Origin of the sequence: Paraburkholderia acidisoli (genome assembly GCF_009789675.1) — a bacterium.
In the GTDB taxonomy this organism is placed as follows: domain Bacteria; phylum Pseudomonadota; class Gammaproteobacteria; order Burkholderiales; family Burkholderiaceae; genus Paraburkholderia; species Paraburkholderia acidisoli.
This window is the reverse complement of record NZ_CP046913.1, coordinates 1896973-1954643: the sequence shown is the minus strand read 5'-3', so window position 1 is coordinate 1954643 and position 57671 is coordinate 1896973. Positions and strand designations below refer to the sequence as shown.

The 57671-nt window shown below is 67.8% G+C and carries 47 protein-coding genes and 1 pseudogene (2 of these 48 only partly in view); 34 read left to right on the top strand and 14 right to left on the bottom strand.

What is annotated here, in order from left to right; translation table 11 throughout:
• From hpnI to FAZ98_RS08480, 6 genes and pseudogenes are all read left to right on the top strand, one after another.
• On the top strand, positions 1-623 hold the final stretch of the coding sequence (hpnI, locus tag FAZ98_RS08505) for a bacteriohopanetetrol glucosamine biosynthesis glycosyltransferase HpnI (RefSeq protein ID WP_158950605.1). 670 nt of this gene lie to the left of the window's left edge; 623 of the gene's 1293 nt are visible here — the last part of the coding sequence; its start codon lies beyond the left edge, outside the window; its stop codon occupies positions 621-623.
• Positions 624-786: 163 nt separating this feature from the next.
• A complete protein-coding gene (gene hpnJ / locus FAZ98_RS08500) occupies positions 787-2208 on the top strand; it encodes a hopanoid biosynthesis associated radical SAM protein HpnJ (protein ID WP_158950603.1) in 1422 nt (473 codons plus the stop codon).
• Positions 2208-3098: a hopanoid biosynthesis-associated protein HpnK gene (gene hpnK, locus FAZ98_RS08495; RefSeq protein ID WP_158951922.1), complete on the top strand. Its 891-nt coding sequence runs from the start codon at positions 2208-2210 to the stop codon at positions 3096-3098. The genes hpnJ and hpnK overlap by 1 nt, the downstream gene beginning before the upstream one ends.
• A pseudogene (locus FAZ98_RS08490) lies at positions 3095-4168 on the top strand (lysylphosphatidylglycerol synthase domain-containing protein); the annotation flags it as partial. The gene hpnK and the pseudogene FAZ98_RS08490, both read left to right, overlap by 4 nt.
• Before the next feature lie 219 nt (positions 4169-4387).
• Positions 4388-4975, top strand: coding sequence for a hypothetical protein (locus tag FAZ98_RS08485; RefSeq protein WP_407672002.1), 588 nt, complete (start codon positions 4388-4390; stop codon positions 4973-4975).
• Between the two features lie 100 nt (positions 4976-5075).
• A complete protein-coding gene (locus tag FAZ98_RS08480; RefSeq protein ID WP_158951920.1) occupies positions 5076-6092 on the top strand; it encodes a patatin-like phospholipase family protein in 1017 nt (338 codons plus the stop codon).
• Positions 6093-6141: 49 nt separating this feature from the next.
• On the opposite strand, the gene FAZ98_RS08475 is transcribed toward FAZ98_RS08480, so the two are convergent.
• Positions 6142-6822, bottom strand: coding sequence for a histidine phosphatase family protein (locus FAZ98_RS08475; protein WP_158950599.1), 681 nt, complete (start codon positions 6820-6822; stop codon positions 6142-6144).
• A gap of 262 nt (positions 6823-7084) precedes the next feature.
• On the opposite strand from FAZ98_RS08475, the gene FAZ98_RS08470 reads away from it, so the two are divergent.
• The 12 genes from FAZ98_RS08470 to FAZ98_RS08415 all read left to right on the top strand — a co-directional run bounded on the left by FAZ98_RS08470 (position 7085) and on the right by FAZ98_RS08415 (position 20641).
• A complete protein-coding gene (locus tag FAZ98_RS08470; protein ID WP_158950597.1) occupies positions 7085-7303 on the top strand; it encodes a CbtB domain-containing protein in 219 nt (72 codons plus the stop codon).
• Between the two features lie 13 nt (positions 7304-7316).
• Complete coding sequence (locus tag FAZ98_RS08465) at positions 7317-8063, top strand: CbtA family protein (RefSeq protein ID WP_158950595.1); 747 nt, start codon at positions 7317-7319, stop codon at positions 8061-8063.
• Between the two features lie 244 nt (positions 8064-8307).
• Entirely contained in the window at positions 8308-9129 is an 822-nt protein-coding gene (locus FAZ98_RS08460) for an ABC transporter ATP-binding protein (protein ID WP_158950593.1), read from the top strand.
• Positions 9130-9147: 18 nt separating this feature from the next.
• On the top strand, positions 9148-10323 hold the full coding sequence (locus tag FAZ98_RS08455; protein WP_158950591.1) for a GlxA family transcriptional regulator: 1176 nt from the start codon (positions 9148-9150) through the stop codon (positions 10321-10323).
• A gap of 248 nt (positions 10324-10571) precedes the next feature.
• Positions 10572-11789: an aspartate aminotransferase family protein gene (locus tag FAZ98_RS08450; protein WP_158950589.1), complete on the top strand. Its 1218-nt coding sequence runs from the start codon at positions 10572-10574 to the stop codon at positions 11787-11789.
• 23 nt (positions 11790-11812) lie between these two features.
• Positions 11813-12892 (top strand): arginine/ornithine succinyltransferase subunit alpha, encoded by a 1080-nt coding sequence (aruF, locus tag FAZ98_RS08445; protein WP_158950587.1) that lies wholly within the window; start codon positions 11813-11815, stop codon positions 12890-12892.
• Entirely contained in the window at positions 12889-13935 is a 1047-nt protein-coding gene (gene astA, locus FAZ98_RS08440; protein ID WP_158950585.1) for an arginine N-succinyltransferase, read from the top strand. Before aruF ends, astA begins: the two co-directional genes overlap by 4 nt.
• Before the next feature lie 2 nt (positions 13936-13937).
• Positions 13938-15401 carry a succinylglutamate-semialdehyde dehydrogenase gene (gene astD, locus FAZ98_RS08435; protein ID WP_158950583.1) on the top strand — a complete coding sequence of 488 codons (1464 nt, stop codon included), beginning with the start codon at positions 13938-13940 and terminating at the stop codon, positions 15399-15401.
• A 15-nt stretch (positions 15402-15416) separates the two neighbouring features.
• Positions 15417-16769, top strand: coding sequence for an N-succinylarginine dihydrolase (astB, locus tag FAZ98_RS08430; protein ID WP_158950581.1), 1353 nt, complete (start codon positions 15417-15419; stop codon positions 16767-16769).
• Positions 16753-17853, top strand: a complete 1101-nt coding sequence (gene astE, locus FAZ98_RS08425) for a succinylglutamate desuccinylase (protein ID WP_158950579.1) — start codon at positions 16753-16755, stop codon at positions 17851-17853. The genes astB and astE overlap by 17 nt, the downstream gene beginning before the upstream one ends.
• 209 nt (positions 17854-18062) lie before the next feature.
• The gene (locus FAZ98_RS08420) at positions 18063-18848 is read left to right on the top strand and encodes an ABC transporter substrate-binding protein (protein WP_158950577.1); all 786 of its coding nucleotides are present in this window, start codon (positions 18063-18065) and stop codon (positions 18846-18848) included.
• Positions 18849-19273: 425 nt separating this feature from the next.
• The gene (locus FAZ98_RS08415; RefSeq protein WP_407672001.1) at positions 19274-20641 is read left to right on the top strand and encodes an EAL and HDOD domain-containing protein; all 1368 of its coding nucleotides are present in this window, start codon (positions 19274-19276) and stop codon (positions 20639-20641) included.
• A gap of 128 nt (positions 20642-20769) precedes the next feature.
• Here FAZ98_RS08415 and FAZ98_RS08410 read toward each other — a convergent pair whose 3' ends face one another.
• Both FAZ98_RS08410 and FAZ98_RS08405 read right to left on the bottom strand, forming a co-directional pair.
• Entirely contained in the window at positions 20770-22215 is a 1446-nt protein-coding gene (locus tag FAZ98_RS08410) for an HDOD domain-containing protein (protein WP_158951919.1), read from the bottom strand.
• 48 nt (positions 22216-22263) lie between these two features.
• A complete protein-coding gene (locus FAZ98_RS08405) occupies positions 22264-24318 on the bottom strand; it encodes a putative bifunctional diguanylate cyclase/phosphodiesterase (RefSeq protein ID WP_158950573.1) in 2055 nt (684 codons plus the stop codon).
• A 518-nt stretch (positions 24319-24836) separates the two neighbouring features.
• Here FAZ98_RS08405 and FAZ98_RS08400 point away from each other — a divergent pair.
• The 5 genes from FAZ98_RS08400 (at position 24837) to FAZ98_RS08380 (ending at position 28621) form a co-directional block, all read left to right on the top strand.
• Complete coding sequence (locus FAZ98_RS08400; protein WP_158950571.1) at positions 24837-26192, top strand: EAL and HDOD domain-containing protein; 1356 nt, start codon at positions 24837-24839, stop codon at positions 26190-26192.
• A gap of 160 nt (positions 26193-26352) precedes the next feature.
• Complete coding sequence (locus FAZ98_RS08395; RefSeq protein WP_158950569.1) at positions 26353-26916, top strand: peroxiredoxin; 564 nt, start codon at positions 26353-26355, stop codon at positions 26914-26916.
• Positions 26917-27028: 112 nt separating this feature from the next.
• Positions 27029-27508, top strand: coding sequence for a hypothetical protein (locus tag FAZ98_RS08390; RefSeq protein WP_158950567.1), 480 nt, complete (start codon positions 27029-27031; stop codon positions 27506-27508).
• A gap of 284 nt (positions 27509-27792) precedes the next feature.
• Positions 27793-28335, top strand: coding sequence for an outer membrane protein assembly factor BamE (locus FAZ98_RS08385; protein WP_199272253.1), 543 nt, complete (start codon positions 27793-27795; stop codon positions 28333-28335).
• A 28-nt stretch (positions 28336-28363) separates the two neighbouring features.
• Positions 28364-28621, top strand: a complete 258-nt coding sequence (locus FAZ98_RS08380; protein ID WP_158950565.1) for a YkvA family protein — start codon at positions 28364-28366, stop codon at positions 28619-28621.
• Positions 28622-28713: 92 nt separating this feature from the next.
• Here FAZ98_RS08380 and FAZ98_RS08375 read toward each other — a convergent pair whose 3' ends face one another.
• The 4 genes from FAZ98_RS08375 to FAZ98_RS08360 all read right to left on the bottom strand — a co-directional run bounded on the left by FAZ98_RS08375 (position 28714) and on the right by FAZ98_RS08360 (position 37911).
• The gene (locus FAZ98_RS08375; protein WP_158950563.1) at positions 28714-32025 is read right to left on the bottom strand and encodes an efflux RND transporter permease subunit; all 3312 of its coding nucleotides are present in this window, start codon (positions 32023-32025) and stop codon (positions 28714-28716) included.
• A gap of 4 nt (positions 32026-32029) precedes the next feature.
• On the bottom strand, positions 32030-35161 hold the full coding sequence (locus FAZ98_RS08370; protein WP_158950561.1) for an MdtB/MuxB family multidrug efflux RND transporter permease subunit: 3132 nt from the start codon (positions 35159-35161) through the stop codon (positions 32030-32032).
• A 6-nt stretch (positions 35162-35167) separates the two neighbouring features.
• Positions 35168-36565: an MdtA/MuxA family multidrug efflux RND transporter periplasmic adaptor subunit gene (locus FAZ98_RS08365; RefSeq protein WP_158950559.1), complete on the bottom strand. Its 1398-nt coding sequence runs from the start codon at positions 36563-36565 to the stop codon at positions 35168-35170.
• Positions 36566-37086: 521 nt separating this feature from the next.
• Positions 37087-37911, bottom strand: a complete 825-nt coding sequence (locus FAZ98_RS08360) for an IclR family transcriptional regulator (RefSeq protein WP_158950557.1) — start codon at positions 37909-37911, stop codon at positions 37087-37089.
• A gap of 619 nt (positions 37912-38530) precedes the next feature.
• On the opposite strand from FAZ98_RS08360, the gene FAZ98_RS08355 reads away from it, so the two are divergent.
• Both FAZ98_RS08355 and FAZ98_RS08350 read left to right on the top strand, forming a co-directional pair.
• Entirely contained in the window at positions 38531-39448 is a 918-nt protein-coding gene (locus FAZ98_RS08355) for a LysR family transcriptional regulator (RefSeq protein WP_158950555.1), read from the top strand.
• 121 nt (positions 39449-39569) lie between these two features.
• Positions 39570-40319 (top strand): SDR family oxidoreductase, encoded by a 750-nt coding sequence (locus tag FAZ98_RS08350; RefSeq protein ID WP_158950553.1) that lies wholly within the window; start codon positions 39570-39572, stop codon positions 40317-40319.
• 78 nt (positions 40320-40397) lie between these two features.
• Here FAZ98_RS08350 and FAZ98_RS08345 read toward each other — a convergent pair whose 3' ends face one another.
• Complete coding sequence (locus FAZ98_RS08345; protein WP_158950551.1) at positions 40398-41600, bottom strand: ammonium transporter; 1203 nt, start codon at positions 41598-41600, stop codon at positions 40398-40400.
• Between the two features lie 478 nt (positions 41601-42078).
• On the opposite strand from FAZ98_RS08345, the gene FAZ98_RS08340 reads away from it, so the two are divergent.
• Entirely contained in the window at positions 42079-43836 is a 1758-nt protein-coding gene (locus FAZ98_RS08340) for a sensor histidine kinase (RefSeq protein WP_158950549.1), read from the top strand.
• Between the two features lie 72 nt (positions 43837-43908).
• Here FAZ98_RS08340 and FAZ98_RS08335 read toward each other — a convergent pair whose 3' ends face one another.
• Both FAZ98_RS08335 and FAZ98_RS08330 read right to left on the bottom strand, forming a co-directional pair.
• The gene (locus FAZ98_RS08335) at positions 43909-44256 is read right to left on the bottom strand and encodes a hypothetical protein (RefSeq protein ID WP_158950547.1); all 348 of its coding nucleotides are present in this window, start codon (positions 44254-44256) and stop codon (positions 43909-43911) included.
• Positions 44257-44427: 171 nt separating this feature from the next.
• Positions 44428-45009, bottom strand: a complete 582-nt coding sequence (locus FAZ98_RS08330; protein ID WP_158950545.1) for a DJ-1/PfpI family protein — start codon at positions 45007-45009, stop codon at positions 44428-44430.
• Between the two features lie 71 nt (positions 45010-45080).
• Between FAZ98_RS08330 and FAZ98_RS08325 the strand changes: the two genes are divergently transcribed.
• From FAZ98_RS08325 to FAZ98_RS08305, 5 genes are all read left to right on the top strand, one after another.
• Positions 45081-45662, top strand: coding sequence for a GNAT family N-acetyltransferase (locus tag FAZ98_RS08325; RefSeq protein ID WP_233272584.1), 582 nt, complete (start codon positions 45081-45083; stop codon positions 45660-45662).
• A gap of 2 nt (positions 45663-45664) precedes the next feature.
• Entirely contained in the window at positions 45665-46174 is a 510-nt protein-coding gene (locus FAZ98_RS08320; protein WP_158950543.1) for a hypothetical protein, read from the top strand.
• Positions 46175-46259: 85 nt separating this feature from the next.
• A complete protein-coding gene (locus tag FAZ98_RS08315; protein ID WP_158950541.1) occupies positions 46260-46715 on the top strand; it encodes an Rrf2 family transcriptional regulator in 456 nt (151 codons plus the stop codon).
• 94 nt (positions 46716-46809) lie between these two features.
• Entirely contained in the window at positions 46810-47454 is a 645-nt protein-coding gene (locus FAZ98_RS08310) for an NAD(P)-dependent oxidoreductase (RefSeq protein ID WP_158950539.1), read from the top strand.
• Positions 47455-47647: 193 nt separating this feature from the next.
• Complete coding sequence (locus FAZ98_RS08305) at positions 47648-50413, top strand: mechanosensitive ion channel family protein (RefSeq protein ID WP_158950537.1); 2766 nt, start codon at positions 47648-47650, stop codon at positions 50411-50413.
• A gap of 55 nt (positions 50414-50468) precedes the next feature.
• Here the strand turns inward: FAZ98_RS08305 and FAZ98_RS08300 are convergent, their stop codons facing one another.
• Positions 50469-51131 carry a cysteine dioxygenase family protein gene (locus tag FAZ98_RS08300; protein WP_158950535.1) on the bottom strand — a complete coding sequence of 221 codons (663 nt, stop codon included), beginning with the start codon at positions 51129-51131 and terminating at the stop codon, positions 50469-50471.
• A 124-nt stretch (positions 51132-51255) separates the two neighbouring features.
• Between FAZ98_RS08300 and FAZ98_RS08295 the strand changes: the two genes are divergently transcribed.
• Positions 51256-51717, top strand: a complete 462-nt coding sequence (locus FAZ98_RS08295) for an Lrp/AsnC family transcriptional regulator (RefSeq protein WP_158950533.1) — start codon at positions 51256-51258, stop codon at positions 51715-51717.
• 111 nt (positions 51718-51828) lie between these two features.
• Positions 51829-52089: a hypothetical protein gene (locus tag FAZ98_RS08290; protein ID WP_158950531.1), complete on the top strand. Its 261-nt coding sequence runs from the start codon at positions 51829-51831 to the stop codon at positions 52087-52089.
• 66 nt (positions 52090-52155) lie between these two features.
• Here the strand turns inward: FAZ98_RS08290 and FAZ98_RS08285 are convergent, their stop codons facing one another.
• On the bottom strand, positions 52156-54852 hold the full coding sequence (locus FAZ98_RS08285; protein WP_158950529.1) for an FUSC family protein: 2697 nt from the start codon (positions 54850-54852) through the stop codon (positions 52156-52158).
• A gap of 158 nt (positions 54853-55010) precedes the next feature.
• On the bottom strand, positions 55011-55688 hold the full coding sequence (locus tag FAZ98_RS08280; RefSeq protein ID WP_233272583.1) for a VC0807 family protein: 678 nt from the start codon (positions 55686-55688) through the stop codon (positions 55011-55013).
• 246 nt (positions 55689-55934) lie between these two features.
• Between FAZ98_RS08280 and arfB the strand changes: the two genes are divergently transcribed.
• Positions 55935-56339, top strand: a complete 405-nt coding sequence (gene arfB / locus FAZ98_RS08275; protein WP_158950527.1) for an alternative ribosome rescue aminoacyl-tRNA hydrolase ArfB — start codon at positions 55935-55937, stop codon at positions 56337-56339.
• A gap of 174 nt (positions 56340-56513) precedes the next feature.
• Here arfB and FAZ98_RS08270 read toward each other — a convergent pair whose 3' ends face one another.
• Positions 56514-57671, bottom strand: the 3' portion of a protein-coding gene (locus tag FAZ98_RS08270) for a sensor domain-containing phosphodiesterase (protein ID WP_158950525.1). 159 nt of this gene lie beyond the right edge of the window; only the last 1158 of its 1317 coding nucleotides appear in the window; its start codon lies off the right edge, out of view; the stop codon is at positions 56514-56516.

Genomic DNA, 57671 nt, shown 5'->3' with positions numbered 1-57671 from the left:
CGTTCGGTTTCGGCGCCACGCTGGCGCTGTCGCGCGCGACGCTGGAGCGCATTGGCGGATTCGCCGCGCTCAGGGACTGTCTCGCCGACGACTACCTGCTCGCGCGCCACGCCCGCGATTGCGGTCTCGCCACCGTGCTCGCGCCCGTGCTGGTCGACACCGACGTGATCGAGCCGAATTTCGGTGCGCTCTGGCTGCGTGAAACGCGCTGGCTGCGCACGATCCGCTCGGTCAACCCGGCGGGCTTCGCCGCGCTGTTCATCACGTTCCCCACGCCGTGGATCGTCGTGGGCGCGTGCGGCGCGTGGCTCGCGCATGGCGCCCACACCTGCGCGGCCGCGCACGCGGCGCATGTTGCGCTGGGCGTGACCACGGCCGGCGCCGTCATCGCGCGCATGATGTTGCACGCGCGCGCCAGCGCGAATGCGCGCGCGTTCTGGCGTGATTTACCGCTGACGCCGCTGCGCGACGTGCTGCTCGCGGCACAATGGTGCGCGGCCGCGTTCGGCTCGCACGTGATCTGGCGCGGCGTGCGCGTGGCCGTGGCGAACCCGCAGGAGGAGGCGCCGGCGCTGCACGGCCCGCGACCGCGTGAGCGTGCGCCGCTCAGCGCGCCTCGCTAAACGAGGCACGCTGAGCGCGCCCAGCCAGGCGCCCCCCGCTCGGCGCGCCCAGCTAGGCGCCCCCCGCCGATCAACAGCCCCGACGCGCGATGATTCGATCCATACGGCGCCTCGCGTCGCTTTCTCTTTCAACGTCCTCATGGATAGCCGGAGGATTCATCTCATGAAAACGCTGTTTCTGCAGGCCCCGTCGTACGACGGCTTCGATGGTGGCGCGGGTTCGCGCTATCAGGCGAAGCGCGAGATCCGCTCGTTCTGGTATCCCACGTGGCTCGTGCAGGCGGCCGCGCTCGTGCCCGGGAGCCGCGTGCTCGACGCACCCGCGGATGGCCTCGGTATTGACGCAACGCTGAAGATCGCCGCCGAATACGACCTCGTCATCATTCACACGAGCACGCCGTCGTTTCCCACGGACGCCCTGTTCGCCGAAGACCTCAAGAAGCGCAAGCCCGGCGTGCTCGTGGGCATGGTGGGCGCGAAGGTGCAGGTCGATCCGCACAACTCGCTCACGGCCACCGAGGCGATCGACTTCGTGTGCCGCGAGGAGTTCGACTTCACCTGCAAGGAGCTTGCCGAAGGCAAACCGTTCGCGCAGATCCAGGGCTTGAGCTGGCGCGCGCAGGACGGCTCGATCGAGCACAACGAAGGCCGTCCCGTGCTCGAAGACATGGACGCGCTGCCGTTCGTCGCGCCCATCTACCAGCGTGACCTGAAGATCGGCAATTACTTCATCGGCTATCTCAACTATCCGTACGTGTCGATCTACACGGGGCGCGGCTGCAAGTCGCGCTGCACGTTCTGCCTGTGGCCGCAAACGGTGAGCGGCCATCGTTACCGCGTGCGCTCGGTGGCCAACGTGCTCGAAGAAGTGAAGTGGATTCGCGACAACATGCCCGAAGTGAAAGAGATCATGTTCGACGACGACACCTTCACCGACGACGCCCCGCGCGCCGAAGCCATCGCGCGCGGTCTCGGCGAACTCGGCGTGACGTGGTCGTGCAACGCGAAGGCCAACGTGCCGTATTCCACGCTCAAAATCATGAAGGACAACGGCCTGCGTCTGCTGCTGGTGGGCTTCGAATCGGGCGACGACCAGATTCTCGTCAACATCAAGAAGGGCGTGCGCACCGATTTCGCGCGCCGTTTCAGCGCCGACTGCAAGGCGCTCGGCATCAAGATTCACGGCACGTTCATTCTCGGCCTGCCGGGCGAGACCGAAGCAACGATCGAGAAGACCATCGAATACGCGAAGGAAATCAATCCGCACACGATTCAGGTCTCGCTGGCGGCGCCGTATCCGGGCACGACGCTGTATAAGCAGGCCGTGGAAAACGGCTGGATGGAAGAGAACAAGACCATCAATCTGGTTTCGAAAGCGGGCGTGCAACTCGCGGCGATCGGTTATCCGCATCTGTCGCGCGAGGCCATTTATCACGAGCTGGAGCGGTTTTATCGCGAGTTCTATTTCCGGCCGTCGAAGATCTGGGAGATCGTGCGCGAGATGCTCACGAGCTGGGAGATGATGAAGCGTCGCCTGCGGGAAGGCGTCGAGTTCTTCCGCTTCCTGCGCGCGCACGAAGCATGATGTCGACGCAGAACCGTCGCGCCCGCGCGCTCATCTTCACCGCCGACGACTTCGGCTTGCATGAGCGCGTGAACGCCGCGGTGGAGCGCGCGCATCGCGAAGGCGTGCTTGATTGCGCGAGCCTGATGGTGGCGGCGCCCGCCGCCGCCGAGGCCGTCGCGCACGCGCGGCGCACGCCGGGTTTGCGCGTGGGCCTGCATCTCGTGCTCGCCGATGGCGCGGCCATGCTGCCGCGCGCGCGCATTCCCGCGCTGGTGGACGCGCACGGGCGTTTCGGCGCTGCGATGGTGCGCGATGGCGTGCGCTTCTTCTTTCTGCCTCACGTGCGGGCGCAACTCGCGCTCGAGATCCGCGCGCAATTCGAGGCGTTCGCGGCCACGGGCCTCGTGCTCGATCATGTGAACACGCACAAGCATTTCCATCTGCATCCCACGGTGCTCTCGCTGATACTCGAGATCGGCCGCGACTACGGTTTGCGCGCGATGCGCCTGCCGAACGAAGCGGGCGCGCCGCTCGCGCTCAGGCCGTGGCTCGCGCGGGTGCGGGCGCGGCTCGCGCGCGCGGGCATTGCGCACAACGACTACGTGGTGGGTATCGCCAACAGCGGCGCGATGGACGAAGCCGCCATGCTCGAAGCGCTCGCGAATCTGCCCGCGCAGGGCGTGGGCGAGATCTACTGCCATCCGGCGCTCGCGGGCGAAGAGGCGATCACGCCGTCGATGCGGCACTATCGTCACGCCGACGAATTCGCCGCGCTGGTTTCGCCGCGCGTGGCGGCGGCGCTCGCGCATTGCGGCATACGCACAGGCGGTTTCGCCGATGTGTTTTATGGCGCCGACCCGATCGACTCCGCCCGCGCCGCGCGCCCGAACGGGGAGGCCGGCGCGTGACGAAACGGCTCCGGTGGCTGGGCTTGCCGGTGGGGATCGGCGTGCTGATCGCGCTGGTCGTGCACGCCGGCGCGCGCGACGTGCTGCGCGTGATCGGCGCGGCCGGGCCCGTGCTGCTCTGGCTCGTGCCGTTTCACGCGCTGCCGTTGCTGCTCGACGCGTACGCGTGGCGTCTGCTGCTCGAGCGGCGCGTGCCGCTCGCATTTCTCTGGTGGATCGCCACGGTGCGCGAGGCCGTGAACCGCCTGCTGCCCGTGGTGGGCGTGGGCGGCGAACTCGTCGGCATTCGTCTCGCGCGCTGGAAGTTCGGCGATGGCGCGAACCCGGCCAACCGGGCCAACGATGCGGGCGCGGCGAGCGTGGTGACGGCTTCGGTGATTGTCGAAGTGGCCGTGACGATCGCGGTGCAATACGCGTTCTCGGCGCTCGGGCTCGTGGTGATCGTGGCGGCCACCGGCAGCGCGTCGTCGGTGCGCACCGCGGGCGCGATCGGTCTTGCGCTCGTGCTCTCGCTGCCGCTGCCGGTGATCGCGGTCATGCTGCTGCGCCGCGGCGGCGTGTTCCACGCGATCGAGCGCTGGGCCGCGCGCTTGTTCGGCACGGCGCATCCGCTGATGGCGGGCCTCGACGGCCGCCGGCTCGACGCCGATCTCGACCGACTCATGTCGCGCACCGGCCTGCTGTGTCGCGCCTTCGCATGGCAACTCGCGGGTTACCTGCTGGGCGCGGTCGAAACGTGGTGGGCGCTCGCGTTGCTGGGCCACGCCGTGAGCGCGGGCGATGCGCTCGCGATCGAAGCGATCACCCAGGCCGTGCGCCACGCGGCGTTCATGGTGCCCGGCGGACTCGGCGTGCAGGAAGCGGCCGTCGTCCTGCTCGCACAACTCTTCGGCGTGGGGCACGAGGTGGCACTGTCGCTCGCGCTCGTCAAACGCATGCGCGAGGTCGTGTTCGGCGTGCTCGCGCTGCTCTCGTGGCAGGTCGCCGAGTTGGCGCGGGCGCGGGCGGGCCGTGGTTTGGGCGAGGTTGCCGGCGATGCCGCTCGTGGTGCGGGCCGCGCGGGGTTGCGTCCTTCGCCCGACGCCGCGTCCGTGCTCGCGGCGCGCCGCGAGTTGCCCCCATCATCGGCACATTCGGACCATGCCGCACGCGCCGCTTCGCCCGCGAAAGCGCACGGCAAGCGCCATTGACGGTACATTGTGGGGACGTAGCGCGCGCGGGCCGGCTTGCGGCGGTTGTGCAGCGGTTCGCGCGCGTGTGATTTTTCCTCGCTGATGTCGTGCCGGCTCATGAGATTTCGCTTCGAACGCCGCGTAAGTGCCGTGGTGCGCGCGCTCGCGTGCGGCACGCTCATCGCGCTGTCCGGTTGCGACGCCGCCAGCGGCCAGTCCCCATTCATCGCCTCGATGTGGCAAGCCCTCAAAGCCTTCTTCGACTCGGTCAAACCCGACGCGCTCCTGCTCAAGGGCCTCACGCCCGGCGTCACCACGCTCGAACAGGTGCGCGCGCAGATGGGCAAGCCCGAGACCGAGCGCGTGTTCGACGACGGCTCGCGCCGGCTCGAATATCCGCGCGGCCCGCAAGGCCTCAAGACGTGGATGGTCGACATCGGCGCGAACGGGCGGCTCGTCGCTGTCACGCAGGCGCTGACGGCGGAAAATTTCGCGAAGATCCGCATCGGCATGAGCGAGGACGCGGTGCGGCAGTTGCTCGGCAAGCCGGGGCAAGTGGCGTACTACCGCCTGAAGAAGGAGACCGTGTGGAGCTGGAAGTGGGAAGAAGGGGGCGTGACGCCCGAAGCGTATTTCAACGTGCATTTCGGCCCGGACGGCGTGGTCTCGACGACCTCGCGCTCGGACGTGATACGCGGGCATTGACGGCATCGAACGTGGCGAACGCGCTCGAAACGGTCGAAACGGTCGAAACGGTCGGAGTACGGGGAGCCCCGGCCGCCACGGGCGAAGCGAGGTGCGCATGGTGAGCCATCGCAGACGGCCGCGGCGCGTGGGTCTCGTGCTCGGCGGCGGCGCGGCGCGCGGCTGGGCGCATATCGGCGCGATCCGCGCGCTCGAGGAAGCCGGCATCAAGCCCGACGTGGTGTGCGGCACCTCGATCGGCGCGCTCGTGGGCGCGGTGTATGCGAACGGCGACCTCGACTGGCTCGAGGACTGGGTTGGCAAGCTCACGTGGCAGACCGTGGTGCGGCTGCTCGATCTGCGTTTCTCGGGCGGGTTGCTCGGCGGGCGCAAGGTGATCGACCTGTTCGCGCAGCAGTTCAATGGCCGCGCCATCGACGATCTCAAGGTGCCGTTCGCGGCCGTGGCCACCGAACTCGACACGGGCCGCGAGGTCTGGCTGCGCGAGGGCGGCGTGGTGGACGCGGTGCGCGCGTCGATTGCCATTCCGGGCATTTTCACGCCGATCTGGCACGACGGCGTGTGGCTCGTGGACGGCGGCCTCAGCAATCCCGTGCCGGTCTCGGCCGCGCGCGCGATGCGTGCCGACACGGTGATCGCCATCGACCTCAATCACGACATTCTGAACGGCCGCGATCTGGGCGGCGCCATCGACACGGTGCCGCGCGCCGTGCCCGTGGAGGCGAACCCGCCGCCAGCCGACGCGCCAGGCGCGCTGGCTGGCGATACGGCGGCTGCCGCGCCCGCGCCGCTCATGCGCCGCAACGGCAAGCGCTTTCCGAACTGGCTGCAACCGGCCGCGCCAGGCGTGGCGGGCGGCGCCGACGTGCGCGTGGCGCCGCCGCCGAGCACGCGCGTGCCCTCGATGCTGAGTTCGATCGCGCAAAGCATCGACATCATGCAGGTGCGTATCACGCGCAGCCGCCTCGCGGGCGAGCCCGCCGACGTGCTGATCCAGCCGCGCCTGGGCGGCATGGGAATCTTCGACTTCCACCGCGCCGGGCCCGCCATCGCGGAAGGGCGCGCGGCCGTGCAGTACATGCTGCCGGCCATCAAGGCGCAATTGGGGCTGGAGTAGGGAGCGGGGGGCGCGCGGCGAGCGGCGTGCGGCGTGTCGAGTGCGGTCTTCAGGCCACACCCGCCACCCAAACCCACCCTTCGCGCCCCGCCCGCAGCACGGCCACGTCCAGCGGCGCGATCTCGATCGCCCGGAATCCCGCCGACGGCGCGCCGAGCGCGTGCAGGAGCGCCGCGCGAATCACGCTGGCGTGGGTGAATGCCACGATTCGCGCTTCGGTGCGGGCGTGGGTGCCGACATCGGCGGGATGGCGCAAACCGTCGAGCCATGCGGCCACGCGCCGGCGCAGGTCGTCGAACGATTCGCCGCCGCCGGGCGGCGCGAAGGCGGGGTCGCGCGTCCAGGCCGCGAGGGCGGCTGGCGTTTCCCGGGCGATATCGACGAGCCGTTGGCCCTGCCACGCGCCAAAATGCGCCTCGGCGATGGCGTCGCAGCGCTCGATTTCCATCGCGGCGGCCGGCGCGCAGACGGCCGCGCGCGCGGTCGCCCGCGCGATGGGCGCGGGACTGGCCACGACCCGCGCGCCGTCGCCGATCGAGGCCAGCCAGCGCGCGCGCCATGCGCCGATCGCCTCGCTGGCGCACGCATCGAGCGCTTCGGGCGCTTCACTCGCGCCATCTTCCGCTACGCCCGGGTCGGCCGCGTCGTTCGTATCCACCGCAACCGGAAACGTCCCCGCGCGCAATGCCGCGTTTGCCGCATGACTCACCAGCCAGACCTTCATCGACATCTCGCCCTTTCTCCGCTTGAATGCGCGCCGCGTTGGTTCGAACCCCACCCGGCACGGCCTCCGCGCCTGCTCGCCGCAGCGCGTAGAATACAGGCCTCACGACACGGAAGCCGGTGCAAGTCCGGCGCGGTCGCGCCACTGTAACGGTTGCCCCGATCGAACCACGCTTCGATTGCCGCAACGGAAGTCAGACCCGCGTCGTGCTCACGCTGTTTCACCGAATCTGCGACTAACGGGGCGCGCAACCCCAGGAGAAGTCACCATGTCCGAAGCCACTTTGCCTCTGCAGCACGCCCCGGCCACGCCGGCGCCCATTCCGCTGCGCGAGATCCTTCCCTGGGCCATTTTCGGCGGCCTCATGCTGCTGCTCGCGCTGTACTTCGTCGGCGCGGAGCAGGGCGCGACGTCGATCTTCCCGGGCATGTACGTCCACGAATTCGTTCACGACGGCCGCCATCTGCTCGGCTTTCCCTGTCACTAAGCCGGAGCCGCACATGGTTGGCAAGTTGCTGGTGCGCGGGATGCTGGCAGGCATCGCCGCGGGTTTGCTCACGTTCAGCTTCGCGAAGATCGCGGGCGAGCCGCAGGTCGATCAGGCCATCTCGTTCGAGGAAAAAGCCGACGCCGCCAAGGGCGAGGCGCCCGAGCCCGAGATCGTGAGCCGCGCGACCCAGTCGAGCTACGGGCTCTTCACGGGCGTGATGGTCTACGGCGCGTCGATCGGCGGCCTGTTCGCGCTCGTGTTCGCCTATGCGCACGGCCGCGCGGGACGTCTCTCGCCGCGCGCGCTGGCGGCGTGGCTCGCGCTCGCGGCGTTCGTCGCGATCTATCTCGTGCCGAATATCAAATATCCGGCCAATCCGCCTTCGGTCGGCGATCCCGAGACCATCGGTTATCGCACCGGGCTGTTTTTCCTGATGATCGCCATCTCCCTCGCCGTTTCGGTGTTCGCGCTCAAGGTGCGCGCGGCATGCGTGGCGAAGCTCGGCGTCTGGAATGCGTCGATCGTGGCGCTCGTGCTGTTCGTGGTGGTGATCGGTGCGATCCAGCTCGCGCTGCCCGCCATCAACGAAGTGCCCGCCGCGTTCCCGGCCGTGCTGCTTTGGAAGTTCCGCGCGGTCTCGATCGGCATGCAGGCGATTCTCTGGACGACCATCGGTCTCGCGTTCGGCGCGATGGCCGAGCGGCTCGTGGGCGCGCAGGTCCGACCGGGCGGTGCGCAGCGCGCGCGGGCCGCGTGACGGCGTGGCGCGATTCTGTCGATGACGCATCGCGCGCGTGACGTCGCCGCATCGTCCTGAAGCGTGCCGCCTGGCCGCGCAGCCATGCCGCCATGCCGCCATGAAAAAACGCCCCGCCTCGCCGGGGCGTTTTTTCATGGGGCGCGCGCGGTGTAAAGTCTCGCCTTCGCCCGCCGCCGCGCGCTCCCTCGCCGGTGCGGTATCGTCTGGGTTCGGCGGCACACGAAAGAGGACGGAGACGATCATGGCCCTATCCGCACAATCCGCACAATCCGCACAACACGCGGCATCGTCCGAAGCGAGCAAGCTCGTTGCGCGCGACATCCACAAGCGCTACGGCGACAACGAGGTGCTCAAGGGCATCTCCCTCGACGCGAAGAAGGGCGACGTGATCAGCATCATCGGCGCGAGCGGCTCGGGCAAGAGCACGTTTCTGCGCTGCGTGAACTTTCTGGAAAAGCCGAACGCGGGCGAGATCGTGGTGGACGGCGAACTCGTGCGCACCCGGGCGGGCCGCAACGGCGACCTCGACGTGGCCGATCACAAGCAGCTTCAGCGTATTCGCACCAAGCTCGCCATGGTGTTTCAGCACTTCAATCTCTGGTCGCACATGAACGTGCTCGAGAACGTGATGGAAGCGCCCGTGCACGTGCTGGGCGTGCCGCGCAAGGAGGCCGAGGATCGCGCGCGCGAATATCTGGAGAAGGTCGGACTCGCGCCGCGCGTGGAGACGCAATATCCCGCGCATCTTTCGGGCGGTCAGCAGCAGCGCGTGGCCATTGCGCGCGCGCTCGCGATGCATCCCGACGTGATGCTGTTCGACGAGCCGACGTCCGCGCTCGACCCGGAACTCGTGGGCGAAGTGCTCAAGGTGATGCAGAAGCTCGCGGAGGAAGGCCGCACGATGATCGTCGTGACGCACGAGATGGGCTTCGCGCGCAACGTGTCGAATCACGTGATGTTCCTGCATCAGGGGCGCACCGAGGAAGAAGGCGCGCCCGCCGCGGTGCTCGGCGCGCCGCGCAGCGAGCGCCTGCGCCAGTTCCTCTCGGGCAGTCTCAAGTAACGCGGCCACGTTTTGCCGATGATTCGCGCTTCCGTTTCCTTCGACGATGCCGGTGCTTCGCGCACCGGGCGCACCGTGCAGGTCGCGATCGTCGCGCTCGCGCCCGTGTCGATGTCGGCGATCGGGTTGATCGTCGACGCGCTCGATCTCGCCAACGAGATCGATGGCCGGGCGCTGTATCGCTGGCGCCTCGGGTCGCGCGACGGCCGGCCCGTGCCGCTGTCGGGCGGCGCGCAGCGGGCCGCCGACTTCGCGTTCGACCATGCTTTCGACGCTTCCTGCAACGCTTCCGCCGCTCCGGCCTGCGACTGGCTCATCGTGGTGAGCGGCCGCTATCAACCTTCCGCCGACGACAGCGCCTTGCTCGCCACGCTCGCGCGTGTCGCGCCGCGCACGCCGCTCGTCACCGGCGTGCATCACGGCGTCTGGTGGCTCGCGCTCGCGGGCCAGTTGCACGGTTATCGCGCGGCCGTGAACTGGGAGACGTATCAGCAGTTCACCGAGCGCTTCGAGCACAGCATCGCCACGCAACAGATTTACGAGATCGATCGCGACCGCGCGACCTGCGCGGGCGGTCAGGCCACGCTCGACTTCATGCTCGCGATGATCGGCCGCGATCACGGTCCCGAACTCGCGGGCCGGATCGCCGACGCCATGGGCGCGAGTACGTTGCGCAGCGGCGACGAGCGTCAGCGCATTCCGTTCGTGACCGCGCCCGGCGAGCGGCATCCGCGACTGAACGAGGCGCTGCGCCTCATGGAGGCGAATATCGAAGACCCGCTCACGAGCGACGAAATCGCCACGCTCGTGGGCGTCTCGCGGCGTCAGCTCGAACGGCTGTTCCGGCAGTATCTGAACGCGATGCCCGCGAAGTACTACCTCGGCCTGCGTCTCGCGAAGGCGCGCTCGCAGTTGCAGCGCACGAGCAAGTCGGTCGTGCAGATCAGTCTCGCGTGCGGGTTTGCCTCGGCGGCGCATTTTTCGAACGCGTATCGCGAGCGCTTCGGCGTGACGCCGCGCGAGGACCGGCGCAACTGGATCGCGCGCCAGCAGGGCGGCGGGGCGGCATCGGCGCAAACTTCGCAATCGGTGGAAGCTTCACAATCGGTGGAAGCTTCGCAATTGGTGGAAGCTTCACGATCCGGGCAATTTTCGCAACCGGCCGAAGCGGCGGAGTCGCCCGAGCGGCATTGAGCGCCGTGCTGCACCGCCGCACGCGGGCGTGGCGGCGATTCGAGCCGCGATCTGGTCCTTGACCCGGTCTTCCATCCGGTTCCAGGCGCGTCGCCTGACGAAAAAACCTGTCGCGTCTGCGCAAGACGTTTGCGGCGCGCTTGCCTACACTGCACAGGTCATCCGCACGACCCGCGCGCGTATCCAGCCTGCATCGAACTTCGCTTGATTCGTGCTTGATTCCCGCTTCATTCCCTCGAGGAGCCGCCATGAACGACCAGCCCGTGAGCCGCCAGACCTTCGACGAAGTCATGGTGCCCGTGTTCTCGCCCGCGCCGTTCGTGCCCGATCGCGGCGAAGGCTCGCGCCTCTGGGACACCGCAGGCCGCGAGTACATCGACTTCGCGGGCGGCATCGCCGTCACCGCGCTCGGCCACGCGAATCCCGCTCTGCTGCGCGTGCTGCACGAGCAGGGCGGCAAGCTCTGGCACATCGGCAATGGCTACACCAACGAGCCCGTGCTGCGCCTCGCGCAACAACTCGCCGCGCTGACGTTCGCCGATCGCGCGTTCTTCGCGAATTCGGGCGCCGAGGCCAACGAGGCCGCGCTCAAGCTCGCGCGCCGCGTGGCGTTCGACCGGCACGGCGCGCACAAGGACGAGATCATCTCGTTCACACAGTCGTTTCACGGCCGCACCTTCTTCACCGTGAGCGTGGGCGGCCAGCCGAAATACTCGGAAGGCTTCGGCCCGCGCCCCGCTGGCATCGTGCATTTGCCGTACAACGACATCGAGGCGGCGAAGCGCGCCATCGGCAGCCGCACCTGCGCGGTGATCGTCGAGCCCGTGCAAGGCGAGGGCGGCGTGATTCCCGCCGATCCGGCGTTCCTGAGCGTGCTGCGCGAAGCCTGCGACGCGCACGGCGCGCTGCTGATTTTCGACGAGGTGCAAACCGGCGTGGGCCGCACCGGCCACTTCTACGCGTACGAGGACACCGGCGTCACGCCCGACATCCTGACCACGGCGAAGGCGCTCGGCAACGGCTTCCCGATCGGCGCGATGCTCACGACCGACGCCATCGCCGCGCACTTCACGCTGGGCGTGCACGGCACGACCTACGGCGGCAATCCGCTCGGCGCGGCGATCGCGGGCAAGGTCGTGGAGCTCGTGAGCGATCCCGCGCTGCTCGCGGGCGTGCGCGCGCGCGGCGAGGCGATCCGCGCGAAGCTCGCGCACCTGAACGAGCGCTTCGACGCGCTCGCCGAAGTGCGCGGCAAGGGCTTGCTGATCGGCGCGCAGCTCAACGCGCGTTATGCGGGCCGCGCGAAGGATTTCCTCTCGGCGGCGGCCCATCGCGGCGTGATGATGCTGATCGCGGGCCCGGACGTACTGCGCTTCGCGCCGTCGCTCATCATCCCCGAAACCGATCTGAACGAAGGCTTCGCACGGCTGGAACGCGCGTTCGAAGACGTGTGCGGCTCGCGCTGACGTGCAGAGATAAAGGACCGACGATGCTATTCGTTCGCCCCGCCAGACTCGCCGATCTCGACGCGATCGCGCAGATGGCCCGCACCGCGCAGCCGGTGCTCCACTCGCTGCCGCCCGACCGCGCGGCGCTCGAAGCGCGCCTCGCGCTTTCGGAAGATTCGTTTCGCGCGGAGGTCGATTATCCGGGCGAGGAGTTCTATCTGTTCGTGCTGGAGGAGGCGTCGACGGGCAAGCTCGTCGGCACCTCGAGCCTTGTCGCGGCGGCCGGTTACGCGGAGCCGTTCTACGCGTTTCGCAACGACGCGCTAATTCACGCCTCGCGCGAACTGCACGTGAACCGCAAGATCCACGCGCTCACCATGTCGCACGAACTCACGGGCAAGAGCCGGCTCGCGGGCTTCTATATCGAGCCTGCGCTGCGCGGCGAGGCGGCCGCGCACCTCATGTCGCGCGCGCGCATGATGTACGTGGCGATGAACCGGCGCCGCTTCACGCCCGAGGTGTTCTCGCTGCTGCTCGGCGTGACCGACGAAGCCGGTGTCTCGCCGTTCTGGGAAGCCGTGGGGCGCAAGTTCTTCGGCCGCGATTTCAAGGACATCGAAATGGCCTCGGGCGGCCGCAGCCGCACCTTTATCGCCGAAGTCATGCCCGCGTATCCGCTTTACGTGCCGCTGTTGCCGGAGGCCGCGCAGCGCGTGCTCGGCGAACCCGATCCGAGCGCCTTGCTCGCCTACGAGATTCATCTGGAAGAGGGTTTCGAGCCCGACCGTTACGTGGATATCTTCGACGCCGGTCCGGTGCTCACGGCGCAGGTGGATCGCACGGCTTCAGTGGCGGGCAACGGGACGCGCACGGTGACGCAGGCCAGCGACGCCATCGGCAACATCAACACGCAGGGCGCGGCGTATCTCGTCGCCAGTGAGCGCGCGGGCGAATTCCGCTGCGCGCTCGCGACCTTGCCCGCGGCGGCACGCGAAGCCGCGCTCGATGCGCCCACGCGCGCCGCGCTCGGCGTGAACGCCGGCGACGCGGTGCGCTGCGCGCCGCTTTATCGCGCCCATGCCGAGGCCGAAAACGAATCCGCCGCGGGAGACGCATCATGATCGTCGTACGCGTGGTGCAAACCGGCGACGTGGATGCGCTCGTCGCGCTCGCCCAGGAAACCGGCCCCGGCCTCACCACCTTCAAGCCCGACCGCGAGGCGCTCAAGGCGCGCATCGCGCGTTCGCGCCGCACGCTCGCCGGCGAAGCCGCGCCGCGCGAAGCGGGCTACTTCTTCGTGATGGAAGACACGGCCAGCGGCGACGTGGCGGGCGTATGCGGGATCGAAGCGCAGGTGGGCCTCGAGCAGCCGTTCTACAACTACCGCGTGAGCACGGTCGTGCACGCGAGCCAGGAACTGGGCATCTGGACGCGCATGCGCGCGCTCAATATCTCGCACGACCTCACGGGCTACGCCGAAGTCTGCTCGCTGTTTCTCTCGCCGCGTTATCGCACGGGCGGCATGGGCGGCTTGCTGTCGCGCTCGCGCTTCATGTTCATCGCGCAGTTTCGCGAGCGCTTTCCCGAGCGGCTGTGCGCGGAATTGCGCGGCCATTTCGACGCGGAAGGCACCTCGCCGTTCTGGCGCGCCGTGGGTTCGCACTTCTATCAAATCGATTTCAATGCCGCCGACTATCTGAGTTCGCACGGCCGCAAGTCGTTTCTCGCGGAGCTGATGCCGCGCTATCCCGTCTACGTCGAGTTGTTGCCCGATGAGGCGCAGGCCTGCGTCGGTCTCACGCACGCCGACACGATTCCCGCGCGCCGCATGCTCGAAGCCGAAGGCCTGCGCTACGAGAATCACGTCGATATTTTCGATGCGGGCCCGGTGCTCGAATGCCACACGAGCGACTTGCGCACGGTGCGCGAAAGCGTGCTGGTGCCGGTCGTGATCGGCGAGCCCGTCGCGCGGGAAGGCGTGCGTTCGCTGGTGTCGAACACGTCGCTCGACGACTTTCGCGTGGGCTTCGCGCCGGGCGTGGCGCGCGACGGCGCGTTCGTGCTGGGCGCGGTGGAAGCGGCGGCACTCGGCGTGCGTGCCGGCGAGCCGGTGCGCGTGCTCGGTCCGGCCGCGAAACCCGCGCCACCATCGACCAGGGGATGACCATGAACGAACTTTTCATCGACGGACACTGGAGCGCGGCCTCGGGCGCCGCGTTCGCCTCGCGCAATCCGGGCACGGGCGCGACGGTCTGGAGCGGCCACGCCGCGAGCGCCGCCGACGTCGATCGCGCGGTCGAGGCCGCGCGGCGCGCCTTCGTCGCATGGTCGCAAACGCCGTTCGAGGCGCGCTGCGAGATCGCGCGCCGCTTCGCCGCGCTCGTGACCGAACGCAAGGAAGCGCTCGCGCAGGCGATCGGCCGCGAAACGGGCAAGCCGCTCTGGGAGGCGCGCACCGAAGCGGCGTCGATGGCCGCCAAGGTCGCCATTTCGATTGCCGCCTACGAGGAACGCACCGGCGAAAAGCGCACGCCGATGGCGGACGGCGTCGCGGTGCTGCGGCATCGTCCGCATGGCGTCGTGGCCGTGTTCGGGCCGTACAACTTTCCGGGCCATTTGCCCAACGGCCATATCGTGCCCGCGCTGATCGCGGGCAACGCGGTCGTGTTCAAGCCCTCGGAACTCGCGCCCGAGGTCGCGCGCGTGACGGTGGCGTTATGGCGCGAAGCGGGCCTGCCCGCGGGCGTGCTCAACCTCGTGCAGGGCGAGCGCGAGACGGGCGTGGCGCTCGCGAATCACCGGCAGATCGACGGACTCTTTTTCACGGGCAGCTCCGACACCGGCACGCTGCTGCATCGCCAGTTCGGCGGCCGGCCCGAGATCGTGCTCGCGCTGGAAATGGGCGGCAACAATCCGCTCGTGGTGGCCGAAGTCGCCGACCTCGACGCCGCCGTGCATCACGCGATCCAGTCGGCGTTTCTCTCGGCGGGGCAGCGCTGCACCTGCGCGCGGCGCATTCTCGTGCCGGCGGGCGCGTTCGGCGAGCGCTTTCTCGAGCGTTTCGTCGAGGTCACGTCGCGCATCGCGGTGGGCGAGTACGATGCCGAGCCGCAGCCGTTCATGGGCGCCGTGATCTCGGCGCGCGCGGCGGGCAAGCTCGTGCAGGCGCAAACGCAATTGCTCTCGCGTGGCGCGCGCGCCTTGTTGCCCATGACGCAGCGCGATCCCGCGCTCGGCTTCGTGAGCCCGGCGATTCTCGATGTCACCGGCGTGGCCGATCTGCCCGACACGGAACACTTCGGCCCGCTCGCGCAAATCACGCGCTACGCCGGTTTCGACGACGCCATCGCGCAGGCCAACAACACGGCCTACGGTTTGTCGGCCGGTTTGCTCGCCGACGACGCCGCGCTCTGGCAACGCTTCACGCGCGAGATTCGCGCGGGTATCGTGAACTGGAACCGGCCCACCAACGGCGCGTCGAGCGGCGCCCCGTTCGGCGGCACCGGCCGCTCGGGCAATCACCGGCCGAGCGCGTATTACGCCGCCGATTACTGTGCCTACCCGATGGCATCGGTGGAAAGCGCGCAACTGCATATGCCGGCGAGCGTCTCGCCCGGCCTGCATTTCTGAGTTTGAGGAACGACGATGCAAACCCCTCCTTCGGCCATCGAGGCGAATTTCGACGGACTCGTCGGCCCCACGCACAACTACGCCGGACTGTCGTTCGGCAATGTCGCGTCGCAGAACAACGAGAAGTCGGTGGCGAATCCGCGCGCGGCCGCGCAGCAAGGTTTGCGCAAGATGAAGCGGCTCGCCGATCTCGGCTTCGCGCAAGGCGTCTTGCCGCCGCAGGAGCGGCCCTCGATCCGGTTGCTGCGCGAACTGGGTTTCGGCGGTAAGGAAGCCGAAGCGATCGCGAAAGCGGCGAAAGAGGCCCCCGAGTTGCTGGCGGCCGCGAGTTCGGCCTCGGCCATGTGGACCGCGAACGCCGCGACCGTGAGTCCTTCGGCGGACACGCCCGACCGGCGCGTGCATTTCTCGCCCGCGAATCTCACCAGCAAGCTGCATCGCGCGATCGAGCACGAAGCCACGCGCCGCACGCTCGCGACGATCTTCGCCGACCGCGAGCATTTCATGGTGCACGAGGCGCTGCCCGGCACGCCCGCGCTCGGCGACGAAGGCGCGGCGAACCACACGCGTTTTTGCGCGCAATACGGCACGCGCGGCGTGGAATTCTTCGTGTACGGCCGCAGCGAATACCGGCGCGGGCCGGAGCCGAAGCGCTTTCCCGCGCGCCAGACTTTCGAGGCGAGCCGCGCGGTCGCGCAGCGCCACGGCTTGAACGACGCCAGCGTGGTGTTCGCGCAGCAAAACCCCGAGGTGATCGACGCGGGCGTGTTCCACAACGACGTGATCGCCGTGGGCAATCGCAGCACGCTGTTTTGCCACGAGCGCGCGTTCGTGGAGCCGCGCGCCGTCTATGACGAATTGCGCGCGAAGCTCGCCGCGCGCGACGCGCCGTTCCACGTGATCGAAGTGCCCGAGGCGCGCGTGAGCGTGGCCGACGCCGTGAAGTCGTATCTCTTCAACAGCCAGTTGCTGAGCCGCCCCGACGGCACGCAGCTGCTCGTCGTGCCCGAGGAGTGCCGCGAGAATCCGCACGTGGCGATCTATCTCGACGAACTGGTCGCCAGCAGCGGTCCCATCGACGAGGTGCTCGTGTTCGAGCTGCGCGAAAGCATGAAAAACGGCGGCGGCCCCGCGTGCCTGCGCCTGCGCGTGGCACTGACCGAAGCCGAGCGCGCGGCCACGGCGAGCGGCGTGTGGATGAACGACGCGCTGTTCGCGCGGCTCGACGCATGGATCGCGGCGCATTACCGCGACCGCCTCGCGCCGCAGGATCTCACCGATCCCAAACTGCTCGACGAGTCGCGCACGGCACTCGACGAACTCACGCAAATTCTCGGCCTCGGATCGCTCTATGACTTCCAGCGCTGATCTCGCCGGGGACTTTCTCGCGTATTCGCTGGCCGGTGCGCGGCCCGCCACGCCGGCCGCCGCGCGCGGCGTGGGCGCGCACGGCCTGCGCTGGCAATGGCTCGATGACGGCATTCTGCTGCTCGAACCCGCGAACGTGACGCCCGCCACGCGCAGCGTGCTGCTTTCGGCCGGGATTCACGGCGACGAAACCGCGCCGATCGAAATGCTCTCGCGCCTCGTGGCCGACCTCGCGGCGGGGCGTGCGGCACTCGCGTGCCGCGTGCTCGTCGTGCTCGGCAATCTCGACGCGATGCGCGCCGCGAAGCGTTATCTCGACGACGATCTCAACCGCCTGTTCGGCGCGCATGCGCAGCGCGCGACGCGAGCGCCGGGCCGCGAAACGCCGCGCGCCGCCGTGCTCGAAGCGGCCGCCGAGCGGTTTTTTGCGGCTGCGTCGGGCGCCGCTGCGTCGGGCGCCGGCGCGCCGCTCACGCGCTGGCATCTCGACCTGCATACGGCCATACGCGCCTCGGCGTTCGAGCAGTTCGCGCTGTTGCCGCATACGTCGAATCCGGGCGAGCACGCAAACGGGAATGCGCCCGCGCGCGCGATATTCGACTGGCTCGCCGACGCGCGCATCGCCGCCGTGCTGATCCACACGGAGCCGGGCGTCACGTATTCGGCGTTCACGGCCGATCGCTGCGGCGCGCTCGCGTGCACGCTCGAACTCGGCAAGGTGCGGCCGTTCGGCCAGAACGATCTCGCGCGCTTCGCGAGCGCGGACGCCGCGCTGCGTCGCCTCGTCGCGGGAGAGGTCGCGTCGCCAGGCGCGTCCGAAAGTTCGCCGATGCCGCGCGTGTTCACCGTCATCGGCCAGATCACGAAACAAAGCGACGCGTTCGCGCTCAATGTGGCCGCCGACGTGCCGAATTTCACGCCGTTCGCGCGCGGCACGGTGCTGGCCGAAGACGGCGCGTATCGCTATGTCGTGCAGCACGAGGAGGAGCGCATCGTGTTTCCGAATCCGGGCGTGAAGCCCGGATTGCGCGCGGGCTTGCTCGTCGTCGAGACGACCCGGGAAACGCTCGCCGCGCTGCGCTAGAGCCACTTGCGCAGCGCGCCCGATCTAGGCGCGTCAGTCCGGCGCTGTCAGGCAGAGTCGGCCGACACGGTACAATTGCCGCCCTCGCGGTTGCTGCGGCGCACCACAACGGGTGCGCGGGCACGCGCCGCGGGTCGGGCGCAGCGATCCTGCGCCGGCGCGCTCCGCATCAGGCGAGTCGCGCCCAATCTGACTGGAACGGGACATTGATGAAGATGAAGTGGAACAAGCTGGCCGCGCTCGCACTCTGCGCCGCCGCCGTGGGCAGCGCGCACGCAGCCGATCTCAAGGAAATCCGCTTCGGCGTGGAAGCGTCGTATGCGCCGTTCGAATCGAAGACGCCCGCGGGCGAACTGCAAGGCTTCGATATCGACGTGGGCAATGCCGTCTGCGCGAAGCTCAAGGTGAAGTGCGTGTGGGTCGAGAATTCGTTCGACGGCCTGATCCCGGCGTTGCAGGCGCGTAAGTTCAACGCGATCAACTCGGACATGACGATCACGGACCAGCGCCGCCAGGCCATCGACTTCACCGATCCGATCTACGCGATTCCGAACCAGATGATCGCGAAGAAGGGCAGCCCGCTGCTGCCCACGCCCGCGTCGCTCAAGGGCAAGCACGTGGGCGTGCTGCAGGGCACGATCCAGGAATCGTACGCGAAGGCGAAGTGGGCGCCCGCGGGCGTGGACGTCGTGCCGTATCAAACCCAGGACCAGATTTACGCCGATCTCGTTTCGGGCCGTCTGGACGCGGCGTTCCAGGACGCCGAAGCCGCCTCCAAGGGCTTCCTCAACAAGCCGCAGGGCGCGGGCTTCGCGTTCGCGGGCCCGCAGGTCGTGGACGCGAAGCTGCTGGGCGAGGGCGTGGGCTACGGTCTGCGCAAGGGCGACACGTCGCTCAAGAACGCCCTGAACGGCGCGCTCAAGGACCTGAAGGCGGACGGCACAATCGACCGCATCGCCGCGAAATACTTCGACGTGAAGGTCGTGCTGAAGTAAGCGCGTCTTGTCGCACGAACCGTTGGCGTGAATCGTCGACGAAACCCACCGGCCGGGCAGTATTTCCGGCCGGTTGTTTTTTCCGGAATTCACTTCGGAATCCCAATTAATGACCGGAACGGGAAATAGGGGTCCGGCGGTGCAATCGATCGTGAGGAAGCTAACGAAAATTTGCGAAAAAACCGTGAAATAGAGGGGCTTTTCGATGCGTGCTTCATAGGCATGTCGCTTTTGGCGGGATAGAATTTGCTCATAACGAAGCAGTTGCCGGCGTTTGCGCAAACGGTTGCGGCACGCCAAAGAGAAAAGAAGAGAAAAGACCAGGGCGCCGGTTCGAACCGCGGCGCCGCCTCGGGGGACTCATGAGCACGAACGCCGTCGATCGGCCGCAGTTGTCCGCACAGTTGCCAGAACCATCAGCGCAGTTGTCTGAATCGCCATTGGAAGTCGCGGGCAGCGCCGCATTGCCCGATCCGGTCAGCCCACCCATCGACGTCTATTTCGGCCGCCAGCCGCTGCTGGACCGCGAGGGCTTGCTGCGCGCCTACGAAACGCCGCCGCGCGTGGTGGACCGGCGCGAGCGCGCCGAGCGCGAGGCCGAAGCGCAGGCGCGCGCGAAAGACGTGGCCGCGGGCTTGCCGCCGCAGCCGGGCGCGGCCGCCACGGCGCTCGTCGCGGCGTTCGCGGCGCCCGCCGTGCGCGCCTCGCTGGCCGGGCACGCGGCGTGGCTCGACGTCACGCGCGAGATGCTGTTCGCCGACGACCTGCTGCAAGTGCCCGCGGATCGCGTGATCTTCGAATTGCCCACCGACATCGGCGCCGACGCGGAACTCATCGCGCGGCTCGTCGCGCTGCACCGGCGGCGCTATCGCTTCGCGCTCGACAACGTCTCGAACGCCGGCGAGTCGCTGGCCCGACTGCTGCCCTACGTGGAAGCGATCAAGATCGACATCCACGAGATCTCGCCCGCGGTGCTGCCAAAGTTCGCGAGCGTGATGAAGTCCGCGGGCAAGCTACTCGTGGCAATGGGCGTGGACACCAAGGCCGACTACGAGCGCGCGTTCGGCATCGGCTTCGACCGCTTCCAGGGCTATTTCTTCGCGAGAGCCAACGGCGGTTCGCGACGGGCGAGCGCACCCCGTCAGGCGCTCCTGAACCTGCTGCAACTGCTCGCCGCCGAGCCGACCGTCGCGCAACTGGAAACGGAACTCAAGCTCAACCCCGTGCTCGTGATGCACCTGATGCGGCTCGCGAATTCGGGCAGCATGAACATTGGCCGCAAGGTGACCACGCTGCGCGAGGCGATCAACGCCACGGGCACCAATCGCATCGCGCGCTGGACCCAGTTGCTGCTTTACGCCGACGGCCGCAAGCTGCCCGCCGAGGACGACGCGCTGCTGCAACTCGTGGCCACGCGCGCGCGCTTCATGGAGATCGCCGTGAAGCGCCTGACCGACGCGCATCTCGAAGACGAAGACGGGGCGTTTCTCGTGGGCGTGTTCTCGTTCGTGGAGGCCGTGTTCGGCGGGTCGATCGAAAGCACGCTCGATATCCTCACGCTGGCGAAACCGGTGCGCATGGCGATCGTCGGCCGCGAGGGCGCGCTCGGGCGGCTGCTCGAACTCTCGGAGGCCTTCGAGCGCGGCGACTGGGCGGGCGTAGATGCGCTTTGCGCGCAACTCGCGCCGCTCGACGCGGCCACGGTCGCGGGCATCTACCTCACGGCGGCGGAGTGGGCGGGCACGGCGGATCGCAGCGGCGAAGCGCAAGGGCTGGAGCGTCTCGAAGACTAGCGCGCGCGGCGCACCGGCGAGGCGGCAGGGAGAAGGGCGGCCAAGCGCGGCCCGGCTCGGGCGCGCGCCTGGCCGGTAACCGCGGACTCAGCCAGGGATCAGCCAGGATCGGCCAGCCTCAGCCAAAATCAGGCGGTTTGGGGCGTGTGCCAGAAGAAACGCGCGAGTTGCTGCGCGAGGTCGTTAAGCGCGCTCATTTCCTTCTGCGAGATGCGGCGCGGTTCCTGGCTCACGAGCCAGTCGCCGTACATGAGCGCCACCGGCGCGTCGCCGGGCAGGCCCACGGGCAGCAGCACGAAGGCGCGCGCATCTTCGAAACTCGAGCGATACCAGCTCGGCAGGCGCGCGAGCATTTTCGCGTCGCGCGCGTTTTCGATGAAGATGCCGACCTTGTTGGCGATGGCCAGATGGAACACGTCGGGCTGGAACGCGGCGGAAAACGACAGTTGCGGCAGCACGTCGCCCATATGCGGGCCGAAGCCGTGCTGGGCCTCGAACATGTTTTCGCCGCGGCGCACGAAGACGACCGAACGCGCGAAGCCGAGGCCGGCCAGCACGGTTTCGGTTGCCAGCGTGAGCGCGGTGCTGAGCGGACTGTCGGGCGGCAGGGCGCGCAGGTCTTCCACCCCGGCGGCAATGCGCGCCTCGGGGTCGAGCGCTTCGCGCGCGATGGCGTCGGCGTTGGCGCGCAGTTCCACGATCTCGGCCATCACGCCGTCCTCGGCTTCCTCGCGGGCGAGCGCGAGGCTCATCTGCACGAGCACGTCGGTGTCGGTGGAGAGGGCGCGGCCGTAATGCTGCGCGAGTTCGGCGATATGCGTTTCGCGCATTTCCTCGCTCAGGCCCGGCGTGGTGAGCACGCGCGCGACGTCGGTCGAGTAATTGGTGATGGCGCGCAGCCACTGCACGTTGCGCGGTTCGTGGGTGTCGGCGGGATCGTAGCGGCGCATGCCTTCGCGGATCGCCTCCGGCATGCGCCAGCGCGAGGCCGCTTCCATGCCGATTTCCTCGAAGGTCACGCCGAGCACGTCGAGACACGCTTCGTCGTCGCCCGTGCCTTCGTCGATCTCGCGGCGGATCTGGTCCCACTCGGCTTCGAGATAGAACACCACGAGCAGCTTGCCGACCTGACGCATGAGCGTGCAGACCACGGCTTCCTCGCCCGCGCGCAGGTCGCCGCGCTCGGTGAGCTTGCGTGCGACCACGCCCGAGAGCATCGTGCGGTTGAGTTCGAGTTTGGCGTCGATACGGCGCGGCGCGCTGTGATGAAAGTGGTCGACGATCTTCAGGCCCACGACCAGATGGCCGACCGCGTCCATGCCGAGCACCATGAGCGCGCGCGTGACGGTGGTGATGTTGCCGCCGAACGCCATGTACATGGCCGAATTCGCGAGACGCAGCACCTTCTGCGTGAGGGCGAAGTCAGACAGCACGACCTTTACGAGCGCGCTGAAATCATAGTCATCGTTCGTCATCGCCGCGACCGTGGTGCGCAGCGCCTGCGACAGCAGCGGGAAGTCGCCGCGTTCATTCATGCGGCCCCACAGGCGGTCGAGCAGGACGGCCTTTACCATCTGAACCATGTCAATATCACGAAAGCCCTGCTGATAGCTGTGCCGGCATCAGTGTACCTCGTGCAGGTGTAACGCGCGCGAGATGAAACGCTTTTGCAGCTCCTCGGACGGCAGCGCCTTGCAGACGAGCCAGCCCTGGATGTGATCGCAACCCATCTTCGTAAGCAGCTCGCGCTGCGCTTCCGTTTCCACGCCTTCGGCCACGAGTTCCAGTTCGAGCGTTCGCGCGAGACCCACGACCGCGTTGACGATCGCCTGATCGTTGCGCGAAGTGATGAGATTCTCGACGAAACTACGGTCGATCTTGAGCTTCGAGAGCGGGAAGCGCTGCAAATACGCAAGACTCGAATAACCGGTGCCGAAATCGTCCACGGCGAAGCGGATGCCGATCGACGTCAACTCCTCCAGCAGCGTGACGGCGTGCTGCGGATCGTGCATCAGCAGGCTTTCGGTGATTTCGAACACGAGGCGCTTCGGGTCGATGCCGGTTAGCTCGATCGCTTCCTCGACACTTTCCCTGAAACGCGGATTGCGGAACTGCTGCGGCGACACGTTGACGGCAATGTATTGCAGCGCAATGCCCTGCTCGTCCCATTGCGTCAACTGCATGCACGCGGCTTTCAAAACCCAGTTGCCGAGATAATTAATCAGGCCGACGGATTCCGCAAGGGGAATAAATGTCGACGGCGGCACGAGTCCGTGCAACGGATGTTGCCAGCGGATCAGCGCTTCCACGCCCACCACGCCGCCCGAAGCGCTACTCGTGATCGGCTGGAAGTGCAGCGAGAATTCGCCGTTGCGCACGCCGTCGTAGAGGTCGGACTCCAGTTTGAGGCGCAGCGCGTCGGTCGGGTCGTCGTCGGGAACATGCAGCGTGAGCGTGTTGCCGCCCTGTGCCTTGGCCTGTTGCAACGCCTGGTCGGCGCGGCGGATCAGCGGCGCGATGTCGGTGGAAAGGGCGCCATCGGCATGACCGTTCGCATGGGCGGCGTCTTCGGCGCTTCCCGCGTGCCGCTGGTCCGGATGGAACGCGATGCCGATGCTCGCCGACAGATGCACCGGCTGGTTACGAAACGAGTAGGGCTGCAGGATCGAGGTGAGCAGGCGGCGGCCCAGCGCCTCGGCGGCCGTGCGCACTTCGCCCGGTTGCGAATGCAGTTGCGGCGTGATCAGGATCGCGAATTCGTCGCTGCCGGTACGCGCGATCACTTCGCCCTGCAAGGCCAGATGCGTGAGGCGGCGCGCGGTTTCGCGCAGCAGCTCGTCGCCGGCGTCGTAGCCGAGCGCGCGGTTCACGCGCTGGTAGTCGTCGAGGTCGAGCAGCAGCAGCGCGGCCGGCACGCCGAAGCGGTCGGCGTCGGCCTGGGCGCGTTCGAGCGCGGGCGCGAGCGCGGTCTGGTTCGGCAGGCCGGTGAGCGGGTCGTGATGCAGCGCGTGCGTGAGGCGCGCCTCGGTGCTTTGCCACGCGGAAACGTCGAAGCCCGCGACCGCGAAGCCCTCGGTCTGGTCGTAGTGCGAGCGCTGCACGCGCAGCTCGACGGCGAGCGGGTAGGTCAGCGCCTTGACGAGGTCGACGGTGTCTTTTTCGGTCGCGCCCGAGAGTTCGGTGCGCGCGAACAGCGCGTCGAGGCGCGCATGATGTTCGGGCGCGACGATGTCGGTGAGCGTGGCGCCGAGCAGGAATTCGCGGTGATAGCCGGCAAAGCGCAGGCTGGCGTCGGAGACGTAGAGAAAGCGCAGATGGTTGTCGACGTGCACGAGGAAGTCGACGGCGCCCGCGGTGTTCTCGAACGATGCCGACACGGCGTCGGCGTAGTGGGGGGCGGCGTGCGGCACGGCATGCACGGCGTCGTTCGCCGCGGCTTGCGTCGTTGCGGCATGTTGCGCGACGCGCGCGGCTTCCGCCTGGGCGCCGCGAATGGCTTCGCGGATCGGCTGCGAGTCGCGCTCGCTGGCGGCGTCGGCGCTGGACGCATGCGGTGAAAGAGGCGCGGACGTGGCCGGGTCGCCGGAGTCGCCGTGGGGCTGGGCCGTCGTGCGTAGCCGGTCGATGACCGTGCGCAGCCAGCCCTGGCGGGGTGCGGTGATCCTGTTCGCTTCCATGTCTGTCGCTGGCAACCCTTTGTTTATCTTTCGCGTGTGTTTCTGCCTGCGCCGCGCCGTCCGTGACCCCCGGGCCGGTGTGGCGGCCGGAGTTTTATCTCCGGCTATAGACGCCCATCAGAGCAAGTTATCGGCGTCTGGAGCCAAATCTTTAGTGCGGTGGCGAAAAAACAGCAGCGGTGTAAAAGCCTGCTGGAGAAGCGGTGCGGCGGCGCCCGGATTCGGTTAAAGTTGCGCCCGTCGAGACGCGTTTCACCTTGCGCGACACCTCGCTTTTCTGCGCGCACAACGCGTCGAAACCGCGGCCGCTTCGCACGCAGCAGGGCAGAAAAACGCGCGTCGCCGGCTAGTTCTTCCGTATGCGTCCTTCCGCCATGTCCGTTGCATCGCCGGCGCCCGCTCGAGTGGCCGTCGCGCACGATGCGGGCACGGGCGTCTCTTACCTCGCGCCACTTATGCCGTCAGCATCACAGCCCGGGTCATCCGCCGGTTCGCCATCCGGGTCATCATCGTCCGATATGCCATTCGGATCGTCGTCCGCGGGGTCGTCGGACCTGCAACCGGGTCAGCCGTCGTTTCCCGTGGCGGATGAGGCGCACGAGACCGCCGCGCAGGGGCAGGCCGCGCCCGCGCAGCCGTTCGTCTATCTCGGCCGGCAGCCGATCATCGACCGTCAGGGCGCGCTCACCGCGTACGAGCTGCTGTTTCGCGGCGGCGTCCACAATCGCGCCGAGATCGAGGACGACAAGCTCGCCACCGCCCAGGTGATGACGCGCACTATCGGCCAGCTCGGCGTGCCCGCCGTGCTCGGGCGCCACCACGGCTACGTGAATATCAGCCGCGAACTGCTGTTCGACGACATCGTGCATCTGCTGCCGCCGGGCCGCTTCGTGCTCGAAGTGCTCGAACACGTGAAGTTCGACGCCGCCGTACTCGAACGCCTCGCGCAACTGCGCCGCGCGGGCTACCGCATCGCCTTCGACGACGTGAGCGCGCTCGACGACAACCTGCTGCGCGCGCTGCCGTACGCCGACATCGTCAAGGTCGATCTGATGCAGACCCCGCGCGCCGCGCTGCCCGAACTCGTGGCCGCGCTCGCCGCGCACGGCAAGACGCTGATCGCCGAAAAAGTGGAAACGGGCGAGGACTTCGAGCTGGCGTCGTCGCTCGGCTGCGAACTGTTCCAGGGCTACTTCTTCGCGCGACCGCAGGTGCTGCGCGCGCCCAAGGTGCGCGCCTCGCGGCTCGCGCTCGTGCGGCTGCTCGCGCTGGTCGCCAACGACGTGGGGATCGCCGAACTCGAGCGCGAATTACGCAGCCATCCCGGCGTCGTGGTGCAACTGCTGCGCCTCGTCAATTCGAGCGCCTATGCGCCGGGCCGGCCCATTTCGTCGCTGCGCGAAGCGGTGCTCGCGGCGGGCACGCGCCAGATCGCGCGCTGGGCGCAACTGCTGCTCTACGCGAGCGGCCGCGATCTGCCGTGGGGCTCGGACCCGCTCGTGCAACTCGCGGGCACGCGTTCGCACTTCATGGAACTGGCGGCGCGCAGCCTCAATCCGCATAACCCCGATTTCGCCGATAGCGCGTTCATGACGGGCATCTTTTCGCTCGTGCACGTGCTGGTCGGCTCGACGCCCGCGCATACGCTCGACGGCCTCGGTCTCGCCCGCGAGATCAGCGCGGCGGTGGACGGCAATCGCGGCGAACTCGGCACGCTGCTGCGCATCGCGATGGCCGCGGAACGCGGCGACCACGACGGCGCGCAGCAACTGGCGCGCGAGGCGGGCGGCATCTTCGACGGCCTCACGCCGATGGTGCTCGCCGAGCTCAATCTCTGGGCCGGCGCGTGGTTCACGGCCTATGCCGAAGGCTGAACGCCGGACGCCGTGTCGGATGTGATGCCGGAAGCGGGCGGCGCTGCGAGCCTGCGCCATGGGCGGCGTCGATGTGTGGTCAAATGACGCCATCGCCGCATGGCGCGGCCCGCTCGAGCCGGGCGCGTTTTCCGGGCGATTCAACCCGAGGACATCCGACATGAAACCGAGGTTTTTCGCGGCCGCCGCCGCGGCGCTCGCGGGCGTCGCCTTCGCGACATTCACCGTGAGCGCGCAGGCCACGCTCAAGCCGGGCGACCCGGCGCCGGACTTCACGACCCAGGCTTCGCTGGGCGGCAAGACCTACACGTACTCGCTCGCTTCGCAGCTCAAAAAGGGCCCGGTGGTGGTCTACTTCTATCCGGCCGCGTTCACGAAGGGCTGCACGATCGAGGCGCACGAGTTCGCCGACGCCGTCGACGAATACAAGAAGTACGGCGCCACCGTGATCGGCGTGTCGCACGACAACATCGACACGCTCACGAAGTTCTCGGTGAGCGAGTGCCGCAGCAAATTCCCGGTCGCCGCCGACGCCGACTCGAAGATCATCCAGTCTTACGACGCCGCCATGCCCATGCACGCCTCCATGGCCAATCGCGTGTCGTACGTGATCGCGCCCGACGGCAAGATCCTCTACGAATACACGAGCCTCTCGCCGGACCAGCACGTCGAAAACACGCTGCGCGCCGTGAAGGAGTGGGCCGCGCAACATCCGCAGCAATAAGCGCCTCGCGCCACGCGCGATCGCCCGATCCGGAAGCCCGCTGCGCGCGGGCTTCGTTTTTTCTCCGCCGCGGCTTCCACGCGAGTGCCGCGCGCCATGACCGCTCATCCGCATGCCGATATTCGTACTGCTGTTCGCCTTCGCCGCGCTCGTTTATGGCGCGATCTGGACCTTCGACGCCATTGCCGCGCACCTCGGCATGGGCGTGGCCGTGGGCGCGGCCGTTGTCGCGGCGGCGGCGTTCGTCGCACTCGTCGCGTGGTGGTGGCGCCGCCGCCGCGAGGTCGCGTCCAATTTTCACGAGGGCGACTGGACCCACCGCGTGACGGGCGCGTGGGGCGAGGCGCGGCTCGCGGCGGGCAAACGGCTCGCCGAGATCACCGTGGACGGCGCGCACGGCGCGTATATCTTCGCGGATCTGCAAGGCGCGCAAGCCGAACGCGCGGACGGTGGTGCCGATGGTGCAGGCTGGCGCGTCGCGCTGCGCGTGGCCGACGCGAAACATCCGCTCTGGCAATTGCCGATGCCGAACGAGCGCGAAGCGAAGCGCTGGGCGCGCGTCTTCACGCTCGCGATCGGTCAACGTTTGTGACAGTCCCAGGGCCGGGCGAGGCGGCGCGGCATCGGTCTTGCGGTGACGGGAGGGTTTGACGCGGGCTCAACGCGGGCTGGACACGGGCCAGCGGCGGCCTGAACGCAGCCTGAACGCGGCCTGCCCGCGCGCCGGTCCGCGCGATGAGCGAAATGCGGTATCGGGGCCGGATGATGGCCGCGGGATCGTCTTGCGGCAATGGCATACTCGCGGGTCGATTTGCGCGCTAAGTGCTTGTTTTTGCGATGCGTGCATCCATCTATCCGCCTATGACCCGGGAATTCATGCCACGCAATCTCTGTCTCGCGCTCGTGCTCGCCGCCGCGAGCGCCGCGCTGCTCGGCGCCTGCGACCAGCAGAAGGTCGCCGACGCCCTCAACGCCATCAAGCCCGACTCGATGGCGTTCGGCGGCCTGAAGGTCGGCGTATCGACCGTCGAGGACGTGCGCCGCTCGGCGGGCAAGCCCGAGATGGTCTGGGAAGACGACGACGGCGCCCAGCGTCTCGAATATCCGCGCGGCCCCAACGGCCTCACCACGTGGATGCTCGACTTCGACGCCAACGGCAAACTCGTCGCCATGACTCAGGCGCTCACGGCGCAGAACATCGCGCAGGTCGTGCCGGGCATGGCGCAGGACGACGTGCGGCGGCTGCTCGGCAAGCCGGCCACGGTCTCGCGCTACGCGCTGAGTCACGAGGAAGTCTGGAGCTGGCACTGGGCCGAAGGCGGCGTGGCCGGCGACGGCATGTTCAACGCCCATTTTTCGCCGGACGGGCTCGTGGTCCGTACCTCGCGTTCCGACGCGCCGGGCCACGAAGCGCACTGACGGGCAGGCTTGCCCAGGGAGCATCGACATGAAGCGAATCGCACTGTTGTGGAACATCGTGAAGGGCGACGCGCGCGTGCTCTGGCGCGCGCTGCGCGCGCCGGAGCGCCCGGTGTGGCTCGTGCCCGCCACGGCGCTGGTCGCGCTCTACGCGCTCGATCCGTTCAATCTCGCCATGCCGCTCGCGGGCATCGTCGACGACGGCATCATCGTGCCGCTCGTCATGCACCTGATGGTGCGCTGTTTGCCCGCGCATCTGCGCGAAGGCACGCTGCGGCGCGCCTGATGGTTCGGTGTTCCGCGCGGCTGAAGCGCGCATGAAAAAACGGCTGAAGCGTGGTTCGCGCTTCAGCCGTTTTTACTGGTGCCGACAAACGCCTATTCGGCAGCGGGCGCCGGCGCCGCGCGCCCGCGCTTCGCGTCCCACCACACGCGCAGGCGGTCCATGTAGAGATACACGACCGGCGTGGTGTAGAGCGTCAGCATCTGGCTCACGATCAGGCCGCCCACGATAGAAATGCCGAGCGGCGCGCGCAGCTCCGCGCCTTCGCCGCGCCCGAACGCGAGCGGCAGCGCGCCGAGCAGCGCCGCGCAGGTCGTCATCATGATCGGCCGGAAGCGCAGCAGACAGGCCTGATGGATCGCGTCGCGCGAACTCATGCCTTCGCGCGAGGCCTGGATCGCGAAGTCCACCATCATGATCGCGTTCTTCTTCACGATGCCGATCAGCAGGATCACGCCGATCAGCGCGATGATGCTGAACTCGGTCTTGAAGAGCAGCAGCGCGAGCAGGGCGCCCACGCCCGCCGAGGGCAAGGTGGAGAGGATCGTGAGCGGGTGAATGTAGCTCTCGTAGAGAATGCCGAGCACGATGTACACGGCCGCGAGCGCGGCGAGAATCAGGATCGGCTGATTGTCGAGCGACTGCTGGAACGCCTGCGCGGTGCCCTGGAAGCTGCCGTGAATGGTTTGCGGCATGCCGATCTCGCCCATCGTTTCGTAGATGGCGGCCGTGGCGTCGGAGAGCGACTTGCCGGGCGGCAGATTGAACGAGATCGTCGAGGCCACGAACTGGCTCTGGTGGTTCACCGAAAGCGGCGTCGTGCCGGGGCCGAACGAGGCGATCGCGGAGAGCGGCACCATGGTTTCCTGCGCGGTGGACACCGCCGCGCCCGACGACGCGCTCGACTTGCCGCTCGCCGCGATCGAGTTGTTCGCGAGGTTGCGCGCGGAGTCGGCGGCCAGCGTGGCCGCGCTCGACGTGGTGGTGGCCGCCGTGCCGCCCGTGGAGGCGCTCGTGGTGCTCGTGGCCGCGCTCGTGACGGTGCCCGCCGTGGCGTTGGTGCTCTGCGCGCCGCTCGCCGTGCCGCCCGAGGTGCTGATCCAGATCTGGTTGAGCATGTCGGGGCTCTGCCAGTACTTGGGCGCGACTTCCATCACCACGTGATACTGGTTCAGCGGGTTGTAGATCGTCGAGACCTGGCGCTGGCCGAATGCGTCGTAGAGCGTGTTGTCGATCTGCGAAGGCGTGATCGAGAAGCGCGCGGCCGTGGCGCGGTCGATGTTGATCATCGACTCGAGTCCGCCTTGCTGCTGGTCCGAATTCACGTCGGCGAGTTCGGGCCGTGCCTGCAGCGCCTCGGTGAGCTTGGGCGCCCATTTGTAGAGGTCGGCGGTGTTGTCGGCGAGCAGCGTGAACTGGTACTGCGCGTTCGACTGCCGGCCGCCCACGCGAATGTCCTGCACCGCTTGCAGGAAGGTGCGCGCGCCGGCCACGTTCGAGAGCGGCACGCGCAACTGCGCGATCACCTGGTCGGCGGAGAGCTTGCGCTCGCTCTTGGGCTTGAGCGAGACGAACATGAAGCCCGAGTTGGTCGCGCGGCCGCCCGAGAAGCCCGCCACCGACTCCACGGCCGGATTCGCCTGGACGATGCGCATCATCTCCGAGAACTTCACCTTCATCGCCTGGAACGAGGTGGACTGGTCCGCCTGAATGCCGCCGATGAGCCGCCCCGTGTCCTGCTGCGGGAAAAAGCCCTTGGGCACGATCACGTAGAGCAGCACGTTCAGGCCGATGGTCGCGAACAGGATCAGCAGGATCAGAAGCGGCCGCGCGAGCGCCCAGCCGAGCGTGCGCTCATAGCCGTTCTGCATGCGCATGAAGCCGCGTTCGAGCCATTGCGCGAACCGGCCTTCCTGCTTCTTCTGGTGCGCTTCTTCGAGCAGGCGCGAGCACATCATCGGCGTGAGCGTGAGCGAGACCACGAGCGACACGGCGATGGCGAGCGACAGCGTGAGCGCGAACTCGCGGAACAGCCGTCCGACGATGCCGCCCATCAGCAGGATGGGCAGGAACACGGCCACCAGCGAGACGCTGATCGAAAGCACGGTGAAGCCCACTTCGCGCGCGCCGAGCAGCGAGGCTTCCATGCGCGACTTGCCGTTTTCGATATGACGCGAGATGTTTTCGAGCACGACGATGGCGTCGTCCACCACGAAGCCGGTCGCGATGGTGAGCGCCATCAGCGAAAGGTTGTCGAGCGAGAAGCCCATCAGATACATGGCCGCGAACGTGCCGATGATCGAGATCGGCACGGCCACGGTCGGAATGAGCGTCGCGCGCCAGTTGCGCAGGAACAGGAACACGACCATCACGACGAGCGCCACGGCGATCATCAGCGTGTATTCGGTGTCTTTTAGCGAGGCGCGGATCGTGACGGAGCGGTCGGAGGTGGGAATGATGTCGACGTCGGCGGGCAGCGAAGCCTTCAGTTGCGGCACCATGGCGATCACGCGATCGACGGTGTCGATGATGTTCGCGCCCGGCTGGCGGTACAGGATCACGAGCACCGAGCGCTTGCCGTTGGTCAGGCCGATGTTGCGCAGGTCTTCCACCGAATCGACCACTTCGCCCACGTCGGAAAGCTTCACGCCCGCGCCGTTGCGATAGGCGATCACGAGATCCTTGTACTGCGAAGCCTTGCTCGCCTGGTCGTTGGTGTAGAGCTGGTAGCGCTGCGGGCCGAACGAGATGTCGCCCTTGGGGCTGTTCGCGTTGGCCGAGGCGAGCGCCGCGCGCACGTCTTCGAGACCGATGCCGTAGTGAAAGAGCGCATGCGGTTCCAGCTCGACGCGCACGGCCGGGTTGGCGGAACCGTTCACGTCCACCTCGCCGATGCCGTCCACCTGCGAGAGCGACTGCTGCAGCACGGTGGCCGCGGAGTCGTAGAGCTGGCCCGGCGTGAGCGTGGGCGAGGTGAGCGCGAGAATCAGGATGGGCGCGTCGGCGGGGTTGACCTTGTGGTAGGTCGGATTCGAACGCAGGCTCGTGGGCAGGTCGGCGCGCGCGGCGTTGATCGCGGCCTGCACGTCGCGCGCGGCGCCGTCGATGTCGCGGTTCAAGCCGAACTGCAAGGTGATGCGCGTGCTGCCCACCGAGCTTTGCGAGGTCATTTCGGTGACGTCGGCGATCGAGCCCAGATGGCGCTCCAGCGGGCTCGCCACGCTGGTCGCCACGGTTTCCGGGCTCGCGCCCGGCAAGCTGGCCTGCACCGAGATGGTGGGGAAATCCACCTGCGGCAGCGGCGCCACCGGCAGCTTCGTGAACGCGAAGAGGCCGGCGAGCGCGATGCCGAGCGAGAGCAGCGTGGTCGCGACGGGGCGCGAGATGAACGGGCGCGAGAGATTCATCGCGTCAGCGCTCCGTGGACGACGGCGCCGAGGGCGAGCCCGGCGTGCCGTGCGAACCGAAGCGCTTGCGCAGGCGCTGCGCGAGCGAGTCGAACGCCAGATAGATCACGGGCGTGGTGAAGAGCGTGAGCGCCTGGCTCACGATCAGGCCGCCCGCGATCGCGATGCCGAGCGGCCGGCGCAACTCGCTGCCCGCGCCGCTGCCGAGGATCAGCGGCAGGGCGCCGAGCAGCGCCGCCATCGTCGTCATCATGATCGGCCGGAAACGCAGCAGACACGCCTGGTAGATCGCCTCGCGCGGCGGTTTGCCCTCGTGGCGTTCCGCCTCCAGCGCGAAGTCGATCATCATGATCGCGTTCTTCTTCACGATGCCGATCAGCAGCACGATGCCGATAATGCCGATGATGTCGAGGTCGTGGCCCGTGAGGATGAGCGCGAGCAGCGCGCCGATCCCCGCCGAAGGCAGCGTGGAGAGAATCGTGATCGGATGCACGAAGCTCTCGTAGAGCACGCCCAGCACGATGTACATCGTGACGATGGCCGCGAGGATCAGGAACAGTTCGTTCGAGAGCGACGCCTGGAACGCGAGCGCCGCGCCCTGGAAGCGCGTCTGGAACGAGCCGGGCAGGCCGACGTCCTTTTCCGCCTGCTGGATCGCCTTCACGGCCGCGCCCAGCGAGGCGCCCTGCGCGAGGTTGAACGACACGGTCGTGGCCGGGAACTGCGAGAGGTGCGTGACCAGCAGCGGCGCGGGCCGTTCGTGGAACTTCGCGATGGAGGAGAGCGGCACCTGGCCCGTGGTGGACGTGGACGAGGGCAGGTAGATCGAATTCAGCGCGTCGGTGTAGTGCTGCAGGATCGGGTCGGCTTCCAGAATCACGCGGTACTGGTTCGACTGCGTGAAGATCGTCGAGATGATGCGCTGGCCGAACGCGTCGTAAAGCGCATTGTCGACGGTCGCGGGCGTGATGCCGTAGCGCGAGGCGCTCGCGCGATCGATTTCCACGTACACCGACTGGCCCTGATCCTGGAGGTCGGTGGCCACGTCGGCGAGTTCGGGCAGTTGCTGGAGGCGCTGCACGAGCTTCGGCACCCAGGTCGTGAAGTCCTGGATGTTGGGCGTGGTGAGCATGAACTGATACTGCGTGGGGCTCACGGTGGAGTCGATCGTCAGATCCTGCACCGGCTGCATGTAGAGCGTCGCGCCCGGAATGTGCGCGGTGCTGCGTTGCAGGTCGCGGATGATCTCGCTCGCCGTTTCGCTGCGGTCGTCGCGCGCCTTCAGGTTGATCAGCATGCGGCCGCTGTTGAGCGTGATGTTGCTGCCGTCCACGCCGATGAACGAGGTGAGGCTGTCCACGTTGTCGTTCTTGAGGATTTCCGCCACGAGCGCCTGCTGCCGCTCGGCCATCGACTGATACGACACCGACTGCGGCATCTGCGTGATCGCCTGGATCACGCCCGTGTCCTGCACGGGGAAGAAGCCCTTCGGCACGACCACGTAGAGGATGCCGGTCAGCACGAGCGTGACGAGAAACACGAGCAGGGTGAGGCGCTGGCGCGCGAGCACCCATTCGAGCGCCACGCCGTAGCGGCCGATCACGTAGTCGAAGAACGCATGCACGCGCGCCTCGAAGCGGCGGCTTTCGGTGGGCGGCGTGTGGCGCAGCATTTTCGCGCACATCATCGGCACGAGCGTGAGCGACACAATGGCCGAGATGACGATGGTGACCGCGAGCGTGATCGCGAACTCGTGGAACAGGCGCCCGACCACGTCGCCCATGAACAGCAGCGGGATCAGCACCGCGATCAGCGAAACCGTGAGCGAGATGATGGTGAAGCCGATCTGCTTCGAGCCCTTCAACGCGGCTTCGAGCGGCGTGTCGCCGTCCTCCACGAAGCGCGCGATGTTCTCGATCATGACGATGGCGTCGTCCACCACGAAGCCGGTCGCGATGGTGAGTGCCATCAGCGAAAGATTGTCGAGTGAGAAGCCGCACAGATACATGACCGCGAGCGTGCCGATCAGCGAGAGCGGCACCGAAAGACTCGGGATGATGGTCGCGTAGATGTTGGCGAGGAACAGGTACATCACGAGCACGACCAGCACGACCGACATCAGCAGTTCGAACTGCACGTCGCGCACGGAGGCGCGGATCGTGGTGGTGCGGTCGGTGACGATCTGCACGTTGAGCGCGGAGGGCAGCGATTCCTGCAACTGCGGCAGCAGCGCCTTGATGCTGTTGACCACCTGGATCACGTTCGCGCCGGGCTGGCGCTGCACGTTCAGGATGATCGCGGGCGTGCCGTCCACCCAGGCGCCGAGCTTGGTGTTCTCGGCGCCCTGCACGATGTTCGCGACGTCGGTGAGCATCACGGGGCGGCCGTTGCGATAGGCGATCACGGCGCTCTTGTAGGCTTCGGCGTCGGTGAGCTGGTCGTTCGCGTTGATCGTGTAGGCGCGTGTGGGCCCGTCGAAGTTGCCCTTCGGCGTGTTGACGTTGAGGTTCGAGATGCTGGTGCGCAGGTCGTCGAGGTTCAGGCCGTAAGCCGCGAGCGCGCGCGGGTTCGCCTGGATGCGCACGGCCGGGCGCTGGCCGCCCGAAAGGCTCACGAGACCCACGCCCGCGACCTGCGAGATCTTCTGCGCGAGGCGCGTGTCGGCGAGATCCTGGATCTGCGTGAGCGGCAGCGTGTTCGAGGTGATGGCGAGCGTGAGGATCGGCGCGTCGGCGGGATTGACCTTGGCGTAGATCGGCGGCGCGGGCAGGTCGGACGGCAGCAGATTGCCCGCCGCGTTGATGGCGGCCTGCACTTCCTGTTCGGCGATGTCGAGCGGCAGGTCGAGGCTGAACTGCAGCGTGATGACCGAGGCGCCCGCCGAGCTTTGCGACGACATCTGGTTGAGCGACGGCATTTGCCCGAACTGGCGCTCGAGCGGCGCCGTGACCGACGAGGTCATCACTTCCGGGCTCGCGCCGGGGTAGAAGGTCTGCACCTGGATGGTCGGGTAGTCGACTTCGGGCAGCGCGGAAAGCGGCAGGAAGTGCAGCGAGACGAGGCCGACCAGCATGATCGCCGCCATGAGCAGCGCCGTGCCGACCGGCCGCAGAATAAAGGCGCGGGAAGGATTCATGCTGGCTTACTGGCCTTCCGCCTGCGAAGCATGACGGCGGCGGCCGTGGTGCGCGCCCGATGCCGCCGAGGCGCCCGCGGCCCAGCCGCCCGAGCCCGCGTGCGCGCCGCTTGCACCCGCCGCGCCGCTCGCACCCTTCGCGCCCTTGGCGCGTTCGGCCGGAATCGTGATCTTCGCGCCTTCCTTCAGGCGGTCCGAGCCGTCGATCACCACGCGCTCGCCCACGGCGAGACCCGAGGCGATGCTGGTGCGTTCGGCGTCCACGGGGCCGACCTTCACGACGCGCACCGTGACCGTGTTGTCGGGTTTCACGACATACACGTACGAACCTTGCGAACCGTTGAGCACGGCCGATGTGGGCACGATCACGGCGTTGTGGATCGTGTCGACGAGCAGGCGCGCGTTGACGAACTGATTCGGGAACAGCAGCTGGTTCGGATTCTGGAAGCTCGCGCGCAGCTTGACCGTGCCCGTGGTCGTGTCGATCTGGTTGTCGACGGTTTGCAGGAAGCCGCTTTCGAGCACCGTGGTGTTGCTGCGGTCGTAGGCGGTGACCGACATTTTCGTGCCCGCGCGCAGTTGCTTGAGGATCGCGGGCAGGTTGTCTTCGGACGTGGTGAAAATCACGCTGATCGGGTCGATCTGCGTGAGCACGACGATGCCGTTGGTGTCGCCCGAGGTGACGTAGTTGCCCGGATCGACCTGGCGCAGGCCCACGCGGCCCGAGACCGGCGCCGTGATGCGCGCGTAGGTGAGATCGAGCTTGTACGTGTCGATATTGGCCTGGTCCGACTTGACGGTGCCTTCGTACTGTTTGACGAGCGAGGCTTGCGTGTCGACCTGCTGGCTCGCGATCGAGTCCTGCGAGAGCAGCGTCTGATAGCGCTTCAGGTCGAGGCGCGCGGTGGCGAGCAGCGCCTGGTCGCGCGCGAGCTGGCCTTGCGCATTGTCGAGCGAAATCTGATACGGACGCGGGTCGACCTGCGCGAGCACGTCGCCCTTCTTGACCATCTGGCCTTCGGTGAAGTTGACGGTTTGCAGCACGCCCGAGAGCTGCGTGCGCACGGTGACGTTGGCGAGCGGCGTGACCGTGCCGAGCGCCGTGATGACGATGGGCATGTCGCCCGACTTCGCCGCCGCCACGCTCACCGGCTGCGTCATGTTCGCCATGCCGCCGGGACCGTCGCCGCCGCGATGGCGGCCGCCGCTCGCGGCCGGGGCGCCGTTGCCGCCCGCGGGCGCCTTGCTCCACGGTTGCCAGCGCCACAGCACGATGAGCACGATCACCAGCAAGACGCCGAGCGCGATCAGCTTGCCGCGGCTGCGCCGGGGTGCAACGGGGGGAACGGAAGAGGACGGCGTGTCTCGACGGGGGGATTCCGGGCGCTTGTCTTGTTGATCCATCGGTCAGGTCGGTAACGGGTTCTCGAAAGTCTCGGGTGAGCGACTTTTATTGATATCGGACAACGTGGCCGATGCTACGCGTGCCGCGCGCCCGCTTGATGTCAGCCGCGGCGGGCCGGGACGACCGGCGCGCGGCTAGCGGCGCGCGGCCAGCGGGCGCAACAGGCGGGCTCACTGCGCGAACGCAATGAAATAAAACGCGAACTGCGTTGTATACACCAATGCGCGGGATTTTCGGATGGCGCGTGCGGCAAATGCGGCGGCGCGCTTGACCTGAGTGCCACGGTGGAGCACGGGGCATCAAGCGGTAGCACGGCGCGGTCCCGGCGGGGCCGAAGGGGCGCAGAGTGCCCGCCAACTGGTGTACCGGTCCGCAAAAGCGCGCCTGGCGGCCCGCGCCGCCAAAAAGCATGATGCTACGTTGCGCCCTTCGTCACCGTCCAGCACCGATTCTTTCGGGACGTTACGGGCGTTACAGGACGTGTCGGAGCTTTGTAAGACGTGGAGTGGGGAGGTGTCGGTCAGAGCCGCACGGAGCCGCCGATTTCGGCGACGATGCGCGCCACGCACTCGCGCAGCAGCGGCGCGACGTGCGCGATGAGCCATTCGCGCGGGCATTGCTGCGAGGCGCCGCCGCAATTGATGGCGTACAGCTCGTCGTTGGGGCCGGCGAAGGCGGTGGCGATGGCGTTGAGGCCTTCGTACCATTCGCCGATCGCGAGCCCGTAGCCCTGCGCGGCGGTTTCGGCCACGGCGGCGTCGAGCCGGCTGCCGACGAAGCCCCAGTCGTTGCCCGCCGAGGCTTGCAGCGCGGCCGTGACCTCGGCGCGCGCGTCGGGGTCGAGCGAGGCGAGATAGGCGCGGCCCACGGCGGTGCGGCCCATGTCGATGCGCGAGCCGACTTCGAGCCGCGTGACGAGTACAGCGGTGCGCGGGCGGATCGCGTCGATCACGACCATATCCAGGCGGTCGCGCACAGTCAGGTGGACGGAGAGCGCGGTACGCTCGGCGAGACGCGTGAGAAATGGCCGGGCGCGGCTGCGGATGTCGGAGTTGCGCAGGAAGCCGTTGGAGAGTTCGAGCACGGAAGACGTCAGCACGAAGCGTTCGCTGTCGGGCAGGCGCGCGAGAAAGCCGGTGCTCACGAGCGTGCCCGTGAGGCGCGAGAGCGTGGGCTTGGGTATGCCGGTGAGCTCGGTGAGTTCGCGATTGCTCAGCGGGGCATCGGCAGCCGCGATGCAGCGCAGCACGGCAAGCCCGCGCGCCAGCGCCGTGACTTCGTCGGCAGCGCCGTCTTTATCGCGGGTGGCGTCGTGGCGGCCGCGCGGATCGAGTGCAGAGGTCATTGGGGACGATTTTCCCGAAACTGGATTTCAGATTCAGGCCTGCGACGTTCGCACCGGTTTCGTGCATGAAAGCGTGGCAAGGCGCGTTTTTTTTACGTCCGATCAGTACCACTTTCCACTTGGTACGGTTTATTTCGGCTGAGGATTCTAAGGCATGCACAATCATTGACTGTTCGCGCATTTTGGCGAGATTTTGCTTGACTTCGTCAGCGTCAAGGTAAAAAATGGAATCGAATTTCGGTAAGTCGTCGCGCACCTGCGTGACGGTGCGGAAACCTCGCCACTCGCGGGGTTTTAATGTGTCCCTCGCTATGCATTACGCATAGCCTGTCGCGACTGCCGCTTTACCGGGATACCGTCTCTCAGGTTCTAGCACGGCCCTCGGAATGGCTAGAACTTTTCAAAGCGCCACGCCTTAAACGTGGCGCTTTTTTTTACCTGCAATTTGGTGCGCCGCACTGCGCGCCGCCGCACATTGCGCCATAAAAAACGTGTCTGATCGCTGTTTTCGGCCGCTGACAGGCCGCTCTGACAGCATAGACTATTTTTTTAATCGATCCCCAATTTTAACGTTTGCGCCGTCGTACTATCGAAATCCGATCGTTCGAAGGGGTCGCACATGTTGTCCGAGGAAGAACTCGCGTTGCTCGACGCCATCCGCGAAACGGGCAGTCTGTCGCGCGCGGCGGCGCGGCTGAACAAGGCGCCTTCGACGGTCTCGCACGCGGCGCGGCAACTCGAAGCGCGCTTCGACGCGCTGCTGTTCGACCGCCGCCGCTACCGGCTGCAACTCACGCCCGCCGGCCATCTGCTCGCTCACGAAGCGGGGCGGCTCATGCAGGACGTCGCGCGCATGACGCAGCGCGTGCGGCAGATCGCGAGCGGCTGGGAAGACCGCCTCTGGATCGTCACCGACGAAATTCTCGAATTCGAATTGCTGATGCCGGTTATCCGCGACTTCGACGCGCTCGCCTCCGGCGTGAAACTGCGTTTTACGCACGAAGTGCTGTCCGGCACCTGGGAAGCGCTGCGCGACGGCCGCGCCGATCTCATCATCGGTGCGACGAACGAGCCGCCCGCCATCGACGGCTTGCAGTGGTTCGAACTGGGCGTGATGGAGTGGACCTTCGCGGTCTCGCCGCGCCACGCGCTCGCGCGCGAGCCGCAGCCGTTGCCGCGCGAGCGCATTCTGTCGGAGCGCGGCGTGGCCGTGGCGGATTCCGCGCGCGTCACGCCGGGCCGCGCCTACGGGCTGCTGGGCGGTCAGGACGTGCTGGCCGTGCCGTCGATGCGCGCGAAGATCCAGGCGCAGCGCGCCGGGCTCGGCGTGGGCTGGCTGCCGCGACGGCGCGTGGCGAGACTCGTCGAACGCGGCGAACTGGTCGAGATGACCACGGCGAGCCCGCGTGAACCCAACGTGCTGTACGTGGCGTGGCGCGGCGAACACGTCGGGCGGGCGCTGCAATGGTGGATCGAGATGCTGCGCGAACCGCGTCTCGCGCAGCGTCTGGTGGAGGGCGTCGCACTGGACGCCTGAACATGTTCGATTAGATCGAACGTTTGCGCCAGGCGCGTCGTACGGCAAAGCGGGTGAAACGACCGAATATGACGTCACGGCCGGAGCAAACGCGCAACGGCAACCTTCTCAGGAGAACGTCATGAATCGCTTTGCCAACCAGACTGTCCTCGTTACCGGCGGTAGCAGCGGCATCGGCCTCGCGGCCGCGCAAGCCTATGCGGCCGAAGGCGCCCGCGTCATCATCACCGGCCGCGATGAAGCGGCGCTCGAAACCGCGCGCAAGACGCTGGGCGAGGGCGCGCTCGCGTGGCGCAACGACGCCGGTTCCGTCGATGCCGCGCGGGCGCTCGCCGCCGCCGTGCGGGACGCGGGCGTCAAGCTCGACGCCGTGTTCATCAACGCGGGTGTGGCCAAACTCGCGCCGTTCGAGCAAATCGACGAGGCGCTCTGGGACCAGACCTTCGACATCAACGTGAAGGGCGCGTACTTCCAGATGCAGTCGCTGTTGCCGGTGCTCAACGAGGGCGCGGCCATCGTCTTGAACGGTTCGATCAACGCGCATATCGGCATGCCCACTTCGTCGGTGTATGCGGCGAGCAAGGCGGCGCTGATTTCGTTCGCGAAAACGCTCTCGGCGGAACTGCTGCCACGCGCGATCCGCGTGAATGTGGTGAGCCCGGGCCCCGTCGCGACGCCGCTCTACGACAAGTTCGGCATGAACGACGCGCAGCGTGAAGCCACCGCGGCCGCCATCCGCGAACTGGTGCCGCTCAAGCGTTTCGCCACGCCCGAGGAGGTCGCCTCGACGGTCCTGCATCTGAGCGCGAAGGAATCGGCGTTCATCGTCGGCACGGAAGTGATCGTCGCCGGCGGGATGGGGCAGCTGTGAGGTGAAGGCGGCGCGATGGCGGGCATGGCCGCCTTCGCGCCGCGCTTATCGGCACATCGGGCACATCGGGCGTGCCGGTCAGGCGACGGTTTCGCGCTCCGGCGTGGCCGAAATCTTGTGGATCGAGAGATCGGCGCCGTTGTATTCGTCTTCCTGGTCGATACGCAGGCCCACGGTCACGCGCAGCGCGCCGTACACCACGAAGCCGCCGACCGACGCGATCACGATGCCGGCCAGCGTGCCCACGATCTGCGCGCCCAGCGAGACGCCGCCGATGCCGCCCAGCCAGCGCGCGCCGAAAATCCCCGCCGCAATGCCGCCCCATGCGCCGCACAGGCCGTGCAGCGGCCACACGCCGAGCACGTCGTCGATACGCCAGCGGTTTTGCACGCAGGTGAACATGTAGACGAACAGCACGCCCGCGACGGCGCCCGTCACCAGCGCGCCGAGCGGATGCATGATGTCCGAGCCCGCGCACACCGCGACCAGACCGGCGAGCGGCCCGTTGTACGTGAAGCCCGGGTCGTTGCGGCCCGCGAACCACGCGGCGAGCGTGCCGCCCACCATCGCCATCAACGAATTCACGGCCACCAGACCGCTGATCTTGTCGATGGTCTGCGCGCTCATCACGTTGAAGCCGAACCAGCCCACCGCGAGCACCCACGCGCCGAGCGCGAGAAACGGAATGCTCGAAGGCGGGTGCGCGGCAATGCGGCCATCGCGCGTGTAGCGGCCGTGACGCGCGCCGAGCAGCAGCACGGCCGGCAGCGCGACCCAGCCGCCGAACGCGTGCACGACCACCGAGCCCGCGAAGTCGTGGAACGGCACGCCGAACACGTGCGTCATCGCATCTTCGAAATGCAGGCGGTTATTCCAGACCATGCCTTCGAAGAACGGGTAGATGAAGCCGACGATCACGAAAGTCGCGAACAGTTGCGGGTTGAACTTCGAGCGCTCGGCGATACCGCCCGAGACGATGGCCGGAATGGCCGCCGCGAACGTCAGCAGGAAGAAGAAGCGCACGAGCTGATAGCCGTTGTGCTCGGCGAGCACGTCGGCGTGCGAGAAGAACTGCACGCCGTAGGCGAGCGTGTAGCCGATGAAGAAATAGGCGATCGTCGACACCGAAAAGTCGACGAGAATCTTCACGAGCGCATTCACCTGGTTCTTCTTGCGCACGGTGCCGAGTTCGAGAAACGCGAATCCCGCGTGCATCGCGAGCACCATGGCGGCGCCCAGCAGCAGAAAGAGCGTGTCGGTGCCGGTCTTGAGAGTGTCCATCTGGCTTCCTGCGTTTGCCCAAAATGGGCGCATGATGAGCAAGATGTGGGCCAGCTTGCGCCAGTCTGGTGAATTTACGATGACGGCTGCGCGTCACGCCGGTGCGGCTTGCACCGAAGCGGAAATGTTTCAGGAAATCGTTCGGAAACGTCTGAGGGGTGCGCACCCGTATGCACCGCGCGTCGGCACAATTTCAGGGCTTACGCGCAAAGGTGGGGAAAGTGCGCGCCAAAGCGGGGCGTGAAATTCGAAATGCCTTTCGAAAACATCGTGTTGTGGGCATTTCGAAATGTTCGCGCGCGACTTGACTGCGGCTGCGTCGGCTGCGTCGGCTGATCGGAGCAGGATGCGCCCGCGCGGCGTGCCCCCGCGCGAACTCCCACGCCACGCGGCGCCCACGTCGGCCGAAATCGCCGACATAATGGCCGGATCGTCGCTTCCCATCTGGTTCCACGCGTCGTCCTCATTTCGCCTGTTCATGCGTCTTACCACCAAAGGGCTGTTGCTCATCGCGATCCCGGCGTTGTTCGAGCTGAGCTTGCTCGCGGCCATCGTCAAGGCGGAAGCCGACGCCGAAGCCTTCGAGCGCGCCGGCCAGCACAGCCAGGCCGTGCTCGCGCAGGCGGGGCGCGTGCTCGAACCGGTGCTGGTGGAGTCGGTGCAGTTGCGCGGCGCGGTGGCGGCCGGCGACGCGCACTACGTCACGCCCGTGCAGATGTGGATGGACGTGGACCGGCGCATCGACCAGCTCGTCGATCTCGTTTCCGACAACCCGGCGCAGGTGGAGCGCGCGGTGCAGATCCGCCAGGCCGTGCAGACCTACCGGCAATGGTCCGACCGCATGCAGGACATGCTGCACTCGGGGCGCCGCGCCGATCTCGTCGAACGGTTTCGCGCGCTCACCGGTGCCGACGTGCTCGATCGCGTGCGCGGCCAGATCACCTCGTTCCAGACCGAGGAGCGGCGGCTCGACGTCTCGCGCGTCTCGGCGGCGGTGGCCGCGCGCGCGCAGCAGCAGTCGCTCGTGATGACGGCCGTGATCGGCTCGATCGTGCTGGTCGCGCTCGCGGTGGGCGTGTTCACGCGCGGCGTGCGCTGGCGGCTCAACGCGCTCTCCGACAACGCCAACCGGCTCGCGGCCGGCGAGCCGCTGGCGCCGCTTTCGGCGGGTGGCGACGAGATCGCGCAACTCGACCTCACGCTGCATCAGATCAGCCAGCGGCTGATCGAGGCGGAGCGTTTGCGGATCGGGTTTCAGGCCGATCTCGCGCGCCGCGCGGATCAACTCGCGCGCATCAACGAAAACCTGCGCCAGCAAACCCAGGAAAACGAGATGTTCATTCACGGCGTGTCGCACGATCTGCGCGCGCCGCTCGTCAATCTGCAAGGCTTCTCGCGCGAACTGCATCACGCCTGCGACGACCTGCGCAAGCGCGTGGCGGCTTCGTCGCTCGCGCCCGAGGCGCGTGAGCGCATCGAACGCGTCATCAACGAGGATATCGGCGAGGCGCTCCGTTATCTGCAAAGCGCCGTGCTGCGCGCCTCGCACATCATCGACGCGCTGTTGCGGCTCGCGCGCGTGGGGCGTGTGGAGTACCGGCGCCAGCGCGTGAACGTGCAGGAGATGGTGCAGCGCGTGGTGGATTCGATGCACGGCTCGATCCGCACGCGCGGCGCGCAGGTGAGCGTGCGCGCGCTACCCGACGTGTGGGGCGACCCGACGGCGCTCGAACAGGTGTTCGCAAACCTGATCGGCAATGCGCTCAACTATCTCGATCCGGCACGCGAGGGGCGCGTGGAGATCGGCGCGGCGAGCGCGCCGCCGGGCGTGGAGTCGCTGCAGATTTTCTATGTGCGCGACAACGGTCTCGGCATTCCCGAAGTGGGCCTGCCGCGGCTCTTTCAGGCGTTTCAGCGCATGCACGGCAACGTCGCGCCCGGCGAGGGCATCGGCCTCGCGCTGGTGCGCCGCGTGGTGGAGCGGCATGGCGGCCGCGTGTGGGTGGAATCGACGGAGGGCGAGGGCACGACGTTCTACCTGTCGTTGCCCGACGCGCTGGCTTCGGCGCCGCCCGCGCCCGGCGACGCCGACCAGTTGATCGACGCGCTCGAACGCGCGGATACGGCGATGGGCGGCGGCGCGGCCAGCGCGGGCGGCGCGCAGGCGAAGCGTGGCGAGCACGGGGAAGGGGCGCTCGTGGCGGCGGCGTTTTCGCGGCCGCCCACTGGACTATGACCTGTGCGAGCGGCGCGGTGCCTCAGTGCGAGGCCGCGAGGCCGGGCACCCGGCTGCGAACCGGCGGCCGATTCAGCACGTACTGAAAATGCGCCGCGCCTTGAACAGGCGACACGCCCGGAACGCCCAGACGAGGCCGACCACAGCGAGCGCGAGCGCCATGCCGAGCGCCACGTGCGGGCGCAGGAAGAAGCTGGGCGAGGCTCGACCCGCGGCGGCGGTCACCGAAGTGGCGACGAAGCAGCGTTCCAGTGTGAGGAGCGCGCCCCACAGCGCGACGGCCGCCTGCATCAGCAGACGGCGGCCCTGAGCGCGGCGCGCGCGGTCGACGAAACTTCCCCGGCGGCGGTTGCGCGGACAAAGAAAAGCGATCGCCGCGAGGACGATCGCGAGGATCACGACCCAGTCTGTCAGATTCATCTGTACACACTCCGAAACACTGGCGGTTATTCTGGCCAGCCGTCGGATGTAACGAAATCAGACCAATCTGAATCAAGGGTCGGTGCACGCCGCGCGGCAGCGGGCGTGGCGCGCCCGCGGCATGCCGATGCGCGTGCGGCGCGGGTATCACGGCGCGATTTACGGCGCGATTTACGGCTCGATGCGCGTACCGAGCAGCGCGAGAAATTGCCGCAGCCATTCGGGATGCGCGGGCCACGCGGGCGCGGTCACGAAAGGCGCGTCGGTGACGGCGCTGTCGATGGCAATATCGGCATATTCGCCGCCCGCGAGCCGCACTTCGGGCGCGCAGGCCGGATACGCGGAAATGCGCTTGCCGCGGATCACCTCGGCCGCCGCGAGCAACTGCGCGGCATGGCAGATCGCGGCGATCGGCTTGTTCGCTTCGGCGAAGTGGCGCACGAGCGCGATGACCTTGGGATTCAGGCGCAAATATTCGGGCGCGCGGCCGCCCGCGATGGCGAGCGCGTCGTAGCTGGCGGCGTCGATCTCGTCGAAGCTCGCGTTGAGCGCGAACTGGTGGCCGGGCTTTTCCGTATAGGTCTGGTCGCCTTCGAAGTCGTGGATGGCGGTCTTGATGCGCTCGCCGGCCTTCTTGCCGGGGCACACGGCGTCGACGCGATGGCCAACGGCCTGCAGCGCCTGGAACGGCACCATCGTTTCATAGTCTTCGGCGAAGTCGCCGGTGAGGAACAGGATCTTCTTGACGGCCATCGTGAGTCTCCAGTGAGTCTCCGGGAACGGAGTTTTGGAACAGATCGCGTGCGAAAGGAGTCTACTCCACCATGTTTGACGATTTTGCACTTACCATGTCGCCCGACGGCGAACCGGACCGGGCGTCGCGCGGCGCTGGCGGCACCGCGTGCGCCGCGCTGGCCTCGCTCGCGGTGCGGCGCTACGTGCCGGAACAGGACGCCGCCGAACTCGCGGCGCTGTTTCGCGCCTCCATTGGCACGCTCGCGGCAACGCATTACGATGCGGCGCAACGCGAGGCGTGGGTATCCAGCGCCGACGATCTCGCGGCGTTCGGCGCGCGGCTCGCGCGCGGCGTGACGCTCGTGGCGCGCAACGGCGGCACGGCCGTTGCGTTTGCCCAGCTCGCGCCGGTCGATCATGTCGAGATGCTGTACGTCGCGCCGGCGTGGGCGCGGCGCGGCGTGGGCGGTGCGCTCATTGCTCAACTCGAACGCATCGCGCGGGCGTCGCGGGCCAGCGTGCTCAGCGTCGACGCGAGCGCAATCTCGCGCCCCGTGTTCGAGCGCGCGGGTTTTTCGTTGATCGCGTCCGAAGCGGTTTTACGCGACGGCGTATCATTGCCGCGTTTTCATCTGTGCAAGCCGCTCACGGCGGCGAATCTTTCGGGATAACCATGTTTTCGAAGCAATCCAGGCAATGGCTGGGCCTCGCGCCGCTCGTGATGTGCGCGGCGGCGCTCGTGTCGGGCTGCGACAAGCAGAACGCGCCGGACGTCAGCAAGCAGTCCGCCGAAGCCATGAAGCAGGCCACGCAGGACGCGGCGCAACAAGCCGCGCAGCAGGCGAAGCAAACGCTCGACAAGGCGGCGAGCTACGTGAACCAGCAGGTCGATGCGGCGCAGCAGAAGCTCGATGCATCGCAGTCGGCATCGTCGTCGGTGGCGGCATCGGACGGCGTGGCGGCGAGCGCCAGCCTCGGCGCGAGCGCGACGCCGAGCAACGCGGAACTGGCCTCGCAGGCGCACGCGCAATTGCGCGACGCCGCGGGTGCGGCGCAGTCCATGCTCGGCCACGCGGCGGCGGCCACCGGCACCGGCCTGACCATCGCGGGGCATTCGTTGCAGCGCTGGGCGAGCAGCGCGGCGGCGGCGTCTTCGGCGCAGGCCTCGGATGCGTCGCAGTAACGCGGACGCGCGCGGCCAGCCTCGCGGCGGCGTTGACGCGTTCCATTAATGTAATTATCATAGTTACACTTTTCGGGTCTTCGTCGTGAATACGAGTAGCCGCTTTGCGTTTGCCGTCCATGCGCTCTCGCTGCTCGCGCAGCAGGAAGGCGCACCGCTTTCGTCGGAGATCATCGCGGGCAGCGTGAACACGAATCCGGCGCTGATCCGGCGTCTCTTGACGATGCTGGCCAACGCCGGCCTCACCACGTCGCAGCTGGGCGCGGGCGGCGGGGCGCTGCTGGCGCGCGAGCCGGCCGCGATTTCGCTGCTCGACGTCTATCGCGCGGTCGACGACGCCCAGTTGTTCGCCATGCATCGCGAGGAGCCGAATCCGGCGTGCATGGTCGGGCGGCACATCCAGCAGACGCTGCGCGGCGTGATCGACGAGGCGCAGCGCGCCATGGAGGCGTCGCTGGCCGCGCGCACGCTCGCGGAGGTCGTCGACGATATCTCGCGCAGCGAGCGCAAGCTCGAACGCGCCAGAGCGAAGCGGGCGTGAGCCCAGCGAAGGTTCGATGAAACGGGCGGGGCGACGCCCCGTTTTTTTACCCTTAAATGTAACTATATTGGTTACATAAATTTGGAGTGACAGCATGAGCCAAGCACTGAAAATCGCGCTCTTTGGCGCCACGGGCATGATCGGTTCACGTATTGCCGCGGAAGCCGTGCGGCGCGGCCACACCGTAAGCGCACTCGTGCGCGACCCGGCGCGCGTGCCGACCGGCGCGAACCTCGCCGCGCAACGGGCCGATCTGCTCGACGCGGCGAGCGTCGCGGCGGCGGTGCGCGGGCACGACGTGATCGCGAGCGCCTACGCGCCGCCCAAGGCGCAGCCCGCCGAGGTGCTGGGTGCGTCGCGCGCGCTCGTGGAAGGCGCGCGCGCGGCGGGCGTCAAGCGCCTCGTGGTGGTGGGCGGCGCGGGCTCGCTCGAGGTGGCGCCGGGCAAACAGCTCGTCGATAGCGAAGGCTTCCCCGAGGCCTACAAGCCGGTGGCGCTCGCGCATCGCGACGCGCTCGCGTTCTATCGCACCGTCGGCGATCTCGACTGGACGTTCTTCGCGCCGGCCGCGCTGATCGCGCCGGGCGAGCGCACGGGCACGTTCCGCACCGGCGCGACCACGTTGATCGCCGACGCGAACGGCGCGAGCCGCATCTCGGCGGAAGACTACGCCGTGGCGTTCGTCGACGCACTGGAGCAGGGCAGCTTCGTGCGCGAGATCGCGACGGTCGCGTACTGAGCCGGGGTATCGCCCGACGCGATACGGCGCATTGCGTCGTTCGGGAGCGGCGGCGCGCGCCGGGATGCCGCAGGAGCGGTCGCAGCCCCACCGTCGAGTCGACCGCCTGGCATTGACATCTTGTTACGCACGCACGAGGCGCGCGCGGGCGGAGTGCGGCTACACTGAAGCACCCTGTTTTGGCCCCTCCGTCATGAATCCCTGCATTGGACGCGATGGCGCGGTCGCCGGGCCGTCGCGCGCTTGCGGCGGTGCGGCGGATACCGCGCCGCGTCGCGTGTTCGCGTTGTTGCTATCGTTCGCCGCCTGGTGCGCGCTGGCGCTCGCCGTGCTGCTGAGCGTTGCGCTGGCTGCGCCGCGTCTCGCGGCGGGTGCGGAGGCACAAAACGCCACACAAGGCGCCACACAAGGCGCCTCCACGCCCGCCGCGCCGCCCGTGGTCACGCCCACGCCCGTACCGATCCTGCCTGCGCTCAAGAGCGTCATCACCGGCGCGCCCGCGAGCGCCTCCGGGGCCTCGGCGGCGGAAGCCGCTTCGGCGCCGTCGGCCGCGAGTCAAGCCGAATTCACGCGCTCGCTCGACAGCGTCATCACCACGCTCGACAACGACCGCCAGCGCACGGCGCTCCTCAACCAGCTCAAGAAGCTGCGCAGCGCCTCGCAAGGCGTGGCGCCCGCGCCGGCCTCGGGCGTGGCGGCGGCAACCTCCGGCCTGCTGGGCGCGATCGCCTCCGCTCTCGCCTCGGTGGAAGCGGACGCGCGCCGCGGCAGCAGTCCGGTGCACTACTGGGCCGGCCGTTTCCGTTCGGCGGGCTACGAGCTTTACACGATCGGCTCGGGCGGCGAGGGCGAATCGCTCGGGCGCATCGTGTTCGACCTGGTCGCCATGCTGCTCGGCTGGGGCGCGTGCGCGGCCATCCTGCGCTGGCTCGAACGGCGTCTGTTGCGGCGCTTCGAAGTGGCCGTGGGCTTGCGGCCCAATCCGCGCACGATCGAACTGCTGATCTTCGTTTCGCATCGCGCGGCGCCGTGGATCGTCGCCTTCGTCGGTGCGCTGATCGTCGAGCGCGCGCTGCCGCAGGCGCTCGGCCGCACGCTCGGCGTGGTGATCGCCTATGCGATCGTCGCGGGCGCGGTGTTCTCGTCGATCTGCCTCATCATGTTTTCGCTGTTCGGCTCGGGCCACCGGCGCGCGGCCGTGCGCGAGCTGATCGCGCAGTCGCGGCGCTTGCTGTTCGCCATCGGCGTGCTGGCCGCGCTCGGCGACGCCGCGCTGAATGTCGACGTCGCCCATCAGCTCGGCCCGAATCTCGCGGCGCTCGTGAGCACGGTCGCGAACATGACGGCCGCGGTGCTCACGGGCTATTTCGCCATTGCGTTCCGGCGGCCCGTGGCGCACCTCATCCGCAATCGCAGTTACACGCTGCGCCACGGCCACAAGGCGCTCACCGAATTGCTCGACGTGCTCGCCTCGCTCTGGCAGTTGCCGATGATGCTGCTCGCGGCCGCCTCCATTGCCGCAACGGTCGGCGGTATCGGCGCGCGCGAGAACGTGCTGCAGATTTCCGTGGTCACGGCGCTGTTGCTGGTGCTGGCGTTTTTCCTCTCGGCGGTCGTGTTCCGCATCACGCGTCCGGACCCGGCGCGCGTGCGGCGCCGCTCGCCGTATCTGCGCCGCTTGCTGCGCTTCGCGGGCACGCTGCTCGTGCTGTTCGTGTGGCTCGCGTATTTCGAGTTTTGTGCGCGGCTGTGGGACATTTCGCTCGCGGCGATCATCGAGGCGAGCGTGGCCGCGCGCGGCATCGCCCATGCGATCTTCGCGATCCTCGCCACCGTGTTTCTCGCGTGGCTCGTGTGGATCGTGATCGACACGGCCATTCTCGAAGCGCTCAATCCGAGCGGCCCGCGCACCAAGGGCCGCGCGCCCAGCACACGCGCGCGCACCATGTTGCCGCTCGTGCGCAACGCCGTGCTCGTCTCGATCCTCACGATCGCGGGCATCGTCACGGCGGCCAATCTCGGCATCAACGTGACGCCGCTGCTCGCGGGCGCGGGCGTGATCGGTCTCGCGATCGGCTTTGGTGCGCAGTCGCTCGTGACCGACCTCATCACGGGCCTGTTCATCATCATCGAAGAGACGATTTCGGTTGGCGACTGGATCGATCTCGACAACGGCCACGCGGGCACCGTCGAGCATCTGTCGATCCGCACCGTGCGGCTGCGCGACGGGCAAGGCGCGATCCACGCGATTCCGTTCTCGCAGATCAAGATCGTGAAGAATCTGTCGCGCGACTTCGCGTTCGCGGTGTTCGAGGTGCGCGTGCCGTTCAATGTCGATCTCGACACGGTCACGCGCATGATTCGCGAAACCGGCGCCGAACTCGTGGCCGATTTCCGCTACCGCCGCGAGATTCTCGGGCCCGTGGAAGTGTGGGGCCTCGATCGTTTCGATCCGAACTGGATGGTGGTGAAAGGGCAGATCAAGACGCGGCCGCTGCAACAGTGGAGCGTGGCGCGCGCGTTCAATGCGCGCCTGAAACGGCATATGGACGAAGCCGGCATTCAGATTCCCGTGCCGCAGATGCGCGTGCATATGTCGTCGCGCGGCGACGAAGGCGCGGAGCCGCCGGACCAGGGACACGAAGCGCCGGCGCAGATGCCGCTGGATTCGATGGAAGAGACGGCGCATGGATCGACGCACGGATCGACGCACGGATCGCACGAAGCGGCGCACGGATCGATGCACGAAGCGGCGCATGGATCGGCGGACGCCTCGGCGCGGGAGGCTGGGCAGGAGGCAAAGCACGAAGCGCCGCGCGGGCCGATGCAGACGCCGGAAAGCCGCGAGTCGCGGGCCGCTTCTCGCGACGCCTCGCACGAACCGCGCCCCGCGCCGCCGCCCACGGCCGGACCCGAAGGCGCGCCGCCGCAGATTCCCACGGCGGGCGGGCGCACCTGACGGCCCTCGCCAACGACGCGCGGCGCGCCTGGGCTCAGGCGTCAAGCGTCGAAGGTCACGCGGTCGCGTGCGCGATCAGCGGCACCACGTCGTTGACCTCGGTGGCGATGCCCGCCGCTGCCACGCCATACACGTGCAGCGAAATCGCCTGACCCAAACCGCCGTTCGATAAGCGATGAATCCCCGCGCGCCCGCGCCCGGCGAACGCCACGGCGCCGCTCGCGCGCGGATGCGAGCGCACGATGTCGGCGCCCGCGCGTGCGGCGTCCCATGCATAGAGTGTTTCGGTGAGCGCGCCTTCCAGCACGGCGTAGCCGCACCACGTGCGATGCGCGTGAATCGGGCTCGCCTGGCCCGGCTGCCAGACCAGCGCGGCGACGGTGTAACGGCCGCACGCGTCGGCGGCGATCACGTGGCGGCGGTAGGTGCCGGCGAGGCCTTCGCGCTGCGCGGGCGCGAGCAACGCGGGCTCGGCGAGCGCACGGGTCAGGGCGGCGCGCACGCCGCGCGCGAAGTCGCCGCAGCATGACGGATCGGCGGGCGTCGCGCAACTCGCGAATGCGGCGTCGAGTGCGGCGCACAGGCGGGACACGGCGCTTGCGCGAGCGGCGTCGCAGGCGGCCTCGATCGGCGCACACGGCGCATACGGCGCGTGCGGCAACGGCGGCGTGAGGTGCGGCGCCAGGCGCAGCCGCGCGGCATCGGCGGGGGCGTTCATGAGCAGTTTTCTCTCGTACAGGATAGAGAGATTTATAGCCTTTCGAAGCGAGAAATGGTTTCCCTAATACGGTGCCGGATCGCCATCGTGTAGAATTATTTTCTACGTTTCGGGGAGGACGCATATGGATCTCATCGACAGAAAACTCGTGGAATTGCTCCAGCAGGATGCGACCATGCCGGTGGCCGAACTCGCGCAACGCGTGAATCTGTCGCAAACGCCTTGCTGGAAGCGCGTGCAGCGCCTGAAGGAAACCGGCGTGATTCGCGCGCAGGTGGCACTGTGCGATCCGCGCAAGCTGGGCGTGGGCACGACCGTGTTCGTCGCGGTGCGCACCAACGAGCACACCGAGGCGTGGGCGCAAAACTTCACGCGCGCGGTGCAGGACATTCCCGAGATTGTCGAGGCGTACCGCATGAGCGGCGAGACCGACTACCTGCTGCGTATCGTCGTGTCCGACATCGACGATTACGACCGCGTCTACAAGCAGCTGATCCGCAGCGTGGCGCTGTTCGACGTGAGTTCGAGTTTCGCGATGGAACAGATCAAATATTCGACGGCGCTGCCGGTGCGCAGCGGCGCGTGAGAGCGGCGGAGCGCGCCTGCATGAAATGAAGCGGCGCAAGCCGGTTGCAAGGCGTCGCGGCGTAGAATGCCCGTTCCTCTCACCGTTGGCCTTAGCGGCCAGGCACGACCGATGAACGAACCGCGCAAGAAGAATCCCGTTTTTGGTGTCGGCGTGATGATCGTCGTGCTGGTGCTGATCGTGATCGGCACGGTGCTGTTCAACGCGCTGCGCAGCAAGCGCGAGTACGACGAGACGCTCGGCGCTCAGTCGACAACTGCGTCAGCGACTGCGTCAGCGACTGCGTCAACGACTGCCGCAGCGACTCCGTCGGGCGCGTCGAGCGTGTCCAGCGCATCGAACCCTTCCAGTCAGCCCAGCGCCGCGCAGTGAGGCGCGTGTCATGACGCGCGGCGAAGCGCTCAACAGCGCGTTTCGCCGTGCCGTTTCTTCGACTTCTTATTCTTCCGGCAGCCGGATCAGGCTCGCGTCCTTGCGGATGAGCCAGGACGCCGCGACCATCTGCTTGCACTGATGCGAGAGCAGCTTGAGTTCCTGCACGAGGTCGGTCGAGGCGCCGCTCGCGCGCTCGGCTTGCACGACCATGGCGTCGAGATCGCGGGTGAGCTGTTTCGTGATGTCGGCTTGCTCGGCGGGCGAGGGCGTGCCCGCCTCGGCGGCCACGAGGTTCTCGCGCACGCACGAAAGGGCGCGTTCGAGCGCGTCGAGATTCGGTGCGTTGTCGCCGGCTTGCGTGGTGCTGCGTAACAGCGGTGCCGTGGCCGTGATCTGCGAGGCGAGCACATGGCTGCGCACCAGCAGATCGTTGAGTTCGGGCACGAACTTCTGCGCGGCCTTCGGTTCGAGCATCATGCGCTGGAACGCCTGACCGAGATTCGCGAACGCGACGTGCACGTTCTTGCGCGCGAGCCGGTAACGGAAGTCGCGCGCAAGCGACGGCACCGCGGCGCTGGCGCCCGCCGTGGCCGCGACCTGAGCGGCCGCTTTCGAGCCCACCGCCGCGACACCGGGCGCGCTCGGTGCGATCTGCGCGCGCTGCGCGGCTTCTTCGCTGACGGCGGTATCGGTGATTGGGTCGGTGGTCTGGTCGGTGGCGGTTTCGGCGGTGTTATCGGTGCTTGCCTCGCTCACGACGCTCGCGGCATTCGCCGAGGCGCTGGCCATGACGGGCGCGGTCTCGCCGACGGGTGCCCTGGTTGCGTCCGACGCGGCCGCCGCCGTTGCGTGCGCGGTGGCGTGCGGGGTCGCTTGCGTCGTGGCGCCAGACGTCGCGGCGCCCGCCGGGCCGCTCGTTGCCGTGCCCGTCGCATGCGCGGCCACGCGCGCGCCGGCTTCGGTGAGCGTGGCGACATCGGCTTTCGCATTCGCTCCCGCTCCCGCGCCCGCCCCGGCCATCGCCAGACCCGGCTGCGGCGTCGCGCGGCCGCTCCACCACCAACTCGCCTCGAGATAGCCGCGCGTGGCGGCGATCATGTCGTGCACGAGCTTGCCCATCAGCCGGTATTCCCAGTACGGGAACAGATGGCTCGCGCCGATGGCTATCATGCAGCCGATCACCGTGTCGATGGCGCGCTCGCCGATGATGCGCATGCTGCCCGGCGCGAGCAGATGGAACATCAGCAGCACGTACGACGACGTGAACACCACGCTCGCCGTGTAGTTGAACAGCAGCAGGCTGTAGCTCATCACCATCGCCGCGAACATCGACACGAGCAGGACGAGCGGCTGCTTCACGAGCAGGATGAGCGCGATGCTGGCCACGCAGCCGATCAGCGTGCCGACGATACGCTGTGCGTTGCGCTGGCGCGTGAGCGAATAGCCGGGCTTCAGGATGATGATGCTCGTCATCACGATCCAGTACGCGTTCGTGAGCGGCAGCAGGCGCCCGAGCCAGAAGCCCACGGCCACGGCGATCGTCACGCGCAGCGCGTGCCGGAAGCTCGGCGAAGCCATTGTCAGATTCGAGAAGATCTGCAGCCAGGACACGCGGCGGTTGGTCACGAAACGCGTGAGCGCCTCGTCGATGCGCAGTTCGGTGTCGGTTGTGGCCACGTCGTTCGAAAGGCTGCGGCGCATGCGGTCGATCAGCCGCGTCGCGCTCCAGATGCGCCGGAACGAGGCCGAGATCGCCGCATAGGCTTCGGGGTCGGTGGCGGCGAGATCGCGCTTGCGCAACTGTTCGAGTTCGTACTCGATCGCACGCAGCTCGGCCTTCACGTTCACGCTCGCGCGCGGCGCGTCGTTCTGCAGCACCGCGAGGCCGATGTCCTCGAGGTCGGCGGCCGCCTTGCGGATCAGGTCGCGATAGAACACCAGCAGGTCCGAGCCGCCGAACGTGTTGCGCACGAGCGGATAGTCGGTGTGCGCGCCCACGAACAACTCGTGCAGATCGACCGTGTTGATGAAGAGATTGAAGTGCATCGCGCGGCGCGCGTCCACGCGGCCGCTCCGTAGCTGCGGCAGGTTGCGCAACACGATGTCGCGCGCGGCGTCCTGACGTTCGACCGCCGCGATCTGCTTGGCCACGAGGTTGCGGTAGCAATCGTCGAGATCGTTGTCGAGGTCGAAGAACTGGGCGCGGGCGAGCAGATAGTCGGCGCAGGCGAACACGCTTTCGGCGAGCGCCTGCTGCTCGATACGGTCGAGCATGAGACGGCTCACGAGCGTGGACCACGCCGTGTACCAGAGGCCGCCCAGCAGAATCCACAGCGCATTGACGAGCGCCTGGTGCGGCGTGAAGTGCTCCTCGAGCGTCATCACCATCATGAACAGCGTGGCGAAGCTGATCTGCGGCCAGCGGTTGCCGTAGACCACGATCAGCGAGAGCACGAAGGTGAGCGGCACGACGGTCGCCCATAGCGCGACCGGATTGACGGTGGCGAGCCCGGTGGCGTAAGCGGAGAGAAACCCGATCGCGCTGCACGCGAGCATTTCGTTGCGCTTGTACTTGAGCGGGCCCGGCATGTCCACCACGCACGCGCCGAGCGCGCCGGTCGCGATGGTGAAGCCGAGGTCGCTCTTGTCGAGCACGAACAGGCACAGAATGGCGGGCAGCGAGATGCCCACCGCGATACGCAGACCGCCGTAGAAATACTGGCTATAGAGGAATTTCCTGATTTCTACCGAATAGCGCATCGACTGCCGGGAAGTTCGAGAGCGGCCCGTACGCCGCGGATGGTGGCGGTGAGTCTAACTGATTTCGGGCACGATCCGACCGTGCGCGTATGCGGGCTTTCCCCTGCACGGCGTGCGCTGCGTCAGTCCACGCCTCGGTTCACCCCTCGGTTTACGCGTCAGTCCACGCTCAATTCGCCTTCCGGCGCGACGCGCGCGGCGGCGGCGTCGCCGAGCAGGCCGTCGGTGCCGCGAATGCGCCGCATGCGCGTGCGATACCAGAACGTCCACGCCATCAGCGCGCCGAACACGCCGTAGCCCAGCATGGGCGAGACCACGAGAAAGCGCTCGATCGGCCAGGTCGCCGCGAGCCACGTGCGCAACACGGCGTCGGCGACGAGACCCGTGCCCCAGACGAGCGTGAGCAAGCGCATGGCCGAGACGAAGCGGCGATTCTCGTGCCACAGCGTTTCGAGCCGCGCGACGCCTTCGCGCGTTTCGCGCGCCACGGTCGCGCGCGTGAGATAGAACACGATCGGCCGGCGGGCGAACAGCGAGCCGAGAAACACCACGCCGATCATGCCGGAGGCGAGACTCTCGCGCATCAGCAGGGCGCGGGTGCCGCCGCCGAACGCCATGGCGAGCAGCGAGAGCACGATGCCGAGCAGGATCACGGCGGAGAGCGCGTCGATACGCCGGAACCGCACGAGTTCGACGATGCTCCACGCGAGCGGCGGAATGGCGGAAGCGATCAGGCCGCCGATCTCGCCCCAGTGCGGTTGCGCGAGGCGGTAGGCGACCCAGGGCAGCAGCAGATTGACCGCCAGTTCGGCGACGAATGCCGGGCGCAGCTTCATGGGATGCGGCTCCAATCGGGATCCGGCCGGGATTCGGGCGTGCTTCGGAAAGCGTGAGCCAATCCCGCCGAACGGGGTTTAGCGAAACCGGGTTCCAACTCCGGCCGCTTGCCAACCATGCGCGTCTGGCGACAGGTTCCAGACGGGTTTGGGGATGATTCGGCCGTGGCCCGGATCGCATTTCGCGTGCCCGCACAGTATGCGACACTCTCGTGCTGTCCTCTCACGCCATGCCTGCCTGCCGCCATGACCTATCGCGCGCCCATCTCTCCGCACGAAGTCGAACTCGTCGCCGTTCGCGCGCAGGGCGCGGGCGGCCAGAACGTCAACAAGGTGTCGAGCGCGATTCATCTGCGCTTCGACATTCGCGCCTCGTCGCTGCCCGAGGTGCTCAAGATGCGCCTGCTCGCGCTGTCCGACCGGCGCATCACGAGCGAAGGCGTCGTCGTCATCAAGGCGCAGGAATATCGCACCCAGGAGCAGAACCGCGTGGCAGCGCTCGCACGGCTCGAAGAACTCGTCGACAGCGTGAGCGTCACGCGCAAGGCGCGCGTCGCAACGCGCCCCACGCGTGCCTCGAAGCTGCGGCGGCTCGACAGCAAGGCGCGCAACGGCGAGACCAAGGCGGGGCGCCGGCGCGTGACCGAGTGAGGCGCGTCGTGGCGCGCACCACGACATCAGCGACGCGAGATCGGCAACATGACACCCGCGACGCGACATCGCCGCACGTCACGTCGACATGAAGAAGCGCGCAGCAGCCTGGCCATGAAGCGGTGGACGAGGGGGCAAGTCAGCCAAACCGGCCTGGCGCGATTCGCGCCGCCCTCAATCCTCCGCGCGCCGATGCGGCCGTTCGCGTGGCCCGTGCTCGGGCGGGAAGTCGGCGCACAGCACGTGGGTCGCGCCGCCGAAATCGAGCGCGATGGCCGCCGTGTAGCAGAGCTCGCCGTCGTTGAGCGAATAGTGCGGGCCCATGACCGCGACGCGTCCGGGCGCCGCCAGCGCGCGGCGGAAGTATTCGCGGCGCGACCAGTTGCTGTCGGTGTCGGGATGGAGCGGCGCGAGGCGCGCGGGCGGCCCGATCCCCGGCGCGGCGATCGAAGGCGCGTGCTGCTCGCCCTGGTCGTTCGCCGCGAACACGCGCAGCGCCTGGCTGTCGCGCTGGATCGCCGCCGCGGCCGCCTCGAGCGTGCCGCCCTGGGTCAGCACGCGCGCGCCGCGCAGCATCGCGTGCGAGAGCGCGCCGTAGTTGATCTGCTCGAGAATCTCGCTATGACGCTGATAGTCGGCGAAGCGGCGCCACATCGTCTGCGCGAGCGCCGGCGCATTGGCGCTCGCTTCGCGCACCGACGCGTTCGGTTCGCCGAACCAGAAGCCCTGCACGAGATCGACGTCGGCCTGCATCAACTCCATCAGTTGCGCCTCGGTTTCGACGCCCTCGGCGAGCACCATGGTGCCCGCGTGATGCAGGATCGACACGAGTTCGGCGATGAAGGCCACGTTGCTCTCGTCGGTGGCCGCGCGTGTGACCAGCGAGCGGTCGAGCTTGACGATGTCGGGGCGATAGCGCCAGACGCGATCGAAATTGGAAAAGCCCGCGCCGAAGTCGTCGAGCGCGACGAGGAAGTCGCGCGAACCCGAAGGCGGGCGCTCGTCGACGAAGGAACCCGGCGCGTCGCCGCCGCGTTGCTCCAGCACCTCGATCACGACGCGTTCGTGCGGAAAGTCGAAATGGCGGCACAGTCCGTCGATGGCGGCCTGCGCGGGGTCGGCGGCGCGCGCGCTGCGCGGCAGCGTGTTGAGGAACAGCCAGCCCGTTTCGATGCCTTGCGCGACGAAGTTCGCGAGATGCAGGCAGCGCGCGAGTTCGTCGAGCTGCTGGGCGTCCTCGCCGTTCAGCTTCGCGAAGAGTTCGTCGGGTGCGAGCGACTGTCCGGCGGCGTCGGTTGCGCGCAGCAGCGCCTCGTAACCGACCACGCGCTG

Coding starts and splice junctions, on each gene's coding strand:
- hpnJ (WP_158950603.1), top strand. CDS start 787: ATGAAAACGCTGTTTCTGCAGGCCCCGTCGTACGACGGCTTCGATGGT.
- hpnK (WP_158951922.1), top strand. CDS start 2,208: ATGTCGACGCAGAACCGTCGCGCCCGCGCGCTCATCTTCACCGCCGAC.
- FAZ98_RS08485 (WP_407672002.1), top strand. CDS start 4,388: ATGAGATTTCGCTTCGAACGCCGCGTAAGTGCCGTGGTGCGCGCGCTC.
- FAZ98_RS08475 (WP_158950599.1), bottom strand. CDS start 6,822: ATGTCGATGAAGGTCTGGCTGGTGAGTCATGCGGCAAACGCGGCATTG.
- FAZ98_RS08470 (WP_158950597.1), top strand. CDS start 7,085: ATGTCCGAAGCCACTTTGCCTCTGCAGCACGCCCCGGCCACGCCGGCG.
- FAZ98_RS08465 (WP_158950595.1), top strand. CDS start 7,317: ATGGTTGGCAAGTTGCTGGTGCGCGGGATGCTGGCAGGCATCGCCGCG.
- FAZ98_RS08460 (WP_158950593.1), top strand. CDS start 8,308: ATGGCCCTATCCGCACAATCCGCACAATCCGCACAACACGCGGCATCG.
- FAZ98_RS08455 (WP_158950591.1), top strand. CDS start 9,148: ATGATTCGCGCTTCCGTTTCCTTCGACGATGCCGGTGCTTCGCGCACC.
- FAZ98_RS08450 (WP_158950589.1), top strand. CDS start 10,572: ATGAACGACCAGCCCGTGAGCCGCCAGACCTTCGACGAAGTCATGGTG.
- aruF (WP_158950587.1), top strand. CDS start 11,813: ATGCTATTCGTTCGCCCCGCCAGACTCGCCGATCTCGACGCGATCGCG.
- astA (WP_158950585.1), top strand. CDS start 12,889: ATGATCGTCGTACGCGTGGTGCAAACCGGCGACGTGGATGCGCTCGTC.
- astD (WP_158950583.1), top strand. CDS start 13,938: ATGAACGAACTTTTCATCGACGGACACTGGAGCGCGGCCTCGGGCGCC.
- astB (WP_158950581.1), top strand. CDS start 15,417: ATGCAAACCCCTCCTTCGGCCATCGAGGCGAATTTCGACGGACTCGTC.
- astE (WP_158950579.1), top strand. CDS start 16,753: ATGACTTCCAGCGCTGATCTCGCCGGGGACTTTCTCGCGTATTCGCTG.
- FAZ98_RS08420 (WP_158950577.1), top strand. CDS start 18,063: ATGAAGATGAAGTGGAACAAGCTGGCCGCGCTCGCACTCTGCGCCGCC.
- FAZ98_RS08410 (WP_158951919.1), bottom strand. CDS start 22,215: ATGGTAAAGGCCGTCCTGCTCGACCGCCTGTGGGGCCGCATGAATGAA.
- FAZ98_RS08405 (WP_158950573.1), bottom strand. CDS start 24,318: ATGGAAGCGAACAGGATCACCGCACCCCGCCAGGGCTGGCTGCGCACG.
- FAZ98_RS08400 (WP_158950571.1), top strand. CDS start 24,837: ATGCCATTCGGATCGTCGTCCGCGGGGTCGTCGGACCTGCAACCGGGT.
- FAZ98_RS08395 (WP_158950569.1), top strand. CDS start 26,353: ATGAAACCGAGGTTTTTCGCGGCCGCCGCCGCGGCGCTCGCGGGCGTC.
- FAZ98_RS08390 (WP_158950567.1), top strand. CDS start 27,029: ATGCCGATATTCGTACTGCTGTTCGCCTTCGCCGCGCTCGTTTATGGC.
- FAZ98_RS08385 (WP_199272253.1), top strand. CDS start 27,793: ATGCCACGCAATCTCTGTCTCGCGCTCGTGCTCGCCGCCGCGAGCGCC.
- FAZ98_RS08380 (WP_158950565.1), top strand. CDS start 28,364: ATGAAGCGAATCGCACTGTTGTGGAACATCGTGAAGGGCGACGCGCGC.
- FAZ98_RS08375 (WP_158950563.1), bottom strand. CDS start 32,025: ATGAATCTCTCGCGCCCGTTCATCTCGCGCCCCGTCGCGACCACGCTG.
- FAZ98_RS08370 (WP_158950561.1), bottom strand. CDS start 35,161: ATGAATCCTTCCCGCGCCTTTATTCTGCGGCCGGTCGGCACGGCGCTG.
- FAZ98_RS08365 (WP_158950559.1), bottom strand. CDS start 36,565: ATGGATCAACAAGACAAGCGCCCGGAATCCCCCCGTCGAGACACGCCG.
- FAZ98_RS08360 (WP_158950557.1), bottom strand. CDS start 37,911: ATGACCTCTGCACTCGATCCGCGCGGCCGCCACGACGCCACCCGCGAT.
- FAZ98_RS08355 (WP_158950555.1), top strand. CDS start 38,531: ATGTTGTCCGAGGAAGAACTCGCGTTGCTCGACGCCATCCGCGAAACG.
- FAZ98_RS08350 (WP_158950553.1), top strand. CDS start 39,570: ATGAATCGCTTTGCCAACCAGACTGTCCTCGTTACCGGCGGTAGCAGC.
- FAZ98_RS08345 (WP_158950551.1), bottom strand. CDS start 41,600: ATGGACACTCTCAAGACCGGCACCGACACGCTCTTTCTGCTGCTGGGC.
- FAZ98_RS08340 (WP_158950549.1), top strand. CDS start 42,079: ATGCGTCTTACCACCAAAGGGCTGTTGCTCATCGCGATCCCGGCGTTG.
- FAZ98_RS08335 (WP_158950547.1), bottom strand. CDS start 44,256: ATGAATCTGACAGACTGGGTCGTGATCCTCGCGATCGTCCTCGCGGCG.
- FAZ98_RS08330 (WP_158950545.1), bottom strand. CDS start 45,009: ATGGCCGTCAAGAAGATCCTGTTCCTCACCGGCGACTTCGCCGAAGAC.
- FAZ98_RS08325 (WP_233272584.1), top strand. CDS start 45,081: ATGTTTGACGATTTTGCACTTACCATGTCGCCCGACGGCGAACCGGAC.
- FAZ98_RS08320 (WP_158950543.1), top strand. CDS start 45,665: ATGTTTTCGAAGCAATCCAGGCAATGGCTGGGCCTCGCGCCGCTCGTG.
- FAZ98_RS08310 (WP_158950539.1), top strand. CDS start 46,810: ATGAGCCAAGCACTGAAAATCGCGCTCTTTGGCGCCACGGGCATGATC.
- FAZ98_RS08305 (WP_158950537.1), top strand. CDS start 47,648: ATGAATCCCTGCATTGGACGCGATGGCGCGGTCGCCGGGCCGTCGCGC.
- FAZ98_RS08300 (WP_158950535.1), bottom strand. CDS start 51,131: ATGAACGCCCCCGCCGATGCCGCGCGGCTGCGCCTGGCGCCGCACCTC.
- FAZ98_RS08295 (WP_158950533.1), top strand. CDS start 51,256: ATGGATCTCATCGACAGAAAACTCGTGGAATTGCTCCAGCAGGATGCG.
- FAZ98_RS08290 (WP_158950531.1), top strand. CDS start 51,829: ATGAACGAACCGCGCAAGAAGAATCCCGTTTTTGGTGTCGGCGTGATG.
- FAZ98_RS08285 (WP_158950529.1), bottom strand. CDS start 54,852: ATGCGCTATTCGGTAGAAATCAGGAAATTCCTCTATAGCCAGTATTTC.
- FAZ98_RS08280 (WP_233272583.1), bottom strand. CDS start 55,688: ATGAAGCTGCGCCCGGCATTCGTCGCCGAACTGGCGGTCAATCTGCTG.
- arfB (WP_158950527.1), top strand. CDS start 55,935: ATGACCTATCGCGCGCCCATCTCTCCGCACGAAGTCGAACTCGTCGCC.